The organism is Tessaracoccus sp. MC1627 (assembly GCF_014164725.1).
Lineage (GTDB): Bacteria > Actinomycetota > Actinomycetes > Propionibacteriales > Propionibacteriaceae > Arachnia.
Map to the genome: position 1 here is coordinate 1 of NZ_JACJGA010000007.1, position 57671 is coordinate 57671.

The window sequence follows — 57671 nt, forward strand, 5'->3', positions numbered from 1 at the left end:
CCGATGAGTTCGTCGAGATCCGGCGCACGGCGCTCAGGCACGATCGGCGAGACCGAGTCAGGCAGGCCGGGGTCGGGTGGGCAGGGTGGTCCCGCGACGCGGGGTGTGAGTTGCTGCAGCCGGTGGCGTTGATGCTGCCTCGGCCTGCGCGCCGGATCGATGTGCCGGGGTGGGGTGAACCACGGCATACCTGTGGCGGGGTCGAGGTGGACCTGCCATTGGGATTCCTCTGATTGGCGGGGTCGGGTTCGACGAGGCGGTGGTGGAATGGGCAGAGCAACACGCCGTTGGCGAGGCATGTTGCGCCGCCTTGCCACCACGGAATGATGTGATGCGCCTCACAGCCGGCCGGTGTGGCGGTGCAGCCGGGGAACACACAGCCCTGATCCCGCTCGACGAGTGCGGCCCGGAGGGCGGGGGTGAACAGGCGATGCGTGCGCCCCACGTCCAGTGGCCGCGATGGGGTGCCCAGCACCATCGGGATCAGGCGCGCGTCGCAGGCCAGGCGGCGGGCCTCCCCCGCCGACAAACCATCGACCCCGCCGGCGCCGAGGACGCTGACTTCACCCAGCCCGGTGGTGAGGGTGTCGTAGTTGAGGGTGATGTGGACCTGGGGCCGGTCCACCCCATGCGACGGGAGGGTGCCGCCACTGGCGGCGTGCTGGGTCAGCAGCACCAGGGCGTCGGCGCGGCGCGCGCCGCGGCTCGGGGTCTCCCCGGTGGTGCCGTAGGTGGAGGCCGCGGGCATCAGGGCATCGAGCTGGGCGGCGAGGAGGGCGGCGTCGGCGACGGGGAGTTGGCCGGTGATCCGCATCGACCCGTGAAAATCGGGAGACAAGTGCAGGAACCTGTCGCGCCGCGCCGCGGTCTCTTCCCGGGCCAGACGTGTCGCGTCCTCGGCATCTGAGTGGTCGGGGTCGATCACCTCGACCAGCCGCGATGCCAGGATGCGTAGCTCTCCGGGGCCGAGGGTGTCGGCGTGGGCGAGGATCAGTTCCTGGCATTCGATCAGCTGGGCGCGGGTCAGGCGCGCCGGGAGTTTGCGCAGCCCGGCGACGATCGCCTCCGCCTGCGCCACCGACACTGAGCCTTCACTCAACGCGGCGCCGATCAGCGGGAACCGGTCCCCCAAATCCTGCGCGAGGCGCAGTGTCGCGGTGGCTTGGGCGGGGGTGGTGCGCACCGACTGCCGCACCCCGTCGATCACCGCGTCCGCGGCGGAGAGCTTGGCTTCGTGGAGGAGGTACAGACGGAGTCCGGCCAGTTGGGCTTCGGCCTCACTGATGGAGTCCACCAGACCGGCCAGGCGTTGCATCGCGATCTGGTCTGCGCCGATGGATGCGGCGGCGTCCCACAGGGCGGCGATGTATCGCTGCCCCAGGTCTGCCACCGTCTCGCTCATGTGAACAATTCTGTCACCGGCCACTGACAGAAACGGGCCCAGAACCCCGCCCCTGCAGAAAGAAATTCAGGCAATTTCTGGTTGCCTCTGGGAGCAGGCCGCGTAGGTCGAGGCCAGGAAGTGACATGCCTTGTCAACCGACAGTTGAGTCGGTTCGAGAGCATCCGTGGTTCCCGATGTGAACACTGTGGTCGGGTCCTGCTCGACGGTCGGGTTGGCTTCGACGCGGGCTGCGCCGCTACGCGGCTCGGCCCGGCTCACCCAACGGGAATCGGCTGCCGCACCGCGGGCGGCTACCTGCGATCACGGAGGGGCCCGCGCCTGACAGGTAAGGGTGGGGGACAGCAGGGCGGCACTGCGCAGCGGTGCCCAACCCGACGATCACCCAACCGGCATCCCGCCCAAGCAAGCCCGGCCCCAACGCCGCCCTGCCGGCCCGCACCCAGGACAAGACCACGCCACAGGAGGACCGAGTGCGGGGAGACGGGAGACGATGCCCGGGCGGCCTCAACCACCCGAGTACAGATTGGCCGGCGGCGATCAGCAAGAGCATGGACAACGGCCGCCCGGACATCGACTCACGGCTCACCGCACCCGGCCATGAGATTCGCACGAAGGTGGTAGTCACGACCCTTCGAGACGGCACCCGCGCCTTCGGCGGCGCGCCTCCTCAGGGAGCGGGAGTCGACCGGCCACATCGCTTCGCGGGCGGCCCTCCTCAGGGAGCGGGAGTCGACCTGCCACGCCGCTCCGCGGGCGGCCCTCCTCAGGGAGCGAAAGGGGACAGGCCCCGCCGCTCCTTAAGCGGAGCTGCTCAGGGGAAGTCGTTGCGGGCTCGGATGATGAGGTCCACCATGTGTGAGCCGCCGCTCGCACCATTGGTGGAGGCGTTCTGCCAACTCTGGTCGGCCACCACTCGGGGCCACGGCTCACCCTCCCACCACCCGAACATGGGCCCGCCGGACTGGCCCGGGATCACGTCGGCCTGGTGCATGATGGCCTGCGCCGTCTCCGGCTGGGAGTCGTGCCCGTCGAGGCTGAAGTCCCCGACGAAGCAAGGGCGGCTGCCGCCGGCGATGTCTTGCGGGTAGCCGATGTGGCTCCAATAGTTGCCGCCGTCCCACGAGTCCGAGTAGGTGCGCGAGCCCATCCACCCGGTCAGGTCACCCATCCGCCGGTCGAGCACCACCACCACGTAGTCGTGCCGTTCCTCCGTGCCCTCGATGGTGGGCCCGAACACCTGCTCCTGCCAGTAGATGTGGATCCCCCATGCCGTGCCGAACGGGGTGCTGCCGTCGAAGTAGCTGGGCATGAACTTGATCCAGCCCGCCACGTGCGGGTCCGGGTTGACGATCCAGCCGATAGCGTGGCTGCAGGTCAGGAGGTGGCGGGGGCCCACCATCGCCCCCGACGCCCAGCCGCCGTTGGACGTCTCCACCCTTCCGGCGGTGCACCACGGGAAGCCGGTGTCGCTGAAGTCGTAGCGGTCGTCGGTACCGAAGACGGTAGTGGCCCACTTCGCGTCCGGGTCATCGAGGCTGGGGATGCGGCCCTTGAGTCGACGGCGCAGCCTTCGGTCCAGCTTCTCCGGCTTCACCCGGAGATCCAGGTGGTCAGGCAGGAAACCGACCACTGCGTCGGAGTGCTCCTCCTCCGTGAACAACCGTCGTCGAGAGGAGAGTTTGGTGCTGTCCACGCCGGGTCCGAACGAGTGGATGCCGATGGCCTTGCGAGGGATGGTCAGGTCCACGCGGAAGGTCTTGTCGTCGCTGAGCGCAACCACAGGCTCGACCACCTCGACGTGGCGCACCTCCGGGATGGGTTCGCGGCCGGTGAGGAACAGGGTCTCGGTCACGCCCTCATCGGGCGGTGATGTGAGGGCCTCGCGGGCCTGGACGGCGCGTTCGAGGCGCTCATAGCGGATCGGTTCGGAGCTCATGGTCATCTCCCTCGTCTGGGACCGCCGTGCCAGCGGTCACACCCGTGAAGAGGCGCGCAACAGCCGTCCTGATACGCGAGCTATCCCATCCAGCGCTCGCCGGCTGGCGCCGCTGTCAGGCTCCCCCCGGAGATCGTTGCCAGCACCGCCGCGAAGTCGGACTCGCCGCCGGCCTGCACCGCGACCGTGATGTGTGCGCGGTCGGTCCACTCCACCCCGTCGACCACCACGGTCAGGCCGGACGGCAGGATCAGCCCCCGTAGCTGGTTCTCGTAGGCGCCGGCCTCGGCGTAGTCCACGTCGACCCTGAGCAGGCGGCTCAGCCGCACCTCGCGGATGCCCACCGCCTCCACGGCCGCGGCGACGGCGTCGGAGTACGCCCGCACAAGTCCTCCGGCGCCCAGCTTGATGCCGCCGAAGTAGCGGGTCACCACCGCGACAACGTCGGTCAGCGCGTTCTTCTGCAGCACCTGCAGCATCGGCAGCCCGGCGGTGCCGGCGGGCTCGCCGTCGTCAGAGCTACGGGCGGTGCGCCCATCCACCCCCAGAACGAACGCGGAACAGTGGTGGCGGGCGTCAAAATGTGCCGATCGCCGTTCCTCGACGACGGCGCGGGCGGCGTTTTCAGTGGACACCCTGCGGAGCCGGGTGAGGAACCGCGACCGCCTGATCTCGAGTTCGACGTCGACGCCACCGCCCGGCGAGACGTCGATGGTGCGGAACGAGGTCTCAGACACCCAGCTCGCGCCGCAGCTTGGCCACGTGGCCCGTGGCCTTCACGTTGTACTGCGCCACGCGCACGATGCCCTCGCCAGCGTCGTCGACGTCGATGACGAAGGTGGAGCGGAGCACGCCCTCGATCTCCTTGCCGTACAACTTGCGAGGGCCGTAGGCGCCGTACAGGTTGTGCACCGCCTTGCCCGGATCCGCAAGGAGGGTGAACCCCACCTCAGAGGTCTGCTTGAACTTGGCGAGGCGTTCCACCGGATCCGGCGAGCAGCCGAGCACCGTGTAGCCGGCTTCGGTGAACTCCTCCAGCGACTCGGAGAAGTCCACGGCCTGCGTGGTGCATCCGGGCGTCATCGCCGCGGGGTAGAAGTAGAGGATCACAGTGCCGCCGGCGTGATCTGCCAGGGAGACGCTCGCGCCGTCCTGATCAGGGAGGGTGAAGGCGGGGGCGGCGGAGCCGGTGGTCAGGCGTGCGGTCATGCGCCACATTCTAGGGCCCCCAACCACGGGCTGGTTTCGTTGAATAGGCTGGGGGCAGTCAGTTGAGGAGAACCGCATGTCTAATGGCTCACGATCCGTCGATGAGATCCGCGCAGACCTGGCCGCGGCGCGCGCGAAGCTCGCTCAGGCCACGTCGGATGCGGTGGAGTCCGTCAAGCCGCAGAACATCGCCCGGGCTGGGGTGGACCAGGCCAAGCAGTTCGCCAAGGCCGAGTTCGACGCTGTGGCCGCCCAGGTTCGCGACGATGAGGGCGGCTGGCGCACCGACCGACTGATCGCCATCGGTGGGGCGGTGCTCGGGCTGGTGGTGTTCGTGGTGACCATCAACACCATCGCCAACCGTCGCACCTCCCTTGAGGCGCGCACCCGGCGGGCCCTCACCCGCTGATCACGCAGCCGGCAGTAGCTCGGCGATCAGCTCCTCCACGCGACGGCGGATGTCGTCGCGGATGGGGCGCACGGACTCCACGCCCTTCCCGGCAGGGTCCTCCAGGACCCAGTCCTCATAGCGCTTGCCCGGGTAGAAGGGGCAGGTGTCGCCGCAGCCCATGGTGACCACCACGTCGGAGACCTGCACGGCCTCCGTGGTGAGGATCTTGGGGCTCTCGGCCGAGATGTCGATCCCCTCCTCGGCCATCGCCTCGACGGCGGCCGGGTTGATGCTGTCGGCGGGGGCCGAGCCGGCTGAGAGGACGTCGATCCTTCCCTGGCCGAGGTGGCGCAGATAGCCGGCGGCCATCTGGGAGCGGCCGGCGTTGTGGATGCAGACGAAGAGGACACTGGGCTTGTCGGTCATGGGGTCAGGGGCCTTTCAGGTGGTGGGGATGCCGAGCTCGACGAGCAGGCCTTGAAGCTTGGCGGAGATCTGGTCGCGGATGGGGCGGACGTCATCGGGTGACTGGCCCGCCGGGTCCGGGAGCTCCCAGTCCAGGTAGCGCTTCCCGGGGTAGATGGGGCACGAATCGCCGCAGCCCATGGTGACGACGACGTCGGCGGCGCGCACCACGTCGTCGGTGAGGGGCTTCGGGAACGCCTGACCAAGCTCGAGGCCGATCTCGGCGAGGGACTCGATCACGGCTGGGTTGATCTCGGAGGCAGGCAGCGAGCCGGCGGAGCGCACGTGCACCCGGCCGGGGGCCATCGCGGTGAGGAGCGCGGCGGCCATCTGGGAGCGGCCCGCGTTGTGGGTGCAGACGAACAGCACCTCGGGGACCGTCTTGGCGATGTGGCCCTGCGACTGCGCCAGAGCAGTCAGCCGCTCCTGGGCGAAGCGGACGGCCAGCACCGGCACGAAGGTCTTGATCCGTGCCGTGCGGAACAGCGTCTGGAAGGACTCGTGGACGTAGCGGTCCACGGTCTCGCGGGCGAAGGTGCCGGTGAAGCGGTAGGTGAGCTCGTCGACGCCGCGGGCCAGGACATGCTCGACGGTTCCTGCCGAGGGCAGCTCGAGGTGAGCGGATTCGTGGACCTCGGGCGCCGGCCCCTTGCTGAAGGAGCCCAGCGCCTGGGCGACCTCATCCAGCTTGGTGGGCACCACGCGGTAGAAGACCCACGTGCCCTCCTTGCGGCGGGTGAGGAGCCCGGCCTCGAACAGCACCTTGAGGTGGTGGGAGACGGTGGGCTGGGCCAGGTCGATTGAGCCGGTGAAGTCGCAGACGCAGGCCTCGCCGCGCGGGTCGGCGGCGATCATGGCCACCATGCGCAGGCGTGCGGGGTCTGACAGTGCCTTGAGGGCGGTGGTGAGCTCGGAGGCGCGCTCCGGGCTGAGCGGATCAGGTAGGTCTACCTGCTCACAAATTGACATAGATAAATAGTGACATGCGTCGATACAAGGTGCAATGTGCTGGGTCCGCGAGGCGATGGGCGCACAGGAGTGGCTACCTGATGTCGCTCGCGATTCGATGATGAGTCCGGCGCTGACCAGATCGAAGAGGGGCCCCGTGGGGCACGAACGCCACGTGGCCCCCACCCCGAAGGGCGAGGGCCACGTGGCTACGACGTTGGTACACCGCCAGGGACTTGAACCCTGAACCCGCTGATTAAGAGTCAGCTGCTCTGCCAGTTGAGCTAGCGGTGCGCGCGAGGACCAACTGTAGACGCTACCTTCCGGCGAAGTCCAATCGGGCCGGCTCTGACCGGGTGACGCTCAGGGTGCCGCTTGGATGAGCTCCAGGAGCGCCGGCTCCAGGTTGCGTCCGTTCTTCGACACGTCCGTCACCTGAACGGCCACCGCCCCCTGCCACTCGATGGCCAACGAGTCGGCCAGAATGCCGCGGGCGGAGGTCAGCCTGAGATCGGGGTGGGCCCGGTAGTCGATGCTGATCGCGGTGCTTTGATCGTCGGGTTCCCGGATGATGCGGAGAAACCGGTCCGTCAACACGATGGCCGCCGGCTCGAGCGTCAGCGACTTGTCCACCGGCACCTGGCCGACGCACACCAGGATCGCGGTCTCCCCGCCGTCGAGGAAGTAAGGCAGCGTTCCCAGGAGTTCGCGGTTTATCGTCACTTCGCCCTCGGTCAGCCCGACGGCGGCCTGCTGTACCCCATGGCTTCCGGGTAGCGCGGCAGCTGGCGCGTCCACGTCCACCGCCTGATCCTCGTTGCCCGGCCCCCAGTTGCCCATGTGAACTCCTTCGCCCGCAGGTTCGCTCATGGTAGCGCCGCATAAATCGGGAGGCGGGACGTTGTTTGCCACTCAGAGGAAGTGGGTACGTCCCCTCCAGGGGCAACGCTCCGACCAGAGAGAACCACGGGAGGATGACCATGGATCTGTACGCAGTGGACAAGTCAGCTCGAGAGCTCGCAGGGGAGAAGGGCGGGTTCCCCGCCCAGGAGCAGCAACCCCCGGGCCTGACCCCACCGATGGACCCGTACCCCGATCACGGCGAGGAGTCGTGGGTGGGCCGCGACCGCCTTGCCGGCCTCAAGGCGCTCATCACCGGAGGAGACTCGGGCATCGGGCGTGCCGTGGCCATCGCCTACGCCCGTGAAGGCGCCGACGTCGCCATCAATTACCTCGCCGAGGAGCAGTCCGATGCCGACGAGACCCGGACGTGGGTGGAGAAGGCGGGCCGGACCTGCGTGCTGCTGCCTGGGGACCTGACCGACGAGGCTGTCTCCCGCGGAATCGTCGACGACGCGGCCTCCGCGCTCGGCGGCCTGGACATCGTCGTCAACAACGCAGGCTTCCAGTGGGCCCGCCGCGGGAACGGGCTGGCCGATGTGACCACCGACGAGATGGACCGCGTGTTCAGGACCAACCTGTATGCCCTGTTCTGGGTGACCCAACAGGCACTCGAGTACCTGGGCAGGGGGTCCAGCATCATCAATGTGAGCTCCATCCAGGCATACGATCCGTCGGAACCGCTGATCGACTACGCGGCCACGAAGGCTGCGATCAACAACTTCAGCGTCAACCTGGCCGCCGACCTCGGCGCGAAGGGCATCCGGGTCAACGCGGTGGCGCCCGGGCCCATCTGGACTCCGCTGCAGCCGGCCACGAAGCCGGGGGAGGGCATGCCCACGTTTGGCGGAAACACCCCGCTGGGCCGCGCGGGCCAGCCGTCGGAGCTCGCCGGCGCCTTCGTGTTCCTCGCCAGCCCGGCCGATGCGTCCTACGTCAGCGGCACCGTGATCGGGGTCACCGGCGGGCGTCCGGTCTTCTGACCGCATCAAGCCCCGCCCGGTGGGTGGGGGTACCGAACACCGCTTCCCCAGCCGATCTCCCAGCCTGCTGAGTCGTCGAAGTAGTCAGCGGAGGCGAGGGGCAGCCGTCCGGCCTCCTCAACGCGGCTCAGCAGCCCGGCGAACCACTCGACGTAGGCGGGATCGTCGTGCGTGGCGCTGAGCCCCGGCCACTGGCCGAGGATGAGCTCGGCCACCTCCTCGGGGCCGGCGGCGAGGGTGACCTCCCCGCCGGCGAATCCCGTCAGGTCGCCGGTGGTGTAGCGGAGCACCTCGCGTGGCGGTCGATCCGCACCGGGATCCGTCGCGGTGAGGGTGGCCCGCCAATGCATGCCCGAGGGGCTGATGCTCGGCCAGACCCGGATGCGGTGGTAGCCGCGCTCGTGCAGCGCGCGCACCCCCCGGAGGATGCGCAGCGGCGTCCCCGCCGCGAGCGCCTGCCGGACCTCCTCCAGCGTGCTCTGGGCGGGCGTCACGATCCTCACCTCGTCGACCCGGGTCGACGCCGACGCGATGCTCTCGACGGCCGCGGCCACGGCGTCGCTCAGCGGCCAGCCGTACACGCCGGCGCTGATCAGCGGGAACGCCACGCTGCGGGCCCCGAGCTCGTCGGCGACCTGCAGCGCGCGGCGATAGCAGGATTCCAGCAGGGCGCGGTCGCGTTGCCCGGCGGCGTAGTTGGGGCCGACGGTGTGGATCACCCAGCGGGCCGGCAGGTCGCCGCCTGTGGTCCATCCCGCGTCTCCTGTGGCGAGCCCGGTCGGGAACCGGGCGATGCAGTCGCGGAGGATCGCGGGGCCGCCGGCCCGATGGATGGCGCCGTCGACGCCCCCGCCTCCGCGCATCCGGTTGTTGGCGGCGTTGACGATCGCGTCCACGCTCTGTTCGGTGATGTCGCCCAGCACGGCAGTGATCACGGTCATGATCCCAGTGTGGCCCGAAGCTCACTCCGTCAACCGTGGATGGCTACGATTGGAGGTGGTTTCCACCGCTCATCGGAGCTGAGATGTACGTCATCGAGACGCAGAAGTTGACCAAATCCTACGGCAGCGCCCGCGGCATCGTTGATGTCGACATGTCGGTGCTGGACGGCGAGATCTACGGCTTCATCGGGCCCAACGGGGCCGGCAAGTCCACCACCATCAGAACCCTGCTCGGCCTGATCCACCCCACCAGCGGGTCCGCGACCGTGTTCGGGAAGGACGTCACGACATTCGGTCCCGAGATCCGGCAGGAGGTCGGATACCTGCCCTCTGAAGTCTTCTACTACGACGACATGCGGGTGATCGACCTCCTGAAGTACTCGGCGAGCTTCTACGCCAAGGACCGGAAGGTCACCGAGGCGAGGATCCGGGAGCTCGCCGAGATGTTCGATCTGGACCTCAAGAAGAAGATCGACGACCTGTCCTACGGCAACAAGAAGAAGGTCGGGATCATCCAGGGCCTTGCCCACGAGCCGAAGCTGATCATCCTCGACGAGCCCACCGGGGGCCTGGATCCCCTCATCCAGCAGCAGTTCTTCCACCGGCTGAGGGAGGAGAACCAGAGGGGTGCCACCATCCTGTTCTCGTCGCACATCCTGGGGGAGGTGCAGCGGCTGTGTGACCGGGTGGCCATCATCAAGGAGGGCTCGATCATCAAGGTCGAGGAGATCAAGACCCTGCTCGAGAACCAGACCAAGCGCTTCCGGGTGGAGCTGGCCGGGCCGCCGGAACCGTCGCGCTTCCGGATCGACGGCGTGAGCGACCTCGTGGTGGCCAACCACTCGGCGAGCTTCCTGTACCGCGGCCGGATCAACGAGGTGACGCGGATGCTCGCCGAGCAGGACCTCGTCGACCTCCTCGTCGAGGAGCCGGACCTGGAGGAGATCTTCCTGCACTACTACCAGAGGGGGGACGAGCGGTGAACGTCTTCCTGAGGGAGCTGCGGGCCCACGGGAGGTCGACCATCACCTGGATGGTGTCGCTCACGGCGATCCTCGTGACGTTCATGGCCCTGTATCCGGCGTTCACCGCCGACATCGCGGTGACCAGGGAGGTGTTCGAGCAGTTCCCGGCGGTCGTGATGGATGCCCTGAACATCTCGCTGGCGAGCTTCTTCACCATCTACGGATTCTTCGGCTACCTGCTCAGCTTCGCGATCCTCGCCGGATCGATCCAGGCGATGAATCTCGGGACCGGGATCATCTCGAAGGAGACCTCGGGGAAGACGGCGGACTTCCTGCTCTCGAAGCCGATCACCAGGTCCCGCGTGGTCACCGCCAAGCTCGGCGCGGCTCTGGCGCTGCTCATCCTCACCAATCTCGTCTTCGCAGCGGTCGCCTTCACCGTCGCCTCTGTCCTGTCCGAAGAGGGCTTCTCGGCTCGGACCTTCCTTCTCATGGCGTCCACCCTGTTCCTGGTGCAGTTGTTTTTCCTAGCCCTCGGGACGCTGTTCGCCGTCACGATCCCCCGGATCAAGTCGGTGGTCGCGGTGTCTCTGCCCACTGTCTTCGCGTTCTACATCGTCGGCGTGGTGGGAGACGTCCTGGCCAACGACGAAGCCTGGTTCCTGACGCCGTTCAAGTACTTCGAGACCGGGCACATCATCGCCAACTCGAGCCTGGAAACCGCGCCCCTCGTCGTCCTGGCTGCCTTCGTCGTCGTCACGATCGCTCTGAGCTACCTGATCTACGTGCGCAAAGACGTGCGGGCGTCGGCGTAGGGGGAACTGATGAACGTCTTTCTGCGCGAGTTGAAGGTGCACCGCCTGGGGTTGCTCTTCTGGTCGCTGGGCATGGTGGCACTGGTGGGTGCCGGGATGGCGAAGTTCGCCGGCTACGAGGAGGCGGGCCAGTCGGTGGAGCAGTTGATGGCCACGCTGCCGAAGGCGGTCCTGGTGGTGTTCGGGATGACCGGCTTCGATCTGTCGACGGCGAGCGGGTTCTACGGTGTGCTGTTCCTGTACGTGGCCGTGATGGGGGCCGTACACGCCGTCCTCCTCGGCTCCACCCTCATCTCGAAGGAGGAGCGGGACAGGACCTCCGAGTTCCTGTTCGCCAAGCCCATCACCCGTGGCCGTGCGCTGACCGGCAAGCTGCTCGCCGGCCTGGTCAATGTCCTTGTCCTCAACCTCGTGACCACCGCCTCGTCGCTCTACTTCGTCGGCTTCTTCGGCGACGGGCGGTCCTCCAGCGATGAGGTGGCCGTCCTGATGGTGGGGCTGCTGTTCCTGCAGCTCATCTTCCTGGCGGTGGGCGCCCTCGTGGCGGGTGCATCGAGGCGCCCGAAGCTGGCCGCCTCAAGGTCTACCTCGGTGATGTTCCTGACCTTCCTCGTCTACTACCTGGTCAACCTCAACGAGGACCTCGCCTTCCTGAGGTTCCTGACGCCGTTCAAGTACTTCGACGCGGCCACGCTGATGGCTGACGGCGCCCTGGACCCGGTGTTCGTGGCACTGTCTGTCGGCATCATCGCGCTTGCCGTCGCCGGGACCTATCGCCTCTTCGCGGACCGCGACCTGGCCGTGTGAGCGCCGATGGCGCAGAAAACCCGCCCCGAGATGCTCGGGGCGGGTTCTGCGTGGGGTGAGTAACGGGACTTGAACCCGCGGCCCCCTGGACCACAACCAGGTGCTCTACCAGCTGAGCTATACCCACCATGTTGCCGTCAAGCCCACAGGGGCGCGACGACTGAGAAACAATAGCGCACCCCTAGTGGCCCTGCGAAATTGCCTCTCCTGCGGCCCCGGTGAGGGTCCCGCGATGGCGCTCCGCGATGGCGCGCAGCTCCGTCGGCGACGGACCTGGCGGCGGCACGAAGACCGCCTCGCGGTAGTAGCGCAGCTCCTCGATGGATTCCTGGATGTCCGCCAGAGCCCGGTGGTTGCCGGCCTTCTTCGGCGCACCGTAGTGCACCCGCGGGTACCACCGCTTCGACAGCTCCTTGATGGTGGACACGTCCACGTTGCGGTAGTGCACCCACTGCTCCAGCTCCGGCATGTCGCGGGCGAGGAACGCGCGGTCCGTCCCGATGGTATTGCCCGCCAGCGGAGCCTTGCCGGCCACCGGCACGTGGGTCCGGACGTAGTCCATCACCTGCTCGGTGGCCTCGGCCATGGTCACGCCCAGGGGGAGCTGGTCCAGGAGGCCGGACTTGGTGTGCATGGCGCGGACGAAGTCCCCCATCTGCGCCAGGGCCGCGTTGCTGGGCTTGATGAGGATGTCCACACCCTCGCCCAGCACGTTGAGGTCGCCGTCGGTGACGAGCACGGCCACCTCGATCATCGCGTCCTCGACGACGTCCAAGCCGGTCATCTCGCAGTCGACCCACACCAGTTTCTCGCTCATGGGAGCCAAATCTAGGCCCTCGGGCCAAGCCCGTTACACTCAGGTGACCAGCCCCTGTAGCTCAGCGGATAGAGCATCTGACTTCTAATCAGCCGGTCGCAGGTTCGAGTCCTGCCTGGGGCGCCGTCGTTGGCAGAGACCAATTGGCCAACTCGATGAAGTCGAACCACCCCAGCTCCGGGCGCACTGTCACGGACAGCAGGTGCGCCGTCGCCACCCGCACCCGACCCACCGGCGCAGCGCCCGTCAGCCTGCCCCGCACCTCGTCGTCGGAGACCTCCCCTGTGGCATAGGCCAGCGTCACGTGCGGCGCGTACGGGCGGTCGGGCATCGTGCCCCCGAACGTGGCCAGGGCGGCGCGGCGCACCGCGTCGACCAGCGACTCCCACCCGGACGTGGACCCCGCGACACACTCGACGGCGACGTCGTGCACCTCCGGCGCCCCCACCTCCAGATCGAATGCCGGGACGCCGGCCAGCTCGACGGTGAGGGCGTCGCCGAGGCGCGTCAGTTCGGCCATCGACAGATCGTCGAACTGGGCCAACCGGTTGACGGTGAAGTGCAGCCACGCGCGCGGCATCACGGGGAGGTTCGGCACCCCGGCCAGCCGGGACTGCAGGTCCTCCAGGCGGTCCGCGGCCTCGTCGTCGGGCAACACGTAGACGTGGAGTGAGCCATCGGGCTGGTCCCAGGGCGTCATGGAGGCGAAGAAGCTCTGCATGGCCACACCGTAACGGCATCTCACCGGTCCCGGAGGCGCGGCGGGTAGGCTGTCGCCATCATGACTACCGCGGAGATCGCCACCAGGCAGCGACGCCTCAACGGGCTGCCCGTGCCGGATGCCCGCCCGTGGTACCGGCGCATGCTCGCCAATCCGCTGTTCTGGATGACGCTCGTCCTCCTCCCGGCCTACGCGTACTTCGTCTACGCCCAGTACTGGATTCTGGCTCCGCCGCAGACGTTCGAGGACGGCACCCAGACCCTCGGCATCACCACGGAGGCGTTCCGCAAGGCCGCCTTCTGGGCGATGTGGACGGCGCTGGCCTACTCGGCGCTGTTCATCTGGCTGGACCGCTTCCGGGCATCATCGCCGGTTGCCTGGCTGCTGACGTTCCTGTGGGGAGCCTGCGCCTCCACCTGGGTGTCCATCCACGTCAACTCGTGGGCCGCGGAGATGATGGCCACCACAGAAGCCAACTCGGACACCGGATCACGCGCGGCGGTGTTCTCGGCGCCGTTCATCGAGGAGCTGTCCAAGGCCACGATCCTCGTGGTGCTGGTGATCTTCATGCGGCGGCGGCTGGTGTCGCGGCTGAGCATGGTGGCGCTGGCGGGCCTGTCCGCGGCGGGCTTCGCCTTCACGGAGAACATCATCTACTACGCCCGCGTGTGGATGCAGGCCACCAACGACATCACCATCGCCAACCCGGACGAGACCATGATGGAGCTGGTCATGCTGCGCGGGGTCTACACCTCGTTCGGGCATCCGCTGTTCACCCTGATGACGGCCTCGGGCCTGGTCATCGGGCTGGGCGCGCGCAGCAGGATCGTGCGCGTCCTGGCCCCGGTGGGCGGCTTCCTGCTCGCCTGCGCCGGCCACATGTTGTTCAACGGCCTCGCCTCCACCAATCCCATGGACCAGCTGCAGCGGGCCTGGTACCTCGCCCTCGCGCTCGTCGGTGTGATCATCATCTCCCTGATCGTCAGCGTCGTCGGAAACGGCCAGCTGATCCGGGCCCGGCTCACCGACTATCAGCGCGCCGGATGGCTCACCGAGCAGGATGTCGCGGTGTTCGGCGGCCCCCTCAAGCGGCTCAAGCTGCTCTGGTTCGCCCTCTTCAGAGGGCCCCGCACCTGGTGGCACACGGCCACCCTGGTGCGGCGCGTCACCGAGCTGGCCTACCTCCGCAACTCCATGACGCGCGGCGTCGTCGACGAGGCGGGGGACCTGCACGCCCGAGACCTCGTCCACGAGATCGACGCCCTCCGCGGCAAGGCCCTCACCGACACCACCGGCCTGCGCCTGATCGAGCGCCGCCGCACCCGGTCCCTGCCGCCCCCACCGCCCGACGGCGCCACCCCTGGCCCGCTGACCAGCAGCTATCCGCCACCCCAGGCGCCCGGCCCCGCCGGCGTGGGCGGGAACTGGCCCCGATGAGCGGCGCAGACAGCCTCGCCCGGGCCTTCCACCAACTCGACGACGCCCTCGGCGGCGCCCAGTTCCCGCTGCCTCTGCCAGGAGCCGAGGAGCTGCGGGCCCTGACGGTTTCGCTGGGTCACCAGGTGCGCGACTACCTCCTTCCGCGCGCCTCGCGCCTCGACGCCCCGCTGCTGGCCGTCGTCGGCGGGTCCACAGGCGCAGGCAAATCCACCCTCGTCAACTCCCTGCTGCGGGCCTCCGTCACCAGGCCCGGCGTCCTGCGCCCCACCACCAAGTCCCCGGTGCTGGTGTGCAACCCGGCAGACGAGGCCTGGTTCCGCAGCGACCAGGTGCTGCCCGCGCTGGTGCGCACCGACACCCAGCTGCACGACTCGCGCGCCCTGCACATCGTCTCCTTCCCGGACCTCAAGCCGGGCCTGGCGCTGCTCGACGCGCCAGACATCGACTCGGTCGACGACGCCAACCGCACCCTGGCGCGCCAGCTGCTGCTGGCCGCGGACCTGTGGCTGTTCGTCACCTCGGCCGCCCGCTACGCCGACGCCGTGCCCTGGGACTACCTGGCCGCCGCCGCCGAGCGCAACACCGTCGTCGGCGTCATCGTCAACCGGTGCCCGCCCGGCGCCGTCGGCGAGGTCTCCGGCCACCTCTCCGAGATGCTGGCCGAGCGCGGGCTGGCCTCGGCCAAGCTGTTCGCCGTCGTGGAACGCTCGCTGCCGCCGGACGGCATGCTCCCGGCCGGGGACGTGGCAGGCATCCGGCACTGGCTGGAGTCCCTCGCCGCCCAGTCCGAGGCCCGCTCCCAGGTGGCGGTACAGACACTGGCGGGGTCAGTGCGCTCCATCGACACCCAGCTGAATGACCTCGGCGAGGGAATGGCGCGCCAGGAGGCCGCCATCGAGGAGCTCCGTGAGCAGGCCGCCCGCGCCTACCGCCAGTCCGCGGCGGACGTCAGCCAGGCCGCCGGCGATGGCACCATGCTGCGCGGCGAAATCCTCAGCCGTTGGCAGGACCTGGTGGGCACCGGCGAGTTCATGCGCACCGTCGAACAGCGCATCGGCGCTCTCCGAGACCGGATCACCGGCTGGTTCACCGGCGACGAGCGCGTCCAAGCCGTCGAGGTGGCCATCTCGGACAACCTGGCCGCCGTCGTCAAGGACGCCGGCGAGCGGGCCGCCGAGGCCACCGCAATGGCGTGGTCGCACACCCGATGGGGCCGCGACATCATCGTCGCCGAACCCTCGCTGGCCACCGCGTCGGCAGGCTTCGACGAGGCCGCGGCCGCCGCCATCCGGGCCTGGCAGTCCGACGTGCTTCAACTCGTCGAGGAGCAGGGTCGCGGGCGGCGGATGCGGGCCCGGTTCCTGGCGCTCGGCACCAACGCCGTCGGCGCCGCGCTCATCATCTACGTGTTCACGCTCACCGGCGGCCTCACCGGCGCCGAGGTGGGCATCGCGGGCGGCGCCTCGGTCCTGGCCCAGCGCCTCCTGGAGGCCGTCTTCGGCGAGGACGCCGTCCGCAAGCTGGCCGAGCAGGCGCGGCGGGAGCTGGAGGCCCGCGTCGACGGCGCCCTGGGGCTCGAGCTCGCCCGCTACACCGAGGTGCTGGACTCGCTGGCCGTGGAAGCGGGGGCCGCGGCCGGGCTCGAGGCCGCCCGCAGCTCCCTCCGGTCGGCCGCCCGGGACGCGTTCGACGACCTGACCAAGCCCGTGGGGATGGATTGATGGCCGCCGTCGCCCAGCAGCTGGAGGTGCTGCGCGAGGCGCTGGACCTGGTGGCCGGGCGCATTCCCGAGGAGGTGGAGCGGCGAACCCTGGACGTCCTCGGGCGCGCCGGGCGCCGTCTCGCCGCCGGCGAGCAGTCCGTGGTGGCGCTGGCCGGCGCCACCGGCTCCGGGAAGTCGTCGCTGTTCAACGCGCTCACCGGCGCGCGGCTGGCCGAACAGGGCCCCCGCCGCCCCACCACCTCCACCACGCTGGCGGCCAGCTTCTCCGCCACCAACGTCGCGCTGCTGGACTTCCTCGGCGTTGAACGCCGCCACGAGGTGGCCCCGCCGGAGCCGCGGATGGCGGATCTGGTGTTGCTGGACCTCCCGGACCACGACTCCACGGCCTCGTCGCACCGCGTGGAGGTGGACCGCATGGTGGGTGTGGTGGACCAGTTCGTCTGGGTGCTCGATCCGCAGAAGTACGCCGACGCGGCGCTGCACAAGAACTACCTGCGCCCCCTTGCCCAGCACCGCGAGGTGATCACGGTGGTGCTCAACCAGGCGGACCGGCTCACCCCGGCCCAGCTCGAACTGTGCCTGGCCCACATCCGCCGGCTGCTGGTCGACGACGGCCTGGACGACGTGCCGCTGATCGCCACCAGCGCCGTCACCGGCACGGGCGTGGCCGAGCTGCGCGACCACCTGGCTCGAGTGGCGGCCGGGAAGCGGGCCGCTGCCGCCCGGCTGGCCGCGGACGTGAGTGTCGCGGCCGGGGCGCTGGACGAGGCCGTCGGCCGTGGACGGGTCGGCACCGCGGACAAGAGCACCGTCAGCCGACTCACCGCCGACCTGTCGGGTGCCGCCGGTGTTCCCATCGTCGTCGACGCCGTGCGAACCTCTGTGCGCCACCGTGGCCAGCTCCACACCGGCTGGCCCCTGGTCAAGTGGCTCGGAAGGCTCCGGCCGGACCCCCTCAAGCGACTGCGGCTCGGCGCGCCGAAGGAGAAGGCGCAGCTGGAGGGCCCGGCGCTGACGCGCAGCTCGCTGCCGGCCCGCTCAGCCGCGGCAGGCGCGCAGCAGTCCTCCGGCCTCCGGGCAGTCGCGGCCGAGCTGGGCGAGGGGATGCCGCCGGTGTGGCAGGAGGCCATTGGCCGGGCCGTGCGCAGCAACGAACACACGTTGGCCGACGAGTTGGACCGCGCCGTCGTCGCCACAGACCTGCGGGTGTCGCGGACGCCGCTGTGGTGGCAGGTGATCCGCGTCCTGCAGTGGCTCCTGATCGGCGCCGTCGTGGTGGGTCTCGGCTGGCTCACGCTCAACGTGGTCCTCTCCTACTTCGGGCTGGGGCAGCTGACCACGGCGCCCGTCGGACCCGCGGACGGCCCGCGGGTGCCGCTGCCCACGGTGCTTGTGCTGGGCGGGGTGGCTGCCGGGATCCTCTTGTCCTTCGGGTCGCAGCTGGCCATCGGCGCATCGGCCAACCGCGCCGCCCGCAGGGCGAAGAAGGCGCTGGAGGCCTCCGTCGCGACGGTGGCTCACGAGCTGGTGCTGCGGCCCGCTGAGGGTGAGGTGGCCCGCTACGCCGCCGCCCGGGCCGCGCTGGACCGTCTGCTCTGAGGCCACACCGCCGAATCGGGTCTCCTGGGGATTGCTGGCATACTGGCGTGCGGTCAATTCGAAAGGCTTTCAAGTGGCTGAGTTCATCTACACCATGCACAACGTGCGCAAAGCGGTGGGCGACAAGGTCATCCTTGACAACGTCACCCTCTCCTTCTACCCCGGCGCGAAGATCGGCATCGTCGGCCCCAACGGCGCCGGCAAGTCCACCATGCTCAAGCTGATGGCGGGCATGGACCGCCCCAACAACGGGGATGCGCAGCTGCAGAAGGGGGCCACCGTCGGCATCCTGCTGCAGGAGCCGCCGCTCACCGAGGGCAAGACGGTTCAGGAGAACGTGGAGGAGGCCGTCGCCGAGATCAAGGCGAAGATGGCCCGCTTCGAGGCGATCGGCCACGAGATGGCCGAGCCGGATGCGGACTTCGACGCCCTGCTCGCCGAGATGGGTGACCTCCAGACCTTCCTCGACGCGCACGAGGCGTGGGACGTCGACGCCCGCCTGGACCAGGCGATGGACGCGCTGCAGTGCCCGCCCCCGGACGCCATCGTCGACGTGCTCTCCGGTGGCGAGCGTCGCCGCGTCGCCCTGTGCAAGCTGCTGCTGCAGCAGCCGGACCTGCTGCTCCTCGACGAGCCCACCAACCACCTCGACGCGGAGTCGGTGAACTGGTTGGAGGGTCACCTCAAGGCCTACCCCGGCGCAGTCCTGGCCGTCACGCACGACCGTTACTTCCTCGACAACGTGGCCCAGTGGATCTGTGAGGTGGACCGCGGCAAGCTTCATCCCTACGAGGGCAACTACTCCACCTACCTCGACACGAAGCGCCAGCGCCTCCAGATCGAGGGGAAGAAGGATGCCAAGCGCGCCAAGATCCTGGAAAAGGAACTGGAGTGGGTGCGCTCCTCGCCCAAGGCCCGCCAGGCCAAGAGCAAGGCGCGCCTGCAGCGCTACGAGGAGATGGCGGCCGAGGCCGAGCGCGATCGCAAGCTCGACACGGGAGAGATCAACATCCCGCCGGGCCCCCGCCTGGGCTCGATCGTCCTCGAGGTGAAGAAGCTGACTAAGGGCTTCGGGGACCGCGTGCTCATCAAGGACCTCTCCTTCACCCTCCCGCGCGCCGGGATCGTGGGCATCATCGGCCCCAACGGCGTCGGCAAGACCACCCTCTTCAAGACCATCACGGGCCTCGAGGAGCCGGACTCGGGCTCGGTCAAGATCGGCGAGACGGTCTCGTTCAGCTACGTGGACCAGAACCGTTCGGGTCTCAACCCGAAGGACAACGTGTGGCAGGTGGTCTCGGACGGCCTGGACTTCATCAAGGTGGCCAACTTCGAGATGCCCTCGCGCGCCTACGTCGCGTCGTTCGGGTTCAAGGGGCCGGACCAGCAGAAGCTGGCAGGCATCCTCTCCGGCGGTGAGCGCAACCGCCTGAACCTGGCACTCACCCTCAAGCAGGGCGGCAACGTGCTGCTCCTCGACGAGCCCACCAACGACCTGGACGTCGAGACCCTCTCCAGCCTCGAGGACGCACTGCTGGACTTCCCCGGCTGCGCCGTCGTGATCTCCCACGACCGTTGGTTCCTGGACCGCGTCGCCACCCACATGCTCGCCTGGGAGGGCGAGGACGAGGACGGCACGCCGCGCTGGTTCTGGTTCGAGGGCAACTTCGCCGACTACGAGGTGAACAAGCTCGAGCGCCTCGGCCCGGAGGCGGCCCGCCCGCACCGTTCGACCCACCGGCGGCTCACCCGCTGACCACCCCTGTACGACAGGCCGTCCCCTCGGGGACGGCCTTCGGCGTTCCCGGGTCTTGCAGATCGTCAACATGGTTGCTAGGTTAGTTGGTGTACTAAGTAACCAAGAAGGAGCGGGACGTGTTCGACGACGCATCACCGATCTTTCAGCAACTCGCCGACTCGCTGAGTGACGACGTGCTGCGCGGCGTCTACGCGGAGGGTGATCAGGTGCCCTCCATCAACGAGCTCGCCGTCTTCCACCGCATCAACCCCGCCACGGCCAACCGGGCCGTCTCTCTCCTCGTAGACCAGGGGGTCCTGGTCAAACGAAGGGGTGTGGGCATGTTCGTCGCCGACGGTGCACTGGACCTCATTCGCACCGCACGCCGCACAGCCTTCACCGCCCGGTTCGTCGTGCCCCTCCTCGCCGAGGCGCGCACCCTCGGCATTCACCCCGACACCCTCGTCGACCTGCTGCGAAAGGAAGCCACCCCATGAGTGCAGCCATCGAGGCCCGCAGCCTCACCAAGCGCTACGGGCCGGTCACCGCTCTAGACGGTGTGACCCTCTCCATTGAACGCGACGCGATCACCGGGCTGCTCGGGCGCAACGGCGCCGGCAAGACCGTTCTGATGTCGCTGATCACCGCCCATGAGACACCCACGTCCGGCACGGTCCGGGTGCTCGGGGAGGACCCGCGGGAGAACGAACGGGTGCTCGGCCAGACCTGCTTCGTCCGCGATAACCAGCGTTACCCGGACGAGTTCCGTGTGCCCCACCTCCTGAATACGGGCGCACGCTTCTACCCGTCCTGGGACGCGGACCTCGCCGCCCGCGTCGTCGACACCTTCGAACTTCCGACGGACCGCGACATCCGCAAGCTCTCGCGCGGCCAGTTGTCCGCCGTGGGCATCCTCGTGGGGCTGGCCTCTCGGGCACCCCTGACGTTCTTCGACGAGCCGTACCTCGGCCTCGACGCCACGGCGCGCATGCTCTTCTACGACCTGCTCCTACGCGACTACATCGCCCATCCCCGCACCATCGTCGTGTCCACGCACCTCATCGACGAGATCGAGGAGCTGCTGAGCAGGGTGATCGTGCTGGACCACGGCCGGGTGCGCGAGGACGCCGAGGTCGACGAACTCAGGGGCAGGGCGCTGCGGCTGAGCGGCCGGATGGACGCCATCGAACGCGTCACCGCCAACCATGCGGTGCTGCACCGCAACTCGCTCGGGGTGCTGGGCACAGCCGTCGTCACCGCGACGACGGACCTGGCAGACGAGGCCGCCGCAGCCGGCCTGACGACGGAGCCCGCCTCGCTGCACGAACTGGTCGCGGCCTACGGGCTGCACACGAAGGAGGTCTCGTCATGAAGCGCGCGCTCGACGTCTTTGCGCTGCACGTCTCCCGCCGGTCGACGACGTGGTTGATGCCGCTCTGGCTGAGCCTCGGGGTGGTCGCGGTCATGGTCGTCATCACGTTCGCGATGAGGCTGGCCGGCGTGGACACCCTCGACCCGGAGATCGCCGACGGGCTGCGCAACAGCCAGGGCATCCTCTGGACTCTCATCGGCTTCCTCATCGCGCTCGGGGTGCAGTCCTCGGTGGCGTGCTTCGCCTTTGCCCTGGCCCTGGGCACGACGCGTCGGCAGTACGTCATCGGGACCGGCCTGTACTTCCTCCTGCAGACCGCCTACCTCTCGGTCCTGCTCTCCCTGCTCCTTGCGCTGGAGAAGGCCACGAACCACTGGTTCATGGGCGCGCACACCCTCGACATCTGGGCGCTCGGGGCCGGCGACTGGGCGCACTTCCTCACCGTGGTCCCCAGTGGGGTGTTGGCCAGCCTGGCCCTCGGCGCCCTGGCCGGCGCCTCCTGGTTGAGGTTCGGCAACCGTGGACCGTTGATCATCTGCGGGGCATTCGTCGTGCTGGTCCTGGCGGGGATCCTGCTGGTCATGCCGAGACTGGAGGCGTTCCTGGGGTGGTTCTCAGTGCTGTGGGCCGGTGTGGCTCTCACGGTGCTGGCCGCCGTCTCGCTGGCAGGGGCCTGGAGCTTCCTGAGCCGGGCCAGCGTCCGAAACGCCTGACCCCCCCATCGCACGAGCGGCGTCTCCCGGTCCGGGCCGGGAAACGCCGCTCGTGTTTCGGGCTGCTACTTGACGAGGAGCTCGAGCACCTCCGGCATCGACTTGGCGAACGAGCACTGGCCGGCGTCGTCGTTGGCCAGGACCGAGCAGTTGTTGTCCATGCCCTCGAAGGTGCTGACCAGCCACACCACGCGCTCGCCGGCCTGCATCACCAGGGTGTCGTTGAACACGCCGACGTCCTCACCCTCCATGACGGCCATGCCGAAGAAGTAGGCGGCGCGCGTGGGTTCCTCCTCGACGGTGGAGCCGTCGAACGGCAGCCTCGTGTCCTCGGCCGAGCTCACCCGGTCCCAGCCGGCCTCGGTCATGATCGACTCGCACTCGACGGCGGCGGTGTGGATCTGGTCGAAACCCTCGGAGGCGGCAGCCTCGTCGGTGTACCCGAGCACGATGGCGTAGGTGGGCAGCTCGCCCTCGATCCCGAACGAGCGGACCAGGGTGGTGGTGGGACTGCCCCACTCACCGCGGTCGCACAGTCCCTTGGCGGTCTCACCCATCGCCTCGCTCTCGGACAGCACCCCGACCAGCGGTGAGGAGCCGTACGGGTACATCAGAGCGGCGGTGGGCACGTTCGCCCACGTCGGCGGCACCGGCACGGCCGGCACGGTGGGCGACGGCGCATCCGTCGGGCTCGGCGAGGGCGTCGGGTCCGGCGAGGCAGTGGGGCTGACGGTCGGGCTGACGGTCGGGCTGGGCGAGGCGGCCCAGTCGGGGTTGTCGGCCCCGCGGAGCAGGGGAGTGACGGCCCAGACGCCCACGCCGAGCGCGGCGACGGCGCCGACCGCGGCCACGGCCAGGCCCGCGCGTCGCGTGGTGCGACGGCGGTCGCCGAGGCGACGGACTTCGTGAGCGGGGAGCATGGGGGCCTCCTGAGCCTGGGCCGCGAGGTCGTCGAGTTGGGGGATGTGTTCAGGCATGACGAACCTCCAGATCGGTGTTGAGCAGGCGGGCGAGTGTCTGTCGCCCGCGGGCGAGCCGGGCCTTGACGGTCCCGGTGGGGGAGCCCACCTCCTGCGCGATCTCGCTGACGCTCAGATCGCACAGGTGGTAGAGCACGATCGCCCGACGCTGGGCGTCAGGCAGTTGCTCGAGGGCGCGGTTGATGGCGACCCGGTCCGGGGTGGGCTCAAGGGTGCGCTCGGGCTCGAGTGCCCGGTCCGGCTGCCGGAACGCGCGGCGCGCCTTGCGCCAGCGGCTGACGGCCAGGCGGTAGGCCGTGGTGCGGACCCAGGCGTCGGGGCTGCGGAGCACGTCGAGTTGGCTGCGATGGTCCCACGCCCGGATGAACGCCTCCTGGACGCAGTCCTGGGCCTCGGCCAGGTTGCCGCACATTGCATAGACCTGGCCCACGAGCTTGGAATACGAGTTCGCGTAGAACCGGTCGAATTGGGCTTCGTCCACGTCCCTCCCCCTCCTTTGTGGCGTTGTGACTGATGTGTCCTGTCTACGCCCGGGGGGAGGGTGCCGGTTGCATTTCAGTTTCCGGCGCGCCGCGATCAGTGTGTGGCGAGCAGCTCCGCCAGCGACATCGAGGACCGTCCCGCCAGCGACGTCAGCTGCGTCTGGCAGCTGAACCCGTCGGCCAGCACGATCGCGTCCGGGTGCGCCTCGACGGCGGGGCCGAGATCGTGCTCGAACACAGCCACGCTCACCTCGTGGTGCCCGCGCTCCACGCCGAAGTTCCCGGCCAGGCCGCAGCAGCCGCCCACCGCGACCAGGGTGGCTCCGGTGGACTCGATGAGCGCCTTGTCGTGTCCCCAACCGATGACCGAGGCGTGGTGGCAGTGCGGCTGCGCGACGATGGTGTGACCCGTGAGGTCCGGGGCGCGGAAGTCGGCGTCGGTGGCCAGGAACTCGGCCAGAGTCAGCACTGTGCCGTCGAGCGCGGCGACGTCGGCGTTGTCCGGGAGAAGCTCGGGGGCATCGCTGCGCCAGACTGCGGTGCAGGAGGGCTCGACTCCGACGATCGGCACCCCGTCTCGCACGTACGGGGCCAGGACGGCCGCGGCGTTGGTCAGCTGACGGCGGGCGCCGTCGAGCTGACCGGTGGAGATCCAGGTCAGGCCGCAGCAGGCGTTCTCGTTCAGGACCTCGGGCTCGTAGCCGAGCCGCACCAGCACCTGGACCATGGCGGCGAACGAGGTGGACTCGAAGCAGTCCGAGAACGAGTCCACCCAGATGAGGACCCGACCCTTGCTGCCCGCGGGCACCGCGGGCATCCGGCTCCGGGCGCTGCGGTTGGCGAAGCGGGGAATGTCGCGGCGGGCGTCCACGCCGGCCCCCCATCGCAGCAGCCGCCCGAGCCCGGGGGTCTTGCCCACCACGTTGATCAGCGAGCCCAGCCCGGGGATGGCGGTGATGAGCCGACCCCAGCGGGGGAGCCAGCCCAGCGCGTAGTGGTTGCGGGGGCGGAGCCTGCCCTTGTACCGCTCGTGGGTGACGCGGGCCTTGTAGGCGGCCATGTCGATGCCGGTGGGGCAGTCGCGTGCACAGCCCTTGCAGGAGAGGCACAGGTCCAGCGCGGCGTGCACCTCGGGGGAGCGCCAGCCCTGGGTGATCAGCGAACCGTTGACCATCTCCTGGAGCGCCCGCGCCCGGCCACGCGTGGAGTCCTTCTCGTTGCGGGTGGCCTGGAAGCTCGGGCACATCACCCCTCCTGCGCCGGTGGTGTCCGCCAGGCACTTGCCCACCCCGCTGCACTGGTGGACCTGCTCGACGAACTCAGGCTCCGACAGCGACAACGGTGACCGGCTGGCGGCCACCATCCTGAGATCGGCCTCCACGGGGGCGGGGTCGACGAGCACCCCGGGGTTGAGCAGGTTCCTCGGATCGAAGATCTGCTTGACGCCCGAGAACAGCTCCAGCGCCTTGGGCGAGTACATGTGCGGCAGCAGGGCCGAGCGTGCCCGTCCGTCGCCGTGCTCGCCGGACATCGAGCCCCCGAAGCCCGCCACCAGCGCGGCCGCCTCCTCGACGAAGGCGCGGTACCGCGCGGCGCCGTCGGGTTCGGTGAGGGGGAAGTCGATCCGGCAGTGCACGCAGCCGTCGCCGAAATGGCCGTAGGGGAGGCCGTGCAGGCCGTACCTGGCCAGTAGGTCGTCGAACGCGCGCAGGTAGTGGCCGAGCTGGGCGGGCGGGACCGCCGCGTCCTCCCAGCCCCCGTAGGCGGGCTTGGCCAGGCTGACGCCCGCGAGGCCGGCGCCATCTGCGCGGATCTTCCACAGCTGGGAGGCCAGGGCCGGATCGTCGACCACCCAGCCCTCTCCGGCCTTCGCGGCGGCCGCCAGCGCCTCAGCCCTGGCGCGGACCTCGGCGGCGGCGTCGCCGACCACCTCGAGGAACATCCAGCCGTCACCGGCGGGCAGTGGCGGGACGGCGGCGGCGCCCGACTTGGCGACCACCACGTCCACGATGCGCCGGTCCAGGCCCTCGCACGCGGTGGGCTTGAAGCGCAGCAGGTTGGCGATGTCGTCTCCCGCGTCGGCCATCGTCGGGTAGCCGAGCGCCACCATGAGCCGCTCGGGGGCGTCGGCTACAAGGCGAACGGTCGCGCGGACGATCACGCCGAGCGTGCCCTCGGTGCCGGCGAAGAACTTCGCCACGTCGAACTTCCGCTCCGGCAGCAGGTGCTCGAGCGAGTAGCCGGAGACCTGGCGGGTGAACCGGCCGAACTCGGTGCGGATGACCCCGAGGTTGGCCGCCACCAGCGAGCGCAGCTCGGGCACGTCGTCGGCGCCGAGGGTCAGCAGCTCGCCGTTCCCGGTGATGATGTCCAAGCTGACCACGTTGTCCGCCATCCGGCCGTAGCCGAGCGCGCGGGGGCCGCAGGCGTTGTTGCCGATCATGCCGCCGACGGTGCACCGGTTCGAGGTGGAAGGATCCGGGCCCAGCCTCAGGCCGAACGGCCGGGCGGCGATCTGCAGTTGCTCCTGTACCACGCCGGGATCGATCACGGCGGTGCGGGTCTGCGGGTCGATGGAGTGGATCCGATTGAGATGCCGGGAGGTGTCGATGACCAGGCCGGGGCCGACGGCGTTGCCGGCGCAGGAGGTGCCCGCGCCGCGGGCGGTGATCGGGGTGCCGGTGTCCAGGGCTGCGCGCACCAGCGAGATCAGCTCTTCGGTGGTGCGGGGATGGGCGACCGCCTGCGGGGCCACCCGGTACAGCGAGGAGTCGCTGGAGTACAGAGCGCGGGTGAGCGTGGAGGTGTCGACGATCCCCGCGAGGTCCCCGAGGCGGTCGAGCAGCTGAGCGTGGGGCGCGGAGGTGGTGGTCACCCGCCCTAGTCTGCCACCGCCAACACCGCCGACATCGCGCGCCCGAGCGCAACATAGTCCTCCGGGGACATGGCGTCGACGAACACGCGCCGCACCGAATCCACATGGGCAGGCGCGGCCTTCTTCAACAGATCGAACCCAGTCTGGGTCATGGTGGCCTGGACCCCGCGACCGTCGGAGGCGCACGACGTCCGCTTGACGAAGCCCGCCTGCTCCATCCGCTTGACGGTGTGCGTGAGGCGCGACCTCGAGTGCCCGACCGAGGCGGCCAGCTCCCCCATCCGGATGGTATGGTCCGGGGACTCGGACAGGCGCACGAGCAGCTCGTATTCGGCGAGGCTCAGCCCGAAGTCGCGCAGGGCCTCCTCCAGGTATTCCTCGATGTGGGTCTTGGCCAGGAGATAGCTCCGCCAGACGCGTTGCTGGCTCTCGCTGAGCCACCCGTTCACTGGTTCGGACATTCCGTCAGTCTAGCAGGTTGTTAAGCTTTCAAGTATCCCTGCCGATACTTCGCCCACGGCTCAAACCCCTACCCGCTCAATGCCACCCCCGATAGTCTTGGCTGAAAGTGAGAAGGGACTGCCACCGTGGGTATTCGTGAAGACATCTTGGAGAAGGCGGCCGACAGCGTCGGCCACATGTTCAGGCGGCGCGTTGAGGCGACGCCCAACAAGCTCGCCTTCATGTATCCCGAGGCGGCGGCCGACATGCCGGCCGGGTGGACGAAGCTGACCTGGCAGGAGACCAACGACGTCGTGGAACGTCTGGCTGCCGGACTGCTCGCACGCGGTCTGCAGTACGAGCAGCGCGTCGCGATCTGCTCCAACACGCGCATCGAGTGGATCTTCATGGATCTCGCGATCGCGCTCGCCGCCGGGGCCACCACCACGGTGTACCCGAACACGCAGGCCGGGGACCTCCACTTCATCGTCAAGGACTCCGACTCGGTGATCTTCGTGGCGGAGAACGCCGAGCAGGTGGCCAAGCTCACCGACACGCCCGAGTTCGATGCGCAGGTGCACACCATCGTCGTGTTCGACACCACAGGCCTGACCCTTGACGACCGGATCATCTCCTTCGAGCACCTGCGCGAATCCGGCGAGCGCTACCTGGCCGAGCATCCCGAGGCCGTCGACGAGGCGGTCTCCTCCACCCACCGGGAGTCGCTGTCCACCCTGATCTACACCTCCGGCACCACGGGCCGACCCAAGGGCGTCCGGCTCAACCACATGTCCTGGGTCTACGAGGGCGCGGCCACCAAGTACCTGGACATCATCGGCCCGGACGAGCTGCAGTACCTGTGGCTGCCGCTCAGCCACGTCTTCGGCAAGGCGTTGATCGCCGTTCAACTCGACTACGGCTTCGCCTCCGCCGTCGACGGGCGCATCGACAAGATCGTCGAGAACCTCGGCATCGTGAAGCCTTCGTTCATGTGCGGCGCGCCCCGCATCTTCGAGAAGGTCCGTGCCGCCGTCATGACGGGGTCCACCGGGCTCAAGGGCAGGATCGCCCGCTGGGCCTTCCACGTGGGCTACCAGTCCATCGACGACCGCCTCGCGGGCCGCCCGCTGACAGGGGCCCTGGCGCTGCAGTACAAGGTCGCGGACAAGCTTGTCTTCTCCAAGCTCAAGGAGAAGCTGGGCGGCAACATCAAGTTCATGATCTCCGGCGCGGCCAAGCTCTCGCCGCAGGTGCAGCAGTGGTTCTACGGTGCGGGCATCCTCATCGTGGAGGGCTACGGCGCCACCGAGACCAGCGCCATCGCCGGCGTCGACCTCCCGCGTGACCCGCACTTCGGCACCGTCGGCCCCATCCTGCCCGGCATCGAGCGGAAGCTGGCGGACGACGGCGAGCTGCTGCTGCGCGGCCCCATCATCACACCCGGGTACCACAACCTTCCCGAGGAGACGGCGGAGGCGCTCGACGCCGACGGCTGGTACCACACGGGCGACATCGCCGAGATCACGCCGACCGGCCACGTCAAGATCACGGACCGCAAGAAGGACCTCTTCAAGACCTCCGGCGGAAAGTTCGTGGCCCCGCAGAAGGTGGAGAGCGCCATCCAGGCCAACATCCCCTACGTGGCGCAGTCGATCGCCATCGGCGACGGCCGCAAATACGTCTCCGCCCTGGTGGTGCTGGACCCGGTGATGCTGCAGAAGTGGGCGGACAACCACGGGCACGGCGGGCTCAGCTACGCCGAGCTCAGCCGGCGTCCCGAGATCCGGGCCTCGATCGAGCGTTGGATGGAGCGCGTCAACGCCAAGCTCGAGCGGTGGGAGACGGTCAAGCAGTTCGCCATCCTGGACCACGAGCTGACGGTGGACAACGAGGGCGTCACGCCCAACATGAAGATCCGTCGCTCCATCGTCACGGAGAAGTACTCGGACCTGGTCAACTCCCTGTACCCGCAGGAAGGCTGAGTGTTCGAGGTCCGCTGCCCCCTGCGCTGGTCAGATCTGGACGCGCAGGGGCACGTGAACAACGCCATCGTGGTGGATTACCTGCAGGAGGCTCGCGTGGCGTTCCTCCGCAGCGGCCCGGCCTCCGACCTCCTGGACGCCGGGGTGGTCGTGGTCGGCCACGAGGTGGAGTATCGGCGGGCCATCGACTATTCGGACGACGGCGTGGACGTCCGGCTCGGCGTGGCGGAGCTCGGCGCGGCGCGGATCGCGCTGTCCTATGAGCTGCGCCAGGCGGGCGAGCTCGCCGTCGTCGCCCGGACGCTGCTCTGTCCCTTCGATTTCGAGGCGCAGGCGCCCACGCGGATCCTCCCGGAGTACCGGGAGTTCCTTCAGGCCCATCGCGTGGAGGCCGAGCCGCTCAGGGCGCTGGCGGCGCCGTCGCTCGAGGGTCGCGGGACGAAGGTGCCGTTGCCCGTGCGCTGGACGGACCTGGACTCCTACGGCCACATCAACAACGCCAAGGTGTTCGACTACCTGCAGCAGGCGCGGATCTCTGCGACGACGGCGTGGGATCCGGACATGGCCCGCGCCGGCTCGGCGGGGAGTCGGCATCTGTGGCTGGTGGCTCGCCAGGACGTGGACTACGTGGCCCAGATGGACCACCGGATGGAGCCCTACGAGGTCCGAATCGCACCGGTGGCGCTGGGGTCGTCGTCGATCACCCTGGCTGCCGAGATTCTCGATGCGGAGGACGGGACCCTCTTTGTGCGCGGCCGCACCATCCTGGTCTGCGCGGACCTCGACGGTCGCAAGACCCCCCTCGCCGAGACCACGAGAGAGCGCCTCGGCAGGCACCTCGTCACCTGAGCCGACCGGCTGGACACGGCCGCCGGACGGGCGTAGATTGTGAACGTTCACATCGGCAGGTTGTGCCATCGACGGTGACAACGGCCGGAAGCGAAGATCCCTCAAGGAGAACCCATGGAAAGCCCCTTCGCCGGCAAGGAAATCTGGTTCCTCACCGGCTCCCAGGACCTCTACGGCCCGGAGACCCTGGAGCAGGTCACGGCCCAGTCGCAGGATGTCGTGGCCCTGCTCGACGCCGCCGAGATCATCCCGGTGTCGATCGTCCACCGCCCCACCCTGAAGGACCGCGACGCCATCCGCGCCGAGATGCTGGCCGCCAACGCTGATCCCTCCTGCATCGGCGTGATCACCTGGATGCACACCTTCTCGCCGGCCAAGATGTGGATCCTCGGCCTTGCCTCCCTGGACAAGCCGATGCTGCACCTGCACACGCAGGCGTCCATGGGTCTGCCTTGGGACACCATCGACATGGACTACATGAACCTCAACCAGTCCGCGCACGGCGACCGCGAGTTCGCCTACATCGCCTCCAGGCTCGGCAAGGCGCGCCGCACCGTCGTCGGTCACGCGTCCACCGAACCGGTGCAGGCGAAGATCGGCACCTGGGCGCGCGCGGCCGCAGGCTGGGCCTCGCTCCACAACACCAAGCTGGCCCGCTTCGGCGACAACATGCGCAACGTGGCCGTCACCGAGGGCGACAAGACCGAGGCCGAGCTGCGGCTCGGGGTCTCCGTCAACACCTGGGGCGTCAACGACCTGGTCGCGGCCGTCAACGCCGTCTCCGATGAGGCCATCGACGCCCTCGTGGCCGAGTATGAGGAGCTCTACGACGTCGTGCCCGAGCTCCGCAAGGGCGGCGAGCGGCACGAGGCTCTGCGCTACGGCGCGCGCCAGGAGCTGGGGATGCTCAGCTTCCTGGAGGAAGGCAAGTTCGGCGCCTTCACCACCAACTTCGAGGACCTCGGCGGGCTCAAGCAGCTCCCCGGGCTCGCCGTGCAGCGCCTGATGGCCGCCGGCTACGGCTTCGGCGCCGAGGGCGACTGGAAGACGGCCATCCTCGTCCGGCTGGCCAAGGTCATGGGCTACGGCCTCCCCGGCGGCGCGTCGCTGATGGAGGACTACTGCTACGAGATGACCCCCGGCAAGGAGAAGATCCTCGGTGCCCACATGCTCGAGGTCTGCCCGTCGTTGACCACGGCCAAGCCCAAGCTCGAGATTCACCCCTTGGGCATCGGCGGCCGCGAAGACCCCGTGCGCCTCGTCTTCGACGCGGACCAGGGCCCGGCCCTCGTCGTGGCCATGGCAGACATGCGCGAGCGCTTCCGCCTCACCATGAACATGGTCACCAACGTGGCGCCCGACGCCCCGCTGCCCAACCTGCCCGTGGCGCGCGCCGTCTGGGAGCCGGCCCCGGACTTCGCCACCTCGGCCGAGTGCTGGCTGATCTCCGGCGCCGCGCACCACACGGCCATGTCCACCGCCACCACCCGTGAGATGTGGGAGGACTTCGCCGAGATCGCAGGCATGGAGCTGGCGATCATCGACGAGCACACCACCGCCCGCGGCTTCGCGCAGGAGCGCCGCCTTGAGCAGGTCTACCACCGGCTCACCCAGGGCATCTGAGCCCGCCCGCGGGGGTCGCGCCGCCGGCCGGCCCCCCGGGATGATGGCCGTGGCCCGTCTGGCGGGCGTGTCCCACCAGACGGTGTCGCGGGTCATCAACTCGCCGGACACCGTGCGCCCCGAGACGCGCGAGCGCGTCGAGGAGGCCATCCGGGAGCTCGGATACGTCCGCAATCTGGCCGCCCGCTCGCTGATCACGCAGCAGACCGCGCTGCTCGGAGTCGTCTGGACGGGCTCGGGCTACGTCGGCCCGTCGAGCACGGTGGCAGGCATCGAGGTCGCGGCCAGGGCCGCCGGCTACGCGACGCTGGTGGCCGCCCTCGAGAACCCTGACGACGACGAGGTGGCTCAGGTCTTCAAGGGCTTTCGGGATCGCGGTGTGGAGGGGATTGCCATCGTGGCCCCGCACGACCGGATGGCCAGGCTGGCCCGCGAGTGCAGCATCGGGATTCCCACCGTGCTGGTCGCCGATACCGACCCCACCGACGGCTGTCAGGTCGTCACCGTCGATCAGCGGCTGGGCGGCCATCTGGCGACGGCGCATCTCATCGAGCGCGGATGCCGGCGGATCGCACACATCTCCGGCCCCCTCGACTGGTTCGACGCGCGCGCCCGTGTCGCGGGCTGGCGCGACGCCCTCGTCGAGGCCGGGTTGCCCGTGCCCGAGGTGATCGTGGGGGACTGGTCCGCCGAGTCCGGGTACGCCGCGGCGCGGCAGATGCTGGCGGAGGCAGACCTTCCCGACGCGGTGTTCTGTGGCAACGACGCCACCGCCCTCGGCCTGATGGCGGGCCTCCGAGACGCCGGCGTCGAGGTGCCCGGGCAGGTCAGCGTGGTGGGCTACGACGACTCGATCGGCGCCGCGTTCTTCGCCCCGCCGCTGACCACCGTCGCGCAGCCGTTCACAGAGCTGGGCGGCGCATGCCTGGAGGTCCTCGTGGCCGCCATCACGGGCGACGCCCCGGCGCTCACGCAGTTGGCTCCCCAGCTGCGTGAACGCCGGAGCGTTCGATGACTCCCTAGCCCTGCGGCACAGCCCAGAGCGCGGTGGACCCGGGGCTGACGCCACTGAGCGTGGTCACCCATGTCTGGGCAGTCTCATCCCACTGACGGAAGGTCTCGGCCGAGACCTCCTCCCCGTCGAGGGTGAGGAGCACGCGGTCCCCGTCAGCCGTCCACGTGCCCGGGCGGTCGCCATTGATGCTGCCGTCGTCCAGCAGCGTGATGGAACCCGCCTCGCCCATGGAACGGTCGATGGTGCGCGGGCCGTGGTCCACCAGTGCATAGGTGCCGGGGATGTCCTCGGCGGTCGTCTCCCGGTCCGGGGCCCCCGCCCAGCGCAGCGGCGAGATGACCGGCCAGCCGTCCTCGTCGATGGCCACCTCGTGCACGCGCACCTGATGAGCCTCCCCGCGGCCCGGGAAGCGCGCGTGGAACGCGATGAGTGAGCGTCCGCTCTCCTCGTCGACGAACGGCGAGCTGCCACCGGGGGAGACGTATCCGAGGGCGGGCAGCGTGTCGGTGGCCGGTGCCAGCACGTGGTTCCCCATCAGCTTGACCGCGGACTCCGCGATGGTCACGTCGTCGAACAGCGGGAGGGTGGGATCCGACTTCACCTCTGCCATGTCCACACCCTCGGCGTCCAGGTAGGGCCCGTCGGGGCTGGTGGAGCGCGCCACTCGGATGTTGTAGCCACCCGCCGCGTCCAGGCCGCCGTAGGTGACGAAGAGGTAGTAGTACCCGGTCTCCGCGTCGTAGCTGACGGCCGGCCCCTCGATCCGGGAGTGGTTGCCGCCCCAGAGGTGCTTCCCGTAACCCTGATCGGGCAGCGGGAAGCCGGTGGCCGGGTCCAGCTCCAGGGTGAACAGGCCGCCGGAGAAGCTGCCGTAGACCATCCAGAGCCTGCCCTCGGCGTCGTAGAACACGTCCGGGTCGATGACGTTGGGGTGGACCCGGGCGTCGAACGGGGTGCCGTCCTCGCTCTCGCCGCTCATGCCGGACTTGAGGATGAGGCCGAGGTCCTCGTAGGGCCCGGTGACCTCGTCGGCCACCGCGATCCCCATGGCCGACAGCGGGGAGTCGCCGCGGCAGGCGTCGTAGTAGAGGTAGAAGCGGCCGTCTGCCAGCTGGATGATGTCCGGCGCCCAGAGCGAGTCGGTCTCGGCCCATTCGAGGGCCTCCGACAGCTCCTGCGTGACGTCCTCGAACAGGGGGTTGTCCGCGTTGACGCCCTCGGCGATCTGCGTCCAGTCCATCAGGTCCGGGCTGGAGGCCGCCTGCAGGTGGGATCCGATGAGGTAGTGGGTGCCGTCGACCTCGATGTGGTCCGGGTCAAGCACGGTGGCGTCGGCGAACTCGGGTGCGGCACCCTCCGCCTGACATCCCGTCAGGCCGAGGGCGACGGCGAACGCGAGCGCCGCGAGACGGGTCCGCACGTCAGCCCAGCGCCAGGGTCAGGGTGATGAAGCTGTGTGGGGGTAGTTCGATGTCGAGGTGGCCGTCGGTGGGGGTGGTGGTGGGGAGGTTGGTGGGGGCGACGGCGTCGGGTTGGTTCGCGGTGTTGTGGTCGGTGATGGTTGGGGCGGTGAGGATGCGTCCTGTGATGTTGGTGACGGTGCGGCCGCGGAGGTCGAGGTGCACTGTGCGGGGCTGGTCGAGGTCGAGGTTGGACAGGGAGATGAGTGCTTGTCCGTCCTTCACGCTGGCCGAGCCGCTGATCAGGGGCAGGGTGGTGTCGCCGACCTGCCGCGTGGGCACCGGCTCCCCGATCCACGCCACTGCCAGGCTGTCGGCGTCGTGGTGGCCTTTGTTCATGTCGAAGACGTGGTAGGTGGGGGTGGTGATGAGGGTGTCGCCGTCGGTGAGGAGCACGGCTTGGAGGACGTTGACGGTTTGGGCGATGTTGGCCATCGCCAACCGGTCGGCGTGGCGGTGGAAGGAGTCGAAGTGGACGGAGGCGACGAGGGCGTCGCGCATGGTGTTCTGCTGGTACAGGAAGCCGGGGTTGGTGTCGGGCTCAACGGCGAACCAGGTGCCCCATTCGTCGAGGACCAGGCCGATGCGCTTGGAGGGGTCGTAGACGTCCATCACGTTGCCGTGGCGGGTCAGCAGTTCTTCGATGCGCCAGGCGGCGGCCATCGTCTGGTAGTAGGTGGCGTCGTCGAAGTCGGTGGCTGACTTTTTGTCTTCGAAGGTGGAGGGCATTGTGTAGTAGTGCAGGGAGATGGCGTCGAAGAAGTGGCGGGGGTTGCAGCCGCAGCCGAGGTCTCCGAGGGTTTTCATGAGGGTTTCGGTCCAGTGGTAGTCGTCGATGTTGGCGCCGCCGGCGATCTTGTAGAGGGTGTTGCCGTCGTGTTCGCGGCAGTAGGTGGAGTACTGGCGGGCGAGGTCGGCGTAGTACTCGGCGCGCATGTTGCCGCCACAGCCCCAGGATTCGTTGCCGATCCCGAAGAAGGTGACCTTCCAGGGTTCGTCGCGGCCGTTGGCGCGGCGTAGTTCGGACATGGGGGCGGCGCCGGAGCGGGTGAGGTATTCGATCCAGTCGGCCATTTCGCGGACGGTGCCGGAGCCGACGTTGCCGCAGATGTAGGGCTCGGTGCCGAGCTGGTCCACCAGGTCCATGAATTCGTGGGTGCCGAAGGAGTTGTCTTCGACGACGTTGCCCCAGTGGGTGTTGACCACCGAGGGTCGGTCCTCACGGGGGCCGACGCCGTCGTGCCAGTGGTATTCGTCGGCGAAGCAGCCGCCGGGCCAGCGAAGGTTGGGGATGTTGATGGCCTTCAATGCTTCCACCACGTCGGTGCGCATCCCGCGCACGTTCGGGATGGTGGAGTCCTCGCCGACGAACAGGCCGCCGTAGATGCAGGCCCCGAGGTGCTCGGCGAAGTGGCCGTAGACGTGCCGGGAGATGGTGGGGCCCGGCACGTCGAGATTGACGACAGCGGTGATGGGCGTTTTCGTCACGGGTGGCTCCTCTCAGCGGGCCAGGCGGACCATGGCCCACGAGGTGGGGGGCAGGTCGAGGGTGAGGGTGGTGCCGGTGAGGGCGGCGGTCTCGAGGGCGCGCGGGGCGACGGTGGTGTCGTCCTCGGGGCTGGCCTGCCAGAGCGGGTCGCTGTGGTGCAGCGCCACCGCCTCGGTGAGCGTGAGCCCCTCGGGCACCTCGCAGGAGATGGCGATGGTGTCGGTCTCGTGTCGGTTGACGAGGAACAGCGCGCCGTCTGTGTCGGTCCAGGTCGCGACGGCGTCGACGGCCTGCACGTCGCCGAACTGCTCGCTGTGGATGGTGGGGCCGTCGATGATGACGCGCAACACGTCGCCCTGGGCGAACTTCGAGGTGAGCGCGAAGGGGTGGAAGATGGTCTGCTTCCAGACCGGTCCCTCCGGCTCGGCCATGATCGGGGCGATGACGTTGACGAGCTGGGCCTGGCTGGCGGACCACACACGGTCCGTGTGACGCAGGAGTGAGATCAGCAGGTTGCCCACCACGACGGCGTCGGCGACGCTGTAGTTGTCCTCGAGCAGCCGAGGGGCCACCGGCCAGTCGTCGCCGGTGGGGGGCTTCGACGGAGTGCGGTCCTGGTACCAGACGTTCCATTCGTCGAAGGAGATGCCGATCACCTTCTCGCTCTTGCGGGCGGTGGCGACGGCGTCCGCGGTCGCCGCGACGGAGGCGATGAACCGGTCCATGTCCTCGGCGCTGACGAGGAACTCCTGAAGGTTGCCCTGCTCCCAGTAGTAGGCGTGGGCGGAGACCATGTCGACGTAGTCGTAGGCCTCGGTCAGCACGGTGCGTTCCCATTCGCCGAACGTGGGCATCGAGCGGCCGGACGAGCCACAGGCCACCAGTTCGAGGCCCGGGTCGATCATGCGCATGGCGCGGGCCGTCTCAGTGGCGAGGCGCCCGTACTCCTCGGCGGTCTTGTGGCCGATCTGCCAGGGGCCGTCCATCTCGTTGCCGAGGCACCACATCTTCACGCGGTAGGGATCCTCGGCGCCGTTGGCCCGGCGCTGGTCGGCGAAGTGCGAACCGCCGGGCACGTTGCAGTACTCCAGGAGGTCCAGCGCCTCCTGCACGCCGCGGGTGCCGAGGTTGACCGCCATCATCGGCTCGATGCCGGCCTTCGCGGCCCAGGTCATGAACTCGTCGGTGCCGAAGGTGTTGGGGTCCGTGGAGTGCCAGGCCAGGTCCAGGCGTGCGGGGCGCTCGTCGACGGGGCCGACGCCGTCCTCCCAGCGGTACCCGGAGACGAAGTTCCCACCGGGATAGCGGACGCTGGAGACGCCGAGTTCCTTCACCACGTCGAGTACGTCGGTGCGGAAGCCGTCCTCGTCAGCGGAGGGGTGGCCGGGTTCGTAGATGCCGGTGTAGACGCAGCGGCCCAGGTGCTCCACGAAGGAGCCGAAGGTCCGGCGGCGGACAGGCCCCACGGTGAAGGCGGGGTTGATGACGAGTCGGGCAATTGACATGGCTGGACGGGCTCCTTCGCCGGTCGAGATTTCATCGATGTAACCGATCATGTCACGGCCCGGCGGCGAGGTCAAGAGGCATGGCTGCCCCCACCGTCGCCATCGATGAACGACGACGCCGTGCAGGGTGGGTGGTCAGCGCGACGAGTCGCGCAGGACGAGCTCGTAGTCTGCGTAGATCCGCTGAATCGGACTGCGTTGGTCCAGCGGGGCATGCGCTTCGGTGATGCGCTTCTGCAGCAGCTCCACGGCCGTCCGGGCGATCTGGGTCCGCCCGGGGGCCACCGAGCTGAGGGTGGGGCGAGTGTAGGCGGCGTCTTCGATGTCATCGAAGCCGATCACGGCCACGTCTCCCGGCACGTCGATCCGATGCGAGCTCAAGCTGTGCAGCACACCCATGGCCATCGCATCGTTGAGGGCGAACACGGCGTCGAACGGTTCACCGGAGGCGATGAGGGCCTCCATGGCCTGTGCGCCAGTGTTGCGATGCCACAGCTCCGCGGGGCACAGGAGCCTCTCGTCGACGGGGACGCCCGCCTGCGCCATCGCCGCCCGGAATCCCTGCTCGCGGAGGGGGCCTGAGCCCACCTTCTCGCCCGGATGGGTCCCCACGACGGCGATCCGCCGCCGCCCGCTCTGGAGCAGGTGCTGCGTGGCGGCCTTGGCGGCCTCCACGTTGCTCATCGTGATGTGGTCGTTGGTCGAGCCGAACACCCGCTCGCCCAGCAGGACGAGGGGGAAGTCCACCTGGAACAGGTGGATGTCGTCCTGGCCGAGCGCCAGGGGGGAGAAGATCAGGCCGTCGGTCATGAACCTGCGCTGGCCGTGCAGCACGTCGATCTCGCGGTCGCGGTCGCTGTTGGTCTGCTCGATGAGCACCCGCAGGCCCACCTTCTCCGCCTCGACGATGACCGAATCGGCCAGCTCCGCGAAGTAGGGCAGCTTCAGCTCGGGAAGTGCCAGCCCGACGAGCCCCGTGCTGCCCTTGCGCAGGTTGCGCGCGGTGATGTTGAGCTCGTAGCCGAGCTTGTCGATGGCGGCCTGCACGCGGGCCTTTGTTGCGGCCGCCACGTGCGGGTGGTGATTGACCACGTTGGACACCGTCTTGGCGGAGACGCCCGCCAGTTTGGCGACGTCCTGCATGGTGGCTGCCACCCGTGACTCCTCTCGGTGAAATCCTCTGTGTCGATCCTCCCACATTCATCGTTGAAATGGCAGGTGGGGTGGTCACATCCCGGCGGCCTCGAGCAACGGCTGACAGGCGGGGCACCACCAGATGACCCGCTCCTGACCGGCCCTCGGATCCGCCACGGTGGTGGCCCCGCCGAGGGCTCCGCCCAGGATGGCCGCGCCACACCGTCGGCAGGGCCGGCCCTTCCGTCCGAAGACGAAGCTTGTCTGCCCCGGCCGGTGGTCGCCGGTGAAGGTCCGCACGGGGCTGGTGAGGTTGCCGCGCATGACGCGTCCCGCCAGGTTCACGACGGCCGAGGCGTCCGTCGCGCCCACCGGCGTGGCGGGGTGCACGCCCAGGAGGAAGCACAGCTCAGCGCGGTACTCGTTGCCCACCCCGGCCAGGACCCGCTGATCCAGGAGCGCCTCGCCCACGGTGCGCTCCGGGTGGGCCGCCAACCGCCGCACGGCCTCGTCGCGGCCGGTGGGTGCCCAGCGGCCGGCGGTCAGCCAGTCCTCTGCCAGTGGATCCGGGCCGAGATGCCCCATCCGCGCCTGGAATTCGCCCTCGGGCCACAGCTCCACCAGGCCGAGCGAATGTCCGACCAGCTCGATGCCGCCGCTCACCCGCAGCACCACCCGGGCGGTGTGCGCGGGCAACCCCCATCGGGTGCCCACGGGGTGGATCCGCCAGGTGCCGTCCATCCGCAGGTGGGTGTGCAGGATGCGCTCGTCGCAGCGCCAGAAGAGGTGCTTGCCGTGCGGCCACACGCGGGTGATCGTCGATCCACTGAGGGTGGCTGTGGCCAGCTGTGGGACCCGGAACTGGCTGTCCTCGATGGTGCGCCCGACGAGGGGCTGGAGCCGCTCGGAGAGCCGCCAGACGGAATCGCCCTCAGGCACGCCCGGCCTCCAGCGTGAGGCCCTTCGGGGATATCCGCCCGCCGGCGGCCCGCATGGCGGGCTCCAGACCCGAGGCACCCACGCGCTCGCCGTCGATCTCCTCGATCCGGAGACGCTCCATGCGCCCCTCCGCGATGGCCTGCAGGAGCGCGCGGGTGACCAGGGCCGCCCGCTCCTCGCGCGCGGCGGGGTCGCCGAAGAGCGTAAGCGTCCGCCCGCCGCGGGTGAGGTGCGCCAGGCACAGGCCGTCGGCCAGCACCACGAGCGCGCCCGCCGCGCGGGCCACTCGTGCGCTGGGATGCTCGGGCCACGGGAGGATGCTGCCGTAGGGATTGGCCGGATCGAGTGCGGCCAGTACCACCGGCGCCGGGTGCCCGGCTCCCGACGGCCACTGGCCGGCGTCGGGCGAATCAGCGAAACTGCGCACCTGCTCGATGACCTCGCGGGTGGAGAACTGAGCACCACCCAGCCCTTCCACCACGTAGCCGCGCATCACTGTGCCGGCCGTCTCCAGCTCGGAGAGGAGGCGGTAGGCCGCCGCGAAGCCACCGGGGGTGCCATCGGCGGTGACCCCGCCCCGGGTCACCACGCCGTGCCGCTCCAACCAGGCCGACGCCACAGCGATGGCCGCCTCGGGGGCCGCCAGGAGGGGATCCCGGACGCGGTACCAGCGGCCGGCGGCCGACGGCGGGGTGAGCGTGCCGCCACCCATGAGCAGGGCGCGCGACGGACGCGGCAGCCTGGCCCGACGGCGGGGGGAGGGGCGTGCCGCACGATGGGCCGCCCTGGAGCTCCCGCCGATCCGGGCGCGGACCGGAGACATGGATGCCGGGGCGATGGCTCCCTCCTCCGCGGCGCGCCAGAGCGCGTCCGCCAGCTCCGCGGTCGACCCCCCGAGCGCGAGGTGGAGGGTGGGGAAGGTGCCGTCACCGTCGGCCAGGGCGGCCGCGACAGCCAGCGACTCCGCAGACGGGGCGCCCTCGAAGGGACCGAGCAGGTCCAGATCCGTGGCCGGCACGAGCGCGACGAGCGGGTCCTGGGGGCCGGCCGAGCCGCGCACCCGGACCACCACCTCGGACTCGGCCAGCAGCGCGTCGAGGTGCGCGGGGGAGTATTCCGCGACCCGTGCGGGGAGCACCTGGGTCTCCCAGGCGCTGGCCGGGAGGACCGCGCCTGCCAGGCGTTGCAGCGCCAGGAGCACCTCGTCCGGGCTCGACGGGGGGCGGTCCGTCAGCTGATGGCTACCTGCCAGGAAGCGCGCGTAGGCGCTCTGCGACACGGGCTGCAGCTCGCGCCTGGCTGCGGCGAGGCTGCGGCCGCGCAGGCGGCGAAGGACCTCGGTGTCCACGTACTCCGGCTCGAGGACGCCCGGCGTGAAGCGGCCGGTGGTGAGGCGGCGGGCCGCGGCCTCACGATCCAGCACCAGCGCCACCGTCGAAGGTCCGAGACCGAACGCGGCCGCGGCGTCGTGGGCGGTGAACGGGCCGTGGGTCCGGGCGAAGCGGGCCACCAGCTGGGTGAGGGGATCGCGGCCCTCGGTGGGCGGCACGCTGTGGCCGTGCGGCACGGGGATGCCCAGCGCGTCGCGCAGCAGCCCCAGGTCCGAGGGGGCCACCAGGTGCGGCGCGCCGGCGAGCCGCACGACGGCCACGCGGCCGCCCAGCGAGGCCAGCGCGTCGTCGAGATCCGGGACCGTGGTGCGGCACGCCAGATCGGTCAGCGGGATGGGCCCGAGGAGGCGGGGGAGTTCGGCCAGGTCGTCCGGCGTCGCGGCCCGGCGCTGCGGCGCGGTGTGCTGGAGCTCGGCCACCACCTGCTCCACGATGTCCGGATCCAGCAGCTCCCGCAGATCCAACGTGCCGAGCGCCGCCGCCAACAACTCCGGATCCATCGAGAGCATCGCGGCGCGCCGCTCGGCCAGCGGGGCGTCGCCGTCGTACATGAAGGCGCCGGTGTAGCGGAACAGGAGTGTCGCGGCGAAGGGGCTGGGCTGCTCCGTGGCCACCTCCACCAGCCGGACGCCCCCGGAGCGGAGGCCGCGCATGAGGTCCACGAGCCCGGGGAGGTCGTAGACGTCCTGGGTGACCTCGCGGACGGTCTCGATGATGATGGGAAACCGGGGGTGGTGGCGGGCCACCTCCAGCAGGTGCGCGGCCCGTTGGCGCTGCTGCCACAGCGGCGCGCGCCGCCCGGGTGTGCGCCGGGGCAGCAACAGGGCCCGGGCCGCGCACTCCCGGAAGCGCCCGGCGAACAGCGCGGTGCCGCCCACCTGGGACGTGACGATCCCGGTCACCTCGTCGGGATCCACCACCAGCAGCTCGGGCAGCCGGTCCACCGCATCGCAATCCGGCAGCCGCAGCACCACGCCGTCGTCCGAGACCACGGGCTGCACCTCCACGCCTGCCGCCCGCGACAGCGACTCGGCCATCACCAGGGCCCACGCGCCCAGCAGCCGCCGGCCGAGGGGGGAGTGCACCACCACGCGCCAATCGCCCAGCTCGTCGCGGAAGCGTTCGATCACGACGGTCGCGTCGTCCGGGAGTGTGCCGGTGGCGGCCCGCTGCTCCGCGACATAGGTGGCGAGGTTGGACTGGACGTTGGCGTCCAGCTGCGGGGAGTCCAGGCGGGCGGGGTTGCGGGAGATCTCCCTGGTCAGGCGGCCGATCTGGCGCCCGAGCTCGGCCGGGCGCCCCTCGTCGTCGCCGCGCCAGAACGGGAGCCGGCCGGTGCGGCCGGGCGCCGGGATGACTCGAACCTGATCCCGGGTGATCTCCTGGATCTGCCAGGCCGAGGCGCCGAGGGTGAACACGTCGCCCACTCGCGACTCGTAGACCATCTCCTCGTCCAGCTCGCCGACGCGCCGCGACCCCTGCTCGTCGGTGGCGAGGAAGACGCCGAACATGCCGCGGTCCGGGATGGTGCCGCCCGAGGTGGCGGCCAGGCGCAGCGCGCCCGGGCGTGGGTAGAGCCGCCCGTCGTCCCCGAGGATCAGCCTGGCCCGCAGCTCCCCGAAATCTGCCGACGGGTAGGCGCCGGTCAGGAGTTCGACGACCGAGTCCAGCAGCGCGCGGTCCAGGCCCGCGTAGGGGTGGGCCCGGGTGACCGTCGCGAACCAGGCGTCCACCTCGAGACCCGCATCGCCGGCGGCCGCGGCCGCCGCGACCGTCTGCTGGGCCAGCACGTCCAGAGGGTGCCTCGGCACGCGGAGCTCCTCGATCTCGCCGGCCAGCATCCGCTCGGTGGTGACCACTGCTGGGGCGAGGTCGCCGCGGTGCAGGGGATAGACGTCCCCCGTCGAGACCGCCCCCACGACGTGCCCGGCGCGCCCGATGCGTTGCAACGCGCTGGCCACCGACGGCGGGGCGCCCACCTGGATGACGCGGTCCACCGCGCCCATGTCGATGCCGAGCTCCAGGGAGCTGGTGGCCACCACGCAACGCAGCTCCCCGGACTTGAGTGCAGCCTCGATCTCGGCGCGCGCCTCCTTGCTCACGGACCCGTGGTGGGCTCGCGCGATGACGGTCGGCGCGCCTCGGACGGTGTCCACCGGTGCCATCACCTGCGCCGGCGGGCGGTCCGGGGGCGGGGGGAGCGTGTCGGGTGCGTGCTCGGCGGCCCACAGCTCGTTGAGGCGGCCGGTGAGGCGTTCGGCCACGCGGCGGGAGTTGGTGAACACCAGCGTGGAGCGGCCCTGCATGACGCTGCCGTACACCTCCTGCTCGATGTGGGGCCACAGCGAGGCCCCCGCCGGTCCGTCGACGGTGAGAGTGTCCGTGCCCGCGCCGCGCAGCAGGGGGTCCACCGGCGCCTCCGCACCGGGGGGCGGGCCGGGGTCCGTGATGTCTGGCACGGGGAGCCGGACGGAGACGTCCCACTCCTTGTGGGATGGGGGAGCCACGACGGTGACCTGGCGGTCGCCGCCCAGGAAGGCGGCCACCCGCTCGATGGGGCGGACCGTCGCGGACAGCGCCACCCGCTGCACGTCGTGGCCCACCAGGGCGTCCAACCGCTCCAGGCTGAGCGCGAGGTGGCTGCCGCGCTTGGTGCCGGCCACGGCGTGGATCTCGTCGACGATCACCGTCTCCACCCCGGTCAGGGTTGCGCGCGCCGAACTGGTGAGCATGAGGTACAGCGATTCGGGCGTGGTGATGAGGATGTCCGGGGGTCGGCGCACCAGGGCGGCTCGCTCCCGTGACGTCGTGTCTCCGCTGCGCACCCCCACCGTGACGTCCGCCAGCGGGACGCCGAGCCGTTCGGCCGTGAGCCGGATGCCGGTGAGCGGTGCGCGGAGGTTGCGCTCGATGTCCACGCCCAGCGCCTTGAGCGGCGACACGTAAACGACGGTGGTGCCCGGAGTGCGGGGGTGCGCGGCGAGCCGGTCCAGCGCCCACAGGAACGCCGCGAGCGTCTTGCCGGACCCCGTCGGGGCGACGACCAGGGCGTGATCCCCGCGCGCGATCGTGGCCCAGGCTTCGGCCTGCACCGCCGTCGGGGCCTCGAAGACACCGTCGAACCAGCCGCGCGTGGGCGCGGAGAAGACGGCGGATTCGCTCATGCGTAGAGTCTGCCACCGCCCTCCGACGGCTGAGTGAGGGTCTCCGGGGGGAACTCACCCTCAGGACTCACACTGGTCTCCTCCGGACACCCGGGGCACCGCGTCATGGCGCCCTTCCATCCGTGCGCGGACAGTGCGGAGGCGAGTTGGGTGGCCACCGCGCAGGGGGTCAGTTCCACGGCCCACCAGCCGTAGCGGAGGGTGACCGCGCCGAGTTGCAGCGCGTGCTCGTTGTCGCGCCACATGTCCTTCGACCAGTCGGTGTGATCGCGCATCCCGTCAAGCTCGACGATGATCCCCTCATCGTCGTAGATGCCATCCACCCGTCCCACGTGTGTGCTCGCCTGCCGTCGGGGTGTGGCGAGGCGGTGAGGCTCCAGCACTCGGGCGTGAAATCTCCACTCGAGGGCGCTCTCGATGCCGGTGTTCGCATGGGTGAGGAGTTGGGTGAGAACGGGGAGGTGCCCCGTCGAACGCCGCTGCCTCAGGGAGGTCTGCAGGCGTTCGGCAGTGGTGCGTCGGTTGGCGAGGGCGGATGCGAAGGCGGCGACGGTGGTGGTCTCGTCGCTCTCGTCGGCGAGATCCCACAGGGCCGCCTCTGCGGCAGTCCGAGGCGGGGTGCCCCTGCCGGCCCGTGGGCCGCGTCGGAAGTCGACGCGCCACTTCGCCACCTGCAGTGCGCCCCGCTGCCTGTCCGTCCACACCGTGAGTGAGGCCGGAGGATCCCTCAGGAACTTGTGCAGGTAAGCGGCGCCGGCTCCGCTGATGACGGCTGATGCGCCTCCTCGAAGGAGGCCCGCCCAGGCGGCCGATTCCCAGGTGGGTGAGTGGATGAGGTAGAGCTTGGGGGCGATGGTTGTCCATTCTCGCCGGAGGCGCCGCCGGACGTCGTCGCTGACTCCTGCGGCCGTGAGTTGAGCAGCCGAAAGGACGCCGGCTTGGTGCGCAGCGAGCTGGATGATCGAGGGCGGGATGCTCTGGCGGGGTCGCATCCCGTCAGTGTTGAACCGGAGGGCTTCGGAGGGAAGCGAATCTCAGGTCACGGACAACACCTCGGGCACAACGGACAACACCCCTGCGATCGGGTGTGAGTCCTGCGGGTGACTACCCCCACAGGACTCACACTGGCAGCTCAGTGGGCGTCGGTGGCCTCCACCTCCGCACCGTCGGTGGACCAGTTGACGTGGAACGATCCCTCGCGATCCACCCGTCGGTAGGTGTGGGCGCCGAAGTAGTCGCGCAGGCCCTGCGTGAGGGCGGCGTTGAGGCGCGGCGCCCGGGCCTGGTCGTAGTGGGCCAGCGCCGACGAGAACCCGGGCACGGGGACACCCGCCCGGACCGCCTCCGCGACCACGGTGCGCCACGCGTCCTGCGCCTCCGCCAGCCCCGCCGCGACCGAGGGCGCCTCCAGCAGCGTGGCGAGCCGGCCGGCCGCGTACTCGGAGCGGATCCGCTCCAGCAGCTTGGCGCGGATGATGCAGCCGCCCCGCCAGATCTTGGCCACCTCGCCCACGTTGATCTCCCAGCCGTACTCCTCGGCGGCCATGCGGATCTCGTCGAGCCCCTGGGCGTAGGCGACCACCTTGCTCGCCCACAGCGCCTGGCGGATCTGTTCGACGAAGGCGGCGCGGTCGTCGACCCCGATGGTGCCGGCCGGGCCGTGCAGCGCGGCCTGCGCCGCCCGTCGCAGCTCGGGCGACGACGAGATGGCCCGGGCGAACACCGACTCGGCGATGGTGTTGACCGGCGTGCCGAGGGTGAGCGCCGACTGCACCGTCCAGGTGCCAGTGCCCTTCATGCCGGCGGCGTCGACGATGACCTCCACCAGGGGACGGCCCGTGGAGTCATCAACCTTGCGCAGCACCTCCGAGGTGATCTCGATCAGGTAGGAGTCCAGGTCCCCGTCGTTCCAGGTGGCGAACGTGTCCGCCATCTCCTCGTGGCTGAGGCCGAGCGCCTTGAGTAGCTCGTAGGCCTCGCCGATGAACTGCATGTCGGCGTACTCGATGCCGTTGTGCACCATCTTGACGAAATGGCCCGCGCCGTCGCTGCCGATGTAGGTGCAGCAGGGCTCGCCGTCGACCTTCGCCGAGATCGACTCCAGGATGGGACCCAGCGCCGCATAGGACTCCGGGGAGCCGCCCGGCATGATCGAGGGACCCTCGAGCGCCCCCACCTCGCCGCCGGAGATGCCCGCGCCCACGAAGTGCAGACCCAGCCCGCGCAGCTTCTCCTCGCGGCGCCTCGTGTCCTCGAAGAACGCGTTGCCGCCGTCGACGACGATGTCGCCGTCCTCCAGAAGCGGGAGGAGGGAGTCGATCGTGGCGTCCGTGCCCGCGCCCGCCTTGACCATGATGATGATCCGGCGGGGCCGCTCCAGGGAGGCGACGAAGTCCTCCAGCTCGGCGGACGGGCGGAAGTCGCCCTCGTGACCGTGCTCGGCGATCACGGCATCGGTCTTGGAGGTGGTGCGGTTGTACACCGCCACGCGGTGGCCGTTGCGGGCCAGGTTCCGCGCGAGATTCGAGCCCATCACCGCCATCCCGATCACGCCGATGTTGGCCGGCTGCGCCTCAGTCATATCGATCCCTTCGTCAGGAAGTCAGGTTCCCGACGAGCCTATCTGGCAGGATCGGAGGACGTCCCGGCCCACCAGCGATTGGATCCGCCATGCGCCTAACGACCACACTCTGGTTCGCCACCGAGGCGGAGCAGGCGGCCGCCCGCTACGTCGAGGTCTTCGGCGGCGCTGCCCCGCAGATCCACCGTGGGCCGGACGGGTCCGCCCTCGTGGTGGAGTTCACGGTTCTAGGCTGCCACTTCACGGCCATGAACGGCGCCCGGGTCGCGCCCAGCGAGGCGATCTCGTTCCAGGTGCCCTGCGACACCCAGGAGCAGATCGACACCTTCTCCGACGCGCTCATCGGCGAGGCGGGGGAGCAGCAGGCCTGCGGATGGCTTCGTGACCAGTTCGGCATCTCGTGGCAGATCCTGCCCGCGGAACTGCCCACGCTGATGGCGGACCCGGACTGGGGCCCGCATGTGATGAAGGAGCTCCTCACGATGCGTCGCATCGAGCTGCGCAGGCTGCTGGCCGCCGGCCACGTCGAGTAGGGCTCAGCGCGTCGGGCCCCCGAGCAGTCCCAGCCCGCCGATCACCTCGATGACCTCATCATCCAGCACCACCTCGACGGCGCGGCCGTCGTGCGGCATGCTCGCGGTCAGCGCGGGCGTGGTCAGGCGTAGTTCCTGATCGACCACCTCCAGGCGCACACCGTCGGCCGGCTCCAGCAGCCCCTCGGGTAGCCACGTGAAGCGTTCGCTCGAGCCCTGAGGGGCATGGCGGTCCAGGTCCGGGTGGGGCGTGACAATCAGCGTGTCGTCGACGACGCTCATCACGTACGGCAGCGAGAGGCAGCCGGCCCAGCCGTCTCCGCGCACCTCGCGGATCCACGCCATCACGCACGGGCGGCCGTCGGCGTCGCGGAAGACGGTGGGGGCGTAGTAGGTGCCGTGGGTCAGCCGACCCCAGTTGAGGGCTACGAACCGGCCGCTGGTGAAATCGCCGAGGGCGTACCCGGCGTAGTGCAGGGTGCCGTCCTCCCAGACCGAGGTGAGCATCACCCACGTCCCGTCCACCTCGAACACCTGGGGGCACTCCCACAGCGCACCCATCCAGGCGCCGTCGGTCTCATTCTTGTGACGGCTGAGCGCGACGCCGTCGTAGGTCCACGTCTCGCCGTCGTGGGAGACATAGCCGTGCATCATCGCGTGGCCCGAGCCGGAGTCAGAGCCCACCAGCATCCGCCAGAGGTCTCCGTCGCGCAGGACGAAGGGGTCGCGGTAGTCCCTGATCCCGAGCCCCTCCGGCGGCGTCGCGACGACGGGCCCCTTCGCCCAGGTGCGCAGGCCTTGGTCGACGGGGCGGGCGGTCCTGATGGCTGCCAGCCCGAGGACGGGCTCACGGGCCGAGGTGTAGTAGGCGATCAGCCCGCGCTCGTCCTCGACGATGCAGCCGGTCCAGATCCCCTCGTCGCCGTCGCCCGGCTCCAACGCGGAGCCCACGTAGCGGAGGCTGAACAGGTCCTCGCCGACGGCGTGGCCCCAGTGGATGGCCTTGTCCCATTCGGCGGTGGAGGGTGAGTGCTGGTGGAACAGGTGGCAGCCGTCCGGGCGGTGGATGACGCCGTGGGGGTCGTTGAGCCAGCCGTGGGGGGAGCGGTAGTGCAGCCTCATGCCGCGAGCCTAGGGCGAACCAGCCGGTCCGGGTGGCAAAAAGTCACCTTCACCAACATTGAACAAACCCTAGACAAAGGCGGCTTCTCGTTGCTGTCCTGATCCTCGGCTGGGCTTGCCCGGTAGCCTCCGCGACTCTCCCGAACCCCGTCGGGAATGGTCGCGGAGGCTGCCTCTGTGTGGGGCCGAACCGTTTTAGAGGTTGGTCATCCGGTCCAACTCCTCCGGGTACCGGGCGCCCGTGATGACGATCCGATCGGCGGCATCCCGAATCTCGGCCAGCTGCGAGTCGCTGAGCTGGACGGCCGCGGCGCCGACGTTCTCCTCGAGGCGCTGAATGCGCTTGGTGCCCGGGATGGGGACCATCCACGGCTTCTGGTTCAGCACCCACTGCAGCGCGAGCTGCGCAGGCGTGCACCCCACCTCGGCTGCCACCCGGTTCAGCGTCTTGACGAGGGCCAGATTCGCCTGCAGCGCCTCGCCCTGGAATCGCGGTGTGCGGCCGCGGAAGTCGGTCTCGCCGAAGGTGGTCGAGGCGTCGATGGTGCCCGTGAGGAACCCCTTGCCGAGCGGGCTGAACGGCACCATCCCGATGCCCAACTCCTCGAGTACCGGGATGACGTCCGTCTCGCGCTCCCGCCACCACATGGAGTACTCGCTCTGCACCGCCGCCACCGGCTGGACGGCGTGTGCCCGGCGGATCGTGCCGGCGGACGCCTCTGACAACCCGAAGTGCAGGACCTTCCCGGCGTCGATGAGCTCCTTGACAGTGCCGGCCACCTCCTCGATGGGGACGCTGGTGTCCACACGGTGCTGGTAGTACAGGTCGATGTGGTCCGTGCGCAGCCGGCGCAGGGAGTGCTCCACGGCGCGTCGGATGCTGTCGGGGCGGCTGCAGACGCCTCCTGCGGGGACCCCGTTCTCCTCGAACGCGAACCCGAACTTGGTGGCGATCTTCACCTGGTCTCGGACCGGTTCCAGGGCTTCCCCCACCAGGTCCTCGTTGGTGAAGGGGCCGTAGACCTCGGCGGTGTCGAAGAGGGTGACGCCCAGGTCGACGGCGCGCCGGATCAGGGCGATCGCCTCCTCACGGGGAACGTTCGCGGTGGCGCCGTAGGCGCCGGTGAGGCTCATGCAGCCCAGGCCGATCTCGCTGACGACCAGTCCTTGGCCGAGGGCACGTTGCAGCATGTTTCTCCTTTTGGTGCGTGTGAGTGCGGGGTGGCTGCTGCCGAAGGGGTACGTCCTTCGTGATCCACCCAGGCCACGGTATGTCGCTGGGCGCGATGGTGGGAGGCTCTGTCAGTACCAGGAACCGGCGCTGCGCCGTCGACGGAGGGTCATGGGCACCGCGTAGAGTGGGTGGGAATCCGTGGGGGCATCCGGAGGTTAGCCATGAATGATTCAACCGTCGTGAAAGGCTTGTGCCGTGCAGAACCCATCTGACCTTTACCGCTTCACCACCGAGGCGGGCCGCAACGATCCGGGTTCAGGCGTGCTTCTGGTGGCGCTGGGGGCCTTCATCGACGCAGGGCAGGTCCAGGGCATGCTCAGCGAGCACCTCATCGGGACCGGCAACGCCGAGGCAGTCGCCTCCTTCGACGTCGACCAGCTCTTCGACTACCGGGGCCGTCGCCCGGTGATGATCTTCGATACCAACAGGTGGGCGGAGTACGAGGCTCCCGCCATCGTGCTGAACCGGCTCACGGACCGCGACGGTCACGGGTACCACCTCCTCACCGGACCGGAGCCGGACTTCCAGTGGGACCGGATGGTCGAGGCCATCCGCGAGATCGTCGCCGCGCTGGGGGTCACGCTGGTGGTCACCGTCAACGGGATCCCCATGGGGGTGCCGCACACCAGGCCCGTTGGGATCACTGCACACGCCACGGACGCCACCCTCATCGGTGAGGTGAAGTCGCCGTTCGGCCGCGTGCAGGTGCCGGCCTCGATCGGAGCTCTGCTTGAGCTGCGTCTGGGTCAGGCCGGGCACCGCGCTGCCGGCTTCGCCGTTCACGTCCCGCACTACCTCGCGGCCTCGGAGTTCGCCGAGGGGGCCCTGGCGGCGCTCAACGCGATCGTTGACCTGACGGGGCTCAACCTGCCCAATGACGCCCTCGTCGCGAAGGCCGAAGCCACCCGTCGTGCCATCGCCGCAGAGGTGGAAGGCAACGATGAGATCAGCGCGATCGTGGCCGCCCTGGAGCAGCAGTACGACGCGTTCGTCCAGGGGCAGCACCTGCCGAACCTGTGGGCCGAGGGCTCGCAGATCCCTTCGGCCGATCAGCTCGGAGCGGAGTTCGAGAACTTCCTGCGGACGGTCTCAGACGACGAGACCGACTGACCTGGGTGTCGGACCACCAGTTCCGGGCTCAGGCGTGCTCCCGACGGTAGATCTCTCGGCCGCGCAGGTAGGTGGCCTCGACGGGGTCAGGAAGGTCGCGGCCGTGATACGGGTTGTTGCGGCTGAGCGACGCGGACGCGTCGCGGTCCACCGGCGCGCGGCGGGTGGGGTGCACGAGCACGACGTTGGCCGGCTCGCCCACGGCAAGGGGTCTGCCCTGCCCGTCCAGGCGCGCGATACGCGCAGGCGCGTGGCTCATCCGCTTCGCGACCCCCACCCAGTCCAGGCGGCCCGGGAGCACCATCGTCTCGATCACCACCGAGAGTGCCTGCTCCAGCCCGATCATCCCCGGCTTGGCGTCGACGAAGGCGTGATCCTTGTCCTGAGGGGCGTGCGGGGCGTGGTCCGTGCCCACCACGTCGATGGTGCCGTCCGCCAGCGCGGCGCGGAGCGACTCGATGTGCTCGGGCGTCCGCAGCGGCGGGTTGACCTTGTAGACGGTGTCGTAGCCCTCGAGCTCCTCGGTGCCCAGCAGCAGGTGGTGCGGGGTCACCTCGGCGGTCACGTCGATGCCGCGGGCCTTGGCCCAGCGCACCACCTCGACGCCCTCGGCCGAGGTGATGTGGCATACGTGCAGCCGCGACCCTGTCGCCTCCGCCAGCATCGCGTCGCGCGCGATGATGGTGGCCTCGGCCACCGGCGGCCACCCGCCCAGCCCGAGCCGGCCGGAGATCTCGCCCTCATGGCAGCAGGCGCCCGGCCCTGCCAGGTTGGACTCCTGTGAGTGCTGGGCGATGACGCCGCCGAACGGCTTGACCCACTCCAGCGCCCGCCGCATCAGCGCCGCGTTCTGGATGCACATGCCGTCGTCGGAGAACACCGTGACCTTGGCCCTGGAGCGGTTCATCAGCCCCAATTCGGCGAGCTCCTCGCCGCGCAGGCCCTTCGAGATCGCGCCGATGACCTGCACGTCGACGAGGCCCGCCGCGACGCCGAGGTCGTGCACGTGCTCGGCCTTCTCCGCCGTGTCCGTCACCGGTTGGGTGTTGGCCATCGCCAGGACCGCGGTGAATCCTCCGTGGGCCGCGGCCCGCGCACCGCTGGCCACGGTTTCCGTGTCCTCCCGGCCGGGCTCACGCAGATGCGTGTGCACGTCCACCAGACCGGGCAGGGCGATCAGGCCGTCGCAGTCCACGACGGTGGCCTCGCCGGAGGGAGAGTCGACGAACACGCCGTCCTCCATCACCAGATCCGTGCGGGTGCCGTCGGGGAGCTGCACCCCGCGGAGCACTGTTGCCGTCATGACTGTTCCTCTCCAGCGAGCAGGTGGTAGAGCACGCTCATCCGCACCGCGACCCCGGACGAGACCTGGTCCAGGATGATGGAGCGTGCCGAGTCGGCTGCCGCCGACGAGATTTCGAGACCGCGGTTCATCGGCCCTGGGTGTGCGATGCAGGCGCCGTCCTTGAGCATCGCCAGGCGGCGGGGCGTGAGCCCGTAGCCGTCGATGTATTCGCGTTCGGAGGGGAAGAAGCCGCCGCTCATCCGCTCGCGTTGCACGCGCAGCATCATCACCACGTCCGCCCCGGGAAGCACCGGGTCGAGCTCGTGGCTCACCTCGACGCCCCAGTTCTCCACGCCCGGCGGCAGCAGCGTCGGCGGCGCCACCAGCACGACGGAGGCGCCCAGTTTCGCCCACAACAGCACGTTCGAGCGGACCACCCGCGAGTGGAGCAGATCACCAGTGATGGCCACCCGCTTCCCCGCGACCTCACCCAGCCCGTGCCGGGCGAAGTGCCGGCGCACCGCGTGCGCGTCTAGCAGCGCCTGTGTGGGGTGCTCGTGCATGCCGTCGCCGGCGTTGATCATCGACGCGCGCACCCACCCAGCCGCCTGGCGCACCGCGCCGGAACCGGAGTGCCGCATGACGATGGCGTCCACGCCCATCGCGTCGAGGGTGAGCAGCGTGTCGCGCATCGACTCACCCTTGGACACCGAGGAGCCCTTGGCCGCGACATTGATCGCATCCGCCGACAGCCACTTGGCGGCCAGCTCGAACGACGAGCGGGTGCGGGTGGAGTCCTCGAAGAACAGATTGACGACGGTGCGGCCCCGCAGCGCGGGGAGCTTCTTGATGGGCCGGGACTGCACGTCGTGCATCTCCACGGCCAGATCCAGGATGGAGGTGATCTCTTCGGCGCTGAGGTCCGCGATGCTGAGAAGGTGCTTCACTGGGCCGTCCGTTCGATGGTCACGAGGTCCTCGCCGTCGATCTCGCGCAGCGTCACGCGGACACGCTCCGCGCGGGCCGTGGGCAGGTGCTTGCCCACCACGTCGGCCTGGATGGGGAGCTCGCGCAGGCCGCGGTCCACGAGCGTGACGAGTTGGATGGCACGCGGGCGCCCGAGGTCGGCCAGCGCGTGCAGCGCAGCCTGGACAGTGCGGCCGGAGTAGAGCACGTCGTCGACGAGCACCACCACCTTCCCGTCGACGCTCTCCGGCAGCACCGTGCGGCCGACGGGCCGGGTGGGCTGCGCGCGGAGATCGTCGCGGTACATGGTGATGTCCAGCCGGCCCACCGGAAGCCGGTGCCCCTGGGACGCAGCGATCGAGGCCAGCCGCTCGGCCAGCGGGGCGCCGCGGGTGAGGATGCCGAGCAGGATCACCCCGTCGGCTCCATGGTTGCGCTCCAGGATCTCGTGGGTCATCCGGGTCATCGCGTAGGACATGTCGTCGGCGGTCATCACCGTTCGCGGGGCCTGTTCCATCGCACCTCCTGGTCGAGGGAAATCTATCGCACGGCGCCCGCGGCCCGAGCTGGATGCCTGTCCCGGTGGACGGTCTTCGGCTAGAGTGCCCCCATGATTCTGCTCCCCCTTGAGGTCCTCCCAGGCTGGCCCCAGCCGGAGCCGGCGTCTGATCTGACGCTGCTCATGCTGACCGTCATCCTCCCCTTGGCCTTCGGTGCCATCGTCACCCTGCTGGCCTTCGGTCCGAAGCTCGCCCGCAGGCAGCGCGAGGAGCATGCGCGCGCCGCCGAGCTGGAGCCCGTGCGCAAGCTCTGAGCACCCTCGAACGACGACGGAGGGGCGGACCGCTGATGGTCCGCCCCTCCGTCGTCGTTTCCTCACGTCACGCGTCGGCGCGGCTCCTGGCCTGCGCGCGCAGCGCCCGCTTGGCCTCGTCCAACCGCTCGGTGACGGCGCGCCGCACCTGTTCGCTCGGCTCGTTGTCCACCAGCCACGCGTCGACGGTGGCCACCAGCCCATCGTCGACCAGCGGCGTCGGGAACAACCAGCGCAGCGCGGTGCCGATGGTGGCGTACCCGCGATCCGCCCAGGTCCCCTCGCGTCGCGAGATCTTCCCCAACAGGTCCAGGTACGCCGCCGGATAAGGCGCCAGCACGTCGTCCTGTCCGTAGCGCCAGAACCCCATGCACAGCGCGCGGTGGGTCTCGTTCGGGATCGACGGGTCGTCGGTGGCGCGCGTCCACGCCTCCATCTTCGCCTCGACGGTGGGCAGCGACGCGCCCGCCCCGGCGGCCTGTTCGGCGCCCGCGGAGGTCTTGTCCCGCTCGAGCTCGGCCGCGATCTCGTCCTCGCCGATGGCGCCCAGCTTGGCCAGCGCCGAGGTGATGGCCCACCGCATGGCCGTGTCGATCGCCAGCCCCTCAGGCACCTCCTCGTCGACGAGCCAGCCCTTGAGCAGCGCCACCCCGGCGTCGGCCCGGATGCTGGCGATGAGCGCCTTGGCGATAAGTACCTGCTGGTCGGAAGCGGCCGGCGCACTCTTGAGGAGCCGCGCCAGGCCGGCTACCAGCTTCACGTTGGCCTCGTCGCGCAGCTCGGGCGCCGTGAACGACAGCGACGCGGTGACGGCCTGGCCGAGCAGGGTGGAGACCGCGGCCATGTCGTGTTCGCTGGGCAGCCCCGCCAGCACCAACTGGACGTAATCCTGGGGGCGCAGCTCCGCGTCGCGGGTCATCTCCCAGAACGAGGTGAAGGCGACGGCTCTGGCCAAAGGGTCCGCCAGATCGCCGATGTGCTCCACCAGTGTGGCCGCGGACGCCTCATCGAGGCGCACCTTCGCGTAGGTGAGGTCTCCGTCGTTGAGGAGGACGACGTCGCCCTTCTCAACGCCCACGAGCTCAGGCAGCTCGGTGCGCTCCCCGGAGATGTCCACCTCGGCGTAGTGGCCTCTGGTGAGGGCGCCGTCGGCCAGGGAATACAGTCCGACGCCCAGCCGGTGCGTGCGGAGCGTGGGCCACCCGGGGTGCGCGCTCTGAGTCACCGCGAAGCGCGTGAAGCGGCCCTCGTCGTCCACGTCGAAGTCCGCGGCCAGGGTGTTGACCCCCGAGGTCTCCAGCCACTGCGCCGAGAACCAGGAGAGGTCCCGGCCAGAGGCCTCCTCCAGCTCGTCGAGCAGGTCCGAGAGCTCGGTGTTGCCGTAGGCGTGCTTGCGGAAGTACTGCGTCACGCCAGCGAGGAACGCGTCGCTGCCCACCAGCGAGACCAGCAGCTTGAGCACGGAGGCGCCCTTGGCGTAGGTGATGCCGTCGAAGTTCTGCTCCACCTTCTCCAGGTCCGACATGTCCGCCGCGATCGGGTGTGTGGTGGACAGCTGGTCCTGCAGGTAGGCCCACGCCTTGCGTTCGTTGCTGAAGGAGGCCCACGGGTCGGCGCCGGTGCCGAAGGCTTCGGCGATCTCCGCGTTGGCGAAGTGGGAGGCCCACTCGGCGAACGACTCGTTGAGCCACAGGTCGTCCCACCACCGCATGGTGACAAGATCGCCGAACCACATGTGGGCCAGCTCGTGGAGGATGGTGTTGTCGCGGGCGTCGAGCTCGCGGCTGGTCACGCGGGAGCGGAACAGGTACTCGTCTCGGAACGTGACGCAGCCCGCGTTCTCCATGGCGCCGGCGTTGAACTCCGGCACGAAGATCTGGTCGTAGGTGCCGAACGGGTATGCCACGCCGAAGGCGTTCTCGAACACTTCGAACCCGCGCTGCGTGGTGGTGAGGATCCTGTCGAAGTCCAGGTACTGGGCCAGGGACTGACGGCAGGCCACCGAGGCCGGCACCTCACCGGCGGCGGAGGCGATCACGCCACGTTGGACGTGGAAGTCGCCGGCCACGAGGGCGGTGATGTAGGTGGAGATCCGCGGGGTCGCGTCGTGCTCGAAGCGGCCGAAGCCGTCCCCGATGTCCGCGGGCGCCACGCTCGGGGCGTTGGTGAACACCAGCCACTCGACGGGGGCGAGCACGGTGAGCTGGAAGGTGGCCTTCTGGTCCGGCTGCTCGGCGGTGGCGTACATGCGCCGCGCGTCGGCTGCCTCGAACTGCGTGTAGAGGTAGGTGCGACCGTCGGCTGGGTCGATGAAGCGGTGGAGGCCCTCGCCGGAATTGGAGTAGCGGCACACCGCGAGGACGACCACCTCGTGGGGCCCCTCGTCGAGGTGCGGCAGCGGGAGGCGGTAGCCGTCGTAGCCGGAGGTGTCGAGCGGCTCGCCGTCGACCGTGGCCTCGCGCACCTCGTCGGCGATCAGGTCCAGGTGGGTCTGTCCGCCGTGTCCGGTGAGGGCCAGCGAGGTCGTCGAGACGAATTGACGCTCGGGGTCGGCGACGTCGCGCCCGGTGAGGTCCACCGTGACCCGGTAGGCCTCCGTCGAGATGATGCGCGACCGCTCCGACGCCTCGTCGCGGGTGATGTTCGCCGTACCCATCTGGGCCTCCTCGTTCATGGTTACGACGCCCAGCCGTGGCGGGACGCCTCTCACTGGACCCCATTCTGATGGTCATTCGCCCTGTGGCGTGGGATTTGGGTGGTCGAATCGCCCGTGATGGTGGAACCATGGCCCCATGAGCGAGCACATCGAGGCGGAGTCGGGGGTGACCTCCCCCGATCTCCGTAGGCGCTGGACAGAGCTGAACCAGGTGCTCACGGAGGCGCAGGAGGCCTACTACGGTGCTGCGGCGCCCACCCTGTCCGACGCGGACTACGACGCGGCCATGCGCACGCTTGAGGCTTTGGAGCGGGAGCACCCATCGCTGGTGACGCCCGATTCCGTCACGCAGCGGGTCGGCGCCGCCCGGGTCACGGACTTCAGGCCGGTGGAGCACCGGCGCCGGCTCATGAGCCTGGACAACGTGTTCTCGGACGAGGAGCTCGCGGCCTGGCTGGCCAGGACCCCCGCCGAGCGCTACCTGTGCGAGCTGAAGATCGACGGACTGGCAGTCAACCTGCTGTACCTCGACGGGCGGCTGAGTGTCGCGGCCACCCGCGGCGACGGGCGGGTGGGGGAGGACGTGACGCCCAACGTCCTCACACTCGACGGCGTCCCGCACCGACTGTCGGGGGATGCCCCGGCCGTGCTCGAGGTACGCGGCGAGGTGTTCTTCCCCGTGGCCGGCTTCGAGGCGCTGAACGAGAGCCTCGTCGAGGCGGGCAAGGCCCCGTTTGCGAACCCCCGCAACGCCGCCGCCGGGTCGCTACGGCAGAAGAACCCGGCCGTCACAGGGTCGCGGCCGCTGCGGATGCTGGTCCACGGCATCGGCGCCGTCGAGGGGGCCGAGTTCAGCCGGCAGAGTGAGGCCTATGCGCGAATGCGGGAGTGGGGCCTGCCCGTGCCGGACACCTTCGTGGTGGTCTCCTCGCCCGACGAGGCGGCCGGGTTCGTGAGGCACCACGGCGAGCACCGCCACGACCTCAGTCACGAGATCGACGGCATCGTCGTCAAGGTCGACGACCTGGCCGAGCAGGACCGGCTGGGGTCCACGTCGCGGGCCCCGCGCTGGGCCATCGCCTACAAGTACCCGCCGGAGGAGGTCAACACGAAGCTGCTGGACATCCGGGTCAACGTGGGCCGCACCGGCCGCGTTACGCCCTACGGCGTGATGGAACCCGTGTTCGTCAGCGGCTCCACCGTCGAGATGGCCACCCTGCACAACGCCCACGAGGTGGCCCGCAAGGGCGTGCTCATCGGCGACACCGTCGTCCTCCGCAAGGCCGGCGACGTCATCCCGGAGATCGTGGCGCCCGTGGTAGCGCTGCGCGACGGCACCGAGCGCCCGTTCGTGATGCCCACGCGCTGCCCGTCCTGCGGCGCCGAGCTGCGGCCCGAGAAGGAGGGCGACAAGGACATCAGGTGCCCCAACGCCCGCAGCTGCCCCAGCCAGCTCCGCGAACGGCTCTTCGCCCTTGCCGGACGGGGCGCGTTCGACATCGAGGCCCTCGGCTGGGAGGGCGCCGGAGCGCTGCTGGCCAGTGGGCTGATCGCCGACGAGGGGGCGCTGTTCACGCTCACCGCCGAGGATCTCCTCCGCACGGACCTCTACACGCGACAGGCCAAGGCTGCCGAGCTGGGGGCCGACGGCGTCCGCGACTCCCGCGTGCTGTCCGCCCAGGGAGAAAAGCTGCTGGCCAACCTCGAGACGGTCAAGACGCAGCCGCTGTGGCGGGTGCTCGTCGCGTTGTCCATCCGCCACGTCGGCCCGACCGCCGCCCGGTCGCTGGCCGGCCGCTTCGGGTCGATGGAGGCCATCCGCGCCGCCAGCGTCGAAGAGCTGGCCTCCGCCGACGGCGTGGGCCAGGTGATCGCCGAGGCCATCGTCGACTGGTTCGAGGTGGACTGGCACCGCGACATCGTCGAAGCGTGGGCCGCGGCCGGGGTCCGGATGGCCGACGAGGTGGACGAGTCAGCGCCGCGCACGCTCGAGGGGCTCACGGTGGTGGTGACCGGCGGACTGGAGGGCTTCACCCGCGACGGTGCCAAGGAGGCAATCCTGGCGAGGGGCGGCAAGGCGTCAGGCTCCGTCAGCAAGAACACCGACTTCGTGGTGGTGGGGGAGAACGCCGGCTCCAAGGCCGCCAAAGCCG

47 protein-coding genes, 3 tRNA genes and 1 pseudogene (1 of these 51 running past the window's edge) are annotated in these 57671 nt (G+C 69.7%); 21 read left to right on the forward strand and 30 right to left on the reverse strand.

Features of this window, described 5'->3' with window-relative positions; translation table 11 throughout:
• From H5399_RS13585 to H5399_RS13600, 4 genes are all read right to left on the reverse strand, one after another.
• Window positions 1-1402: HNH endonuclease signature motif containing protein (locus H5399_RS13585; RefSeq protein ID WP_182783571.1), on the reverse strand; the 1402-nt coding region annotated here is incomplete at its 3' end.
• 814 nt (window positions 1403-2216) lie between these two features.
• A complete protein-coding gene (locus H5399_RS13590) occupies window positions 2217-3341 on the reverse strand; it encodes a serine protease (RefSeq protein WP_182783573.1) in 1125 nt (374 codons plus the stop codon).
• A gap of 80 nt (window positions 3342-3421) precedes the next feature.
• On the reverse strand, window positions 3422-4078 hold the full coding sequence (locus H5399_RS13595; protein WP_182783575.1) for a YigZ family protein: 657 nt from the start codon (window positions 4076-4078) through the stop codon (window positions 3422-3424).
• Complete coding sequence (locus H5399_RS13600; protein ID WP_182783577.1) at window positions 4071-4550, reverse strand: peroxiredoxin; 480 nt, start codon at window positions 4548-4550, stop codon at window positions 4071-4073. The genes H5399_RS13595 and H5399_RS13600 overlap by 8 nt, the downstream gene beginning before the upstream one ends.
• 76 nt (window positions 4551-4626) lie before the next feature.
• On the opposite strand from H5399_RS13600, the gene H5399_RS13605 reads away from it, so the two are divergent.
• On the forward strand, window positions 4627-4959 hold the full coding sequence (locus H5399_RS13605) for a DUF3618 domain-containing protein (protein ID WP_182783579.1): 333 nt from the start codon (window positions 4627-4629) through the stop codon (window positions 4957-4959).
• Here H5399_RS13605 and H5399_RS13610 read toward each other — a convergent pair whose 3' ends face one another.
• The 4 genes from H5399_RS13610 to H5399_RS13625 form a co-directional block, all read right to left on the reverse strand.
• Window positions 4960-5367, reverse strand: coding sequence for an arsenate reductase ArsC (locus tag H5399_RS13610; RefSeq protein ID WP_182783581.1), 408 nt, complete (start codon window positions 5365-5367; stop codon window positions 4960-4962).
• A 15-nt stretch (window positions 5368-5382) separates the two neighbouring features.
• A complete protein-coding gene (locus H5399_RS13615) occupies window positions 5383-6375 on the reverse strand; it encodes a metalloregulator ArsR/SmtB family transcription factor (protein WP_182783583.1) in 993 nt (330 codons plus the stop codon).
• A gap of 197 nt (window positions 6376-6572) precedes the next feature.
• Window positions 6573-6648, reverse strand: a tRNA-Lys gene (locus H5399_RS13620).
• 69 nt (window positions 6649-6717) lie between these two features.
• Window positions 6718-7194, reverse strand: a complete 477-nt coding sequence (locus tag H5399_RS13625) for a hypothetical protein (protein ID WP_182783585.1) — start codon at window positions 7192-7194, stop codon at window positions 6718-6720.
• Between the two features lie 140 nt (window positions 7195-7334).
• Here H5399_RS13625 and H5399_RS13630 point away from each other — a divergent pair, with 140 nt between their 5' ends.
• Entirely contained in the window at window positions 7335-8237 is a 903-nt protein-coding gene (locus H5399_RS13630; RefSeq protein WP_220491016.1) for an SDR family oxidoreductase, read from the forward strand.
• A 491-nt stretch (window positions 8238-8728) separates the two neighbouring features.
• Here H5399_RS13630 and H5399_RS18165 read toward each other — a convergent pair.
• A pseudogene (locus H5399_RS18165) lies at window positions 8729-9178 on the reverse strand (O-acetyl-ADP-ribose deacetylase); the annotation flags it as partial.
• Window positions 9179-9261: 83 nt separating this feature from the next.
• Here H5399_RS18165 and H5399_RS13640 point away from each other — a divergent pair.
• Genes H5399_RS13640 through H5399_RS13650 form a run of 3 tightly spaced genes read left to right on the forward strand, consistent with a single transcriptional unit; the run spans window position 9262 to window position 11765 of the window.
• Window positions 9262-10161 carry an ABC transporter ATP-binding protein gene (locus H5399_RS13640; RefSeq protein ID WP_182783590.1) on the forward strand — a complete coding sequence of 300 codons (900 nt, stop codon included), beginning with the start codon at window positions 9262-9264 and terminating at the stop codon, window positions 10159-10161.
• Window positions 10158-10958 carry an ABC transporter permease subunit gene (locus H5399_RS13645; RefSeq protein WP_182783592.1) on the forward strand — a complete coding sequence of 267 codons (801 nt, stop codon included), beginning with the start codon at window positions 10158-10160 and terminating at the stop codon, window positions 10956-10958. Before H5399_RS13640 ends, H5399_RS13645 begins: the two co-directional genes overlap by 4 nt.
• 9 nt (window positions 10959-10967) lie before the next feature.
• Window positions 10968-11765, forward strand: coding sequence for an ABC transporter permease subunit (locus H5399_RS13650; protein ID WP_182783594.1), 798 nt, complete (start codon window positions 10968-10970; stop codon window positions 11763-11765).
• Window positions 11766-11816: 51 nt separating this feature from the next.
• Here H5399_RS13650 and H5399_RS13655 read toward each other — a convergent pair.
• A tRNA-His gene (locus H5399_RS13655) sits at window positions 11817-11892 on the reverse strand.
• Window positions 11893-11946: 54 nt separating this feature from the next.
• The gene (gene orn, locus H5399_RS13660; RefSeq protein ID WP_182783595.1) at window positions 11947-12582 is read right to left on the reverse strand and encodes an oligoribonuclease; all 636 of its coding nucleotides are present in this window, start codon (window positions 12580-12582) and stop codon (window positions 11947-11949) included.
• Window positions 12583-12632: 50 nt separating this feature from the next.
• Here orn and H5399_RS13665 point away from each other — a divergent pair.
• Window positions 12633-12705, forward strand: a tRNA-Arg gene (locus tag H5399_RS13665).
• On the opposite strand, the gene H5399_RS13670 is transcribed toward H5399_RS13665, so the two are convergent.
• Window positions 12671-13303 carry a 2'-5' RNA ligase family protein gene (locus H5399_RS13670; RefSeq protein WP_182783596.1) on the reverse strand — a complete coding sequence of 211 codons (633 nt, stop codon included), beginning with the start codon at window positions 13301-13303 and terminating at the stop codon, window positions 12671-12673. The two genes, H5399_RS13665 and H5399_RS13670, sit on opposite strands and share 35 nt — an antisense overlap.
• Before the next feature lie 60 nt (window positions 13304-13363).
• On the opposite strand from H5399_RS13670, the gene H5399_RS13675 reads away from it, so the two are divergent.
• From H5399_RS13675 to H5399_RS13705, 7 genes are all read left to right on the forward strand, one after another.
• Window positions 13364-14740 carry a PrsW family intramembrane metalloprotease gene (locus H5399_RS13675; protein ID WP_182783598.1) on the forward strand — a complete coding sequence of 459 codons (1377 nt, stop codon included), beginning with the start codon at window positions 13364-13366 and terminating at the stop codon, window positions 14738-14740.
• Entirely contained in the window at window positions 14737-16464 is a 1728-nt protein-coding gene (locus H5399_RS13680) for an ABC transporter (RefSeq protein ID WP_182783600.1), read from the forward strand. The genes H5399_RS13675 and H5399_RS13680 overlap by 4 nt, the downstream gene beginning before the upstream one ends.
• Window positions 16464-18065 carry a GTPase gene (locus H5399_RS13685; RefSeq protein ID WP_182783602.1) on the forward strand — a complete coding sequence of 534 codons (1602 nt, stop codon included), beginning with the start codon at window positions 16464-16466 and terminating at the stop codon, window positions 18063-18065. Before H5399_RS13680 ends, H5399_RS13685 begins: the two co-directional genes overlap by 1 nt.
• 73 nt (window positions 18066-18138) lie before the next feature.
• Entirely contained in the window at window positions 18139-19821 is a 1683-nt protein-coding gene (gene ettA / locus H5399_RS13690; protein ID WP_182783604.1) for an energy-dependent translational throttle protein EttA, read from the forward strand.
• 119 nt (window positions 19822-19940) lie between these two features.
• Window positions 19941-20300, forward strand: a complete 360-nt coding sequence (locus H5399_RS13695) for a GntR family transcriptional regulator (protein ID WP_182783606.1) — start codon at window positions 19941-19943, stop codon at window positions 20298-20300.
• Complete coding sequence (locus H5399_RS13700) at window positions 20297-21175, forward strand: ABC transporter ATP-binding protein (RefSeq protein WP_182783608.1); 879 nt, start codon at window positions 20297-20299, stop codon at window positions 21173-21175. Before H5399_RS13695 ends, H5399_RS13700 begins: the two co-directional genes overlap by 4 nt.
• Window positions 21172-21888 carry a hypothetical protein gene (locus H5399_RS13705; protein ID WP_182783610.1) on the forward strand — a complete coding sequence of 239 codons (717 nt, stop codon included), beginning with the start codon at window positions 21172-21174 and terminating at the stop codon, window positions 21886-21888. The genes H5399_RS13700 and H5399_RS13705 overlap by 4 nt, the downstream gene beginning before the upstream one ends.
• A 65-nt stretch (window positions 21889-21953) precedes the next feature.
• Here the strand turns inward: H5399_RS13705 and H5399_RS13710 are convergent, their stop codons facing one another.
• The 4 genes from H5399_RS13710 to H5399_RS13725 all read right to left on the reverse strand — a co-directional run bounded on the left by H5399_RS13710 (window position 21954) and on the right by H5399_RS13725 (window position 26686).
• Entirely contained in the window at window positions 21954-22865 is a 912-nt protein-coding gene (locus tag H5399_RS13710) for a hypothetical protein (protein WP_182783612.1), read from the reverse strand.
• The gene (locus H5399_RS13715) at window positions 22858-23349 is read right to left on the reverse strand and encodes a SigE family RNA polymerase sigma factor (RefSeq protein WP_182783614.1); all 492 of its coding nucleotides are present in this window, start codon (window positions 23347-23349) and stop codon (window positions 22858-22860) included. The genes H5399_RS13710 and H5399_RS13715 overlap by 8 nt, the downstream gene beginning before the upstream one ends.
• 95 nt (window positions 23350-23444) lie before the next feature.
• Window positions 23445-26225, reverse strand: a complete 2781-nt coding sequence (locus H5399_RS13720; protein WP_182783616.1) for an FAD-binding and (Fe-S)-binding domain-containing protein — start codon at window positions 26223-26225, stop codon at window positions 23445-23447.
• 5 nt (window positions 26226-26230) lie between these two features.
• The gene (locus H5399_RS13725) at window positions 26231-26686 is read right to left on the reverse strand and encodes a MarR family winged helix-turn-helix transcriptional regulator (protein ID WP_182783617.1); all 456 of its coding nucleotides are present in this window, start codon (window positions 26684-26686) and stop codon (window positions 26231-26233) included.
• 126 nt (window positions 26687-26812) lie between these two features.
• On the opposite strand from H5399_RS13725, the gene H5399_RS13730 reads away from it, so the two are divergent.
• The 4 genes from H5399_RS13730 (at window position 26813) to H5399_RS13745 (ending at window position 32135) form a co-directional block, all read left to right on the forward strand.
• A complete protein-coding gene (locus H5399_RS13730) occupies window positions 26813-28648 on the forward strand; it encodes a long-chain fatty acid--CoA ligase (RefSeq protein WP_370585774.1) in 1836 nt (611 codons plus the stop codon).
• Window positions 28649-29497 (forward strand): thioesterase family protein, encoded by an 849-nt coding sequence (locus H5399_RS13735; protein ID WP_182783619.1) that lies wholly within the window; start codon window positions 28649-28651, stop codon window positions 29495-29497. It begins immediately after the preceding gene.
• A gap of 114 nt (window positions 29498-29611) precedes the next feature.
• Window positions 29612-31120, forward strand: coding sequence for an L-arabinose isomerase (araA, locus tag H5399_RS13740; protein WP_182783621.1), 1509 nt, complete (start codon window positions 29612-29614; stop codon window positions 31118-31120).
• A 43-nt stretch (window positions 31121-31163) separates the two neighbouring features.
• Window positions 31164-32135, forward strand: coding sequence for a LacI family DNA-binding transcriptional regulator (locus H5399_RS13745; protein WP_255422351.1), 972 nt, complete (start codon window positions 31164-31166; stop codon window positions 32133-32135).
• Between the two features lie 4 nt (window positions 32136-32139).
• Here the strand turns inward: H5399_RS13745 and H5399_RS13750 are convergent, their stop codons facing one another.
• The 8 genes from H5399_RS13750 to gndA form a co-directional block, all read right to left on the reverse strand.
• Entirely contained in the window at window positions 32140-33555 is a 1416-nt protein-coding gene (locus H5399_RS13750) for a glycoside hydrolase family 43 protein (RefSeq protein ID WP_182783623.1), read from the reverse strand.
• A gap of 1 nt (window position 33556) precedes the next feature.
• A complete protein-coding gene (locus H5399_RS18610; RefSeq protein ID WP_182783625.1) occupies window positions 33557-35083 on the reverse strand; it encodes an alpha-L-arabinofuranosidase C-terminal domain-containing protein in 1527 nt (508 codons plus the stop codon).
• Between the two features lie 12 nt (window positions 35084-35095).
• Complete coding sequence (locus H5399_RS13760) at window positions 35096-36589, reverse strand: alpha-N-arabinofuranosidase (RefSeq protein ID WP_182783627.1); 1494 nt, start codon at window positions 36587-36589, stop codon at window positions 35096-35098.
• 135 nt (window positions 36590-36724) lie between these two features.
• Window positions 36725-37744 (reverse strand): LacI family DNA-binding transcriptional regulator, encoded by a 1020-nt coding sequence (locus tag H5399_RS13765; protein WP_220491018.1) that lies wholly within the window; start codon window positions 37742-37744, stop codon window positions 36725-36727.
• Between the two features lie 72 nt (window positions 37745-37816).
• On the reverse strand, window positions 37817-38662 hold the full coding sequence (locus H5399_RS18615) for an Fpg/Nei family DNA glycosylase (protein WP_182783629.1): 846 nt from the start codon (window positions 38660-38662) through the stop codon (window positions 37817-37819).
• On the reverse strand, window positions 38655-43217 hold the full coding sequence (locus tag H5399_RS13775) for an ATP-dependent helicase (RefSeq protein ID WP_182783631.1): 4563 nt from the start codon (window positions 43215-43217) through the stop codon (window positions 38655-38657). The genes H5399_RS18615 and H5399_RS13775 overlap by 8 nt, the downstream gene beginning before the upstream one ends.
• Window positions 43214-44209: a hypothetical protein gene (locus tag H5399_RS13780; RefSeq protein WP_182783633.1), complete on the reverse strand. Its 996-nt coding sequence runs from the start codon at window positions 44207-44209 to the stop codon at window positions 43214-43216. The genes H5399_RS13775 and H5399_RS13780 overlap by 4 nt, the downstream gene beginning before the upstream one ends.
• Window positions 44210-44349: 140 nt before the next feature.
• Window positions 44350-45804, reverse strand: a complete 1455-nt coding sequence (gene gndA / locus H5399_RS13785) for an NADP-dependent phosphogluconate dehydrogenase (RefSeq protein WP_370585791.1) — start codon at window positions 45802-45804, stop codon at window positions 44350-44352.
• 83 nt (window positions 45805-45887) lie between these two features.
• Between gndA and H5399_RS13790 the strand changes: the two genes are divergently transcribed.
• Window positions 45888-46331, forward strand: a complete 444-nt coding sequence (locus H5399_RS13790) for a VOC family protein (RefSeq protein WP_182783636.1) — start codon at window positions 45888-45890, stop codon at window positions 46329-46331.
• Between the two features lie 3 nt (window positions 46332-46334).
• Here the strand turns inward: H5399_RS13790 and H5399_RS13795 are convergent, their stop codons facing one another.
• Both H5399_RS13795 and H5399_RS13800 read right to left on the reverse strand, forming a co-directional pair.
• Window positions 46335-47453 (reverse strand): glycoside hydrolase family 32 protein, encoded by a 1119-nt coding sequence (locus H5399_RS13795; RefSeq protein WP_182783638.1) that lies wholly within the window; start codon window positions 47451-47453, stop codon window positions 46335-46337.
• 195 nt (window positions 47454-47648) lie between these two features.
• Complete coding sequence (locus tag H5399_RS13800) at window positions 47649-48644, reverse strand: aldo/keto reductase (protein ID WP_182783640.1); 996 nt, start codon at window positions 48642-48644, stop codon at window positions 47649-47651.
• A 238-nt stretch (window positions 48645-48882) separates the two neighbouring features.
• Between H5399_RS13800 and H5399_RS13805 the strand changes: the two genes are divergently transcribed.
• On the forward strand, window positions 48883-49797 hold the full coding sequence (locus H5399_RS13805; protein WP_182783642.1) for a PAC2 family protein: 915 nt from the start codon (window positions 48883-48885) through the stop codon (window positions 49795-49797).
• Between the two features lie 28 nt (window positions 49798-49825).
• On the opposite strand, the gene H5399_RS13810 is transcribed toward H5399_RS13805, so the two are convergent.
• From H5399_RS13810 to pyrR, 3 genes are read right to left on the reverse strand one after another with little or no spacing between them, the layout of a single operon-like run.
• The gene (locus H5399_RS13810) at window positions 49826-51100 is read right to left on the reverse strand and encodes a dihydroorotase (RefSeq protein ID WP_182783644.1); all 1275 of its coding nucleotides are present in this window, start codon (window positions 51098-51100) and stop codon (window positions 49826-49828) included.
• Window positions 51097-52029, reverse strand: coding sequence for an aspartate carbamoyltransferase catalytic subunit (locus H5399_RS13815; RefSeq protein ID WP_182783646.1), 933 nt, complete (start codon window positions 52027-52029; stop codon window positions 51097-51099). The genes H5399_RS13810 and H5399_RS13815 overlap by 4 nt, the downstream gene beginning before the upstream one ends.
• Window positions 52026-52565 carry a bifunctional pyr operon transcriptional regulator/uracil phosphoribosyltransferase PyrR gene (gene pyrR / locus H5399_RS13820; protein ID WP_182783647.1) on the reverse strand — a complete coding sequence of 180 codons (540 nt, stop codon included), beginning with the start codon at window positions 52563-52565 and terminating at the stop codon, window positions 52026-52028. The genes H5399_RS13815 and pyrR overlap by 4 nt, the downstream gene beginning before the upstream one ends.
• Window positions 52566-52658: 93 nt before the next feature.
• Between pyrR and H5399_RS13825 the strand changes: the two genes are divergently transcribed.
• Window positions 52659-52862 (forward strand): hypothetical protein, encoded by a 204-nt coding sequence (locus H5399_RS13825; RefSeq protein ID WP_182783649.1) that lies wholly within the window; start codon window positions 52659-52661, stop codon window positions 52860-52862.
• A gap of 67 nt (window positions 52863-52929) precedes the next feature.
• Here H5399_RS13825 and pepN read toward each other — a convergent pair whose 3' ends face one another.
• The gene (pepN, locus tag H5399_RS13830) at window positions 52930-55536 is read right to left on the reverse strand and encodes an aminopeptidase N (protein WP_370585775.1); all 2607 of its coding nucleotides are present in this window, start codon (window positions 55534-55536) and stop codon (window positions 52930-52932) included.
• 118 nt (window positions 55537-55654) lie between these two features.
• Here pepN and ligA point away from each other — a divergent pair, with 118 nt between their 5' ends.
• On the forward strand, window positions 55655-57671 hold the 5' portion of the coding sequence (gene ligA / locus H5399_RS13835) for an NAD-dependent DNA ligase LigA (RefSeq protein ID WP_182783653.1). The gene runs 77 nt beyond the window's last position; the window shows 2017 of its 2094 coding nt (coding positions 1-2017); its start codon is at window positions 55655-55657; its stop codon lies off the right edge, out of view.

Excerpts from the sequence above, each read along its gene's own strand:
- H5399_RS13680 (WP_182783600.1), top strand. The coding sequence starts at position 14,737 with ATGAGCGGCGCAGACAGCCTCGCCCGGGCCTTCCACCAACTCGACGAC.
- H5399_RS13615 (WP_182783583.1), bottom strand. The coding sequence starts at position 6,375 with ATGTCAATTTGTGAGCAGGTAGACCTACCTGATCCGCTCAGCCCGGAG.
- H5399_RS13685 (WP_182783602.1), top strand. The coding sequence starts at position 16,464 with ATGGCCGCCGTCGCCCAGCAGCTGGAGGTGCTGCGCGAGGCGCTGGAC.
- pyrR (WP_182783647.1), bottom strand. The coding sequence starts at position 52,565 with ATGGAACAGGCCCCGCGAACGGTGATGACCGCCGACGACATGTCCTAC.
- H5399_RS13675 (WP_182783598.1), top strand. The coding sequence starts at position 13,364 with ATGACTACCGCGGAGATCGCCACCAGGCAGCGACGCCTCAACGGGCTG.
- H5399_RS13670 (WP_182783596.1), bottom strand. The coding sequence starts at position 13,303 with ATGCAGAGCTTCTTCGCCTCCATGACGCCCTGGGACCAGCCCGATGGC.
- H5399_RS13710 (WP_182783612.1), bottom strand. The coding sequence starts at position 22,865 with ATGCCTGAACACATCCCCCAACTCGACGACCTCGCGGCCCAGGCTCAG.
- araA (WP_182783621.1), top strand. The coding sequence starts at position 29,612 with ATGGAAAGCCCCTTCGCCGGCAAGGAAATCTGGTTCCTCACCGGCTCC.
- H5399_RS13775 (WP_182783631.1), bottom strand. The coding sequence starts at position 43,217 with ATGAGCGAATCCGCCGTCTTCTCCGCGCCCACGCGCGGCTGGTTCGAC.
- H5399_RS13760 (WP_182783627.1), bottom strand. The coding sequence starts at position 36,589 with ATGTCAATTGCCCGACTCGTCATCAACCCCGCCTTCACCGTGGGGCCT.
- H5399_RS13705 (WP_182783610.1), top strand. The coding sequence starts at position 21,172 with ATGAAGCGCGCGCTCGACGTCTTTGCGCTGCACGTCTCCCGCCGGTCG.
- H5399_RS13800 (WP_182783640.1), bottom strand. The coding sequence starts at position 48,644 with ATGCTGCAACGTGCCCTCGGCCAAGGACTGGTCGTCAGCGAGATCGGC.
- H5399_RS13795 (WP_182783638.1), bottom strand. The coding sequence starts at position 47,453 with ATGAGGCTGCACTACCGCTCCCCCCACGGCTGGCTCAACGACCCCCAC.
- H5399_RS13610 (WP_182783581.1), bottom strand. The coding sequence starts at position 5,367 with ATGACCGACAAGCCCAGTGTCCTCTTCGTCTGCATCCACAACGCCGGC.
- H5399_RS13745 (WP_255422351.1), top strand. The coding sequence starts at position 31,164 with ATGGCCGTGGCCCGTCTGGCGGGCGTGTCCCACCAGACGGTGTCGCGG.
- pepN (WP_370585775.1), bottom strand. The coding sequence starts at position 55,536 with ATGAACGAGGAGGCCCAGATGGGTACGGCGAACATCACCCGCGACGAG.
- H5399_RS13725 (WP_182783617.1), bottom strand. The coding sequence starts at position 26,686 with ATGTCCGAACCAGTGAACGGGTGGCTCAGCGAGAGCCAGCAACGCGTC.
- H5399_RS13790 (WP_182783636.1), top strand. The coding sequence starts at position 45,888 with ATGCGCCTAACGACCACACTCTGGTTCGCCACCGAGGCGGAGCAGGCG.
- H5399_RS13810 (WP_182783644.1), bottom strand. The coding sequence starts at position 51,100 with ATGACGGCAACAGTGCTCCGCGGGGTGCAGCTCCCCGACGGCACCCGC.
- H5399_RS13630 (WP_220491016.1), top strand. The coding sequence starts at position 7,335 with ATGGATCTGTACGCAGTGGACAAGTCAGCTCGAGAGCTCGCAGGGGAG.
- H5399_RS13640 (WP_182783590.1), top strand. The coding sequence starts at position 9,262 with ATGTACGTCATCGAGACGCAGAAGTTGACCAAATCCTACGGCAGCGCC.
- H5399_RS13700 (WP_182783608.1), top strand. The coding sequence starts at position 20,297 with ATGAGTGCAGCCATCGAGGCCCGCAGCCTCACCAAGCGCTACGGGCCG.
- H5399_RS13650 (WP_182783594.1), top strand. The coding sequence starts at position 10,968 with ATGAACGTCTTTCTGCGCGAGTTGAAGGTGCACCGCCTGGGGTTGCTC.
- H5399_RS13600 (WP_182783577.1), bottom strand. The coding sequence starts at position 4,550 with ATGACCGCACGCCTGACCACCGGCTCCGCCGCCCCCGCCTTCACCCTC.
- H5399_RS13590 (WP_182783573.1), bottom strand. The coding sequence starts at position 3,341 with ATGAGCTCCGAACCGATCCGCTATGAGCGCCTCGAACGCGCCGTCCAG.
- H5399_RS13625 (WP_182783585.1), bottom strand. The coding sequence starts at position 7,194 with ATGGGCAACTGGGGGCCGGGCAACGAGGATCAGGCGGTGGACGTGGAC.
- orn (WP_182783595.1), bottom strand. The coding sequence starts at position 12,582 with ATGAGCGAGAAACTGGTGTGGGTCGACTGCGAGATGACCGGCTTGGAC.
- H5399_RS13605 (WP_182783579.1), top strand. The coding sequence starts at position 4,627 with ATGTCTAATGGCTCACGATCCGTCGATGAGATCCGCGCAGACCTGGCC.
- H5399_RS13825 (WP_182783649.1), top strand. The coding sequence starts at position 52,659 with ATGATTCTGCTCCCCCTTGAGGTCCTCCCAGGCTGGCCCCAGCCGGAG.
- H5399_RS13780 (WP_182783633.1), bottom strand. The coding sequence starts at position 44,209 with ATGCGACCCCGCCAGAGCATCCCGCCCTCGATCATCCAGCTCGCTGCG.